Source organism: Streptomyces sp. NPDC048248, from assembly GCF_043201875.1.
In the GTDB taxonomy this organism is placed as follows: domain Bacteria; phylum Actinomycetota; class Actinomycetes; order Streptomycetales; family Streptomycetaceae; genus Streptomyces.
This window is the reverse complement of sequence record NZ_JBICZL010000003.1, coordinates 1-57160: the sequence shown is the minus strand read 5'-3', so window position 1 is coordinate 57160 and position 57160 is coordinate 1. Positions and strand designations below refer to the sequence as shown.

Genomic DNA, 57160 nt, shown 5'->3' with positions numbered 1-57160 from the left:
GACCCACCCGGCACAGGACCGCGGCCGCTGCCGTGATCCCTCGGGGCCGGTGGACCGCAGGACCGGCGGTCCACCTCGGACGTTAACGGGACGTTAGTCGTACGGTGACAGATCATCAGCGACGGCCGACAGTCTTGTTCCACGAACACCGAGCGCTCCTCACAGAGAACGGGAAGACCCATGTCGCAGACCACACTCCGCCTCGCCCGCAAGGCCGCCGCCGCCATGGTGATCACTGTCGCCGCGTTCGGGCTCACCGCATGCCAGGACGGCGGCACCGGCGCCTCCTCTTCCGCCGCCTCCACACAGGCCACCAAGCCACCCTCCTCCGAGACCAAGGCCGCCCAGGGCTCCGCCGACGACGCGCCGGCGGGCACCCCCGCGAAGTCCGGAACGAAGTGCACCGACCAGATCGACTACGCGGGCGACACCCGGCCCAACGCCGAGATCAACACCATCGGCGAGGAGACCGGCCACTGCCCGACACCGGAAAAGGGCGACAAGCCGAAGGGCACCCCCAAGAAGCCCGGAACGAGCTGCACCGACCAGATCGACTACGCGGGCGACACCCGGCCCAACGCCGAGATCAACACCATCGGCGAGGAGACCGGCCACTGCCCGACACCGGAAAAGGGCGACAAGCCGAAGGGCACCCCCAAGAAGCCCGGAACGAGCTGCACCGACCAGATCGACTACGCGGGCGACACCCGGCCCAACGCCGAGATCAACACCATCGGCGAGGAGACCGGCTACTGCCCGCCGGTCCGGTGAACCGGGGACCCGGGGCCCGCGGGCGCCGCGTCCGGTGGTGAACCGGCGGCCCCCGCCCCGGCGGTGGCGCTCTTGACGGCCGGAGCGGGCTCGGTGGCCGTGCGCCGGCCGCGCGGCCGGTCGTTGCGCCCGCCACCGCGGACCAGCGCGACGCTGAGCGCCGCCACCACACCCACCACCGACAGCCCGATCAGCCCGCCGCGGGTCGAGCCGGTGGCGTCCTGAAGGATTCCGAACGCCGTCGGTGAGACGAAACCGCCCAGGTTTCCCAGGGAGTTGACCAGCGCGATGGCGGGCGCCGCGACCCGGGCGTCCAGGTAGCTCTGCGGAATGGTCCAGAAGACGGGCGAGGACGTCTTGAAGCCCGTCGCCGCCAGACACAGCGCGAGAAGCGCGAACCACGGGGAGACCAGGGCGGCGAGCAGGGTGCCGAGCGCGCCGAGCAGCAGCGTGCCGACCAGGAAGGGCCGTCGACGGCCCGTACGGTCCGAGGCCCGCCCGGTGACGTACACCGCGGCGATCGCGCACAGCCACGGCACCGCGACCAGCAGTCCGACCTCGAACTCCGAGAGCCCGCCGATGTCGTCGACGATGCTCGGCAGCCAGAAGGTGACGGCGTACAGGGCGATGGAGATGGCGAAGTAGAGCCAGCAGAACAGCAGCATCTGCGGGTCGGTGAGCAGCCGCAGGCGCGAGACCTTCGCGGTGCCACGCGCGGCGGTGCGGGCGGCCTGCTCGGCGTCGATGGCCGCGGCCAGGGCAGTCTTCTCCGGCGCGGTGAGCCAGGTGGCGTCCTCCAGCCGGTTGTCCAGAAATCGGAAGACGACCAGCCCGAGCAGTACGGACGCCAGGCCCTCCAGGAAGAACATCCACTGCCAGCCACTGTGCCTGAGCAGTCCGTGCATCTGCAGCAGGGCGCCGGACAGCGGGCCGGCGATGACCGACGCGGTGCCGGAGCCCATCAGGAAGACCGCGGTGGCCCGGCCGCGGTCGGCGTCCGGCAGCCAGCGCGTGAAGTGGTAGATGACGGCCGGGAAGAAGCCGGCCTCGGCGACGCCGAGCAGGAAGCGCAGCGCGTAGAACATCTCGGTGCTGGTCACGAATGCCATGGCGGTGGCCACCAGGCCCCACGTGATCATGATGCGGGTGAGCCAGATCTTCGCCCCGAAGCGCTCCATCAGCATGTTGCCGGGCACTTCGAACAGGGCGTAGGCGACGAAGAACAGGCCCGCCCCGAAGCCGAAGGCTGCGGCCGAGATGCCGACGTCGGCCCGCAACTGGTCCTGCGCGAAGCCGATGTTGACACGGTCGACGTAGTTGGCCACGAACATCACGAAGAAGAGCGGCACGACCCGCTTGAAGATCTTCCCGACGGCGCTGCGCACCACCGGGTCCTGGGGGGCCTCGGGCGCCTGGGGGTCGCGCGAGGGGTCCGGTGGTGCGGGGTGCGCGGGCTCGTGGCTCACGTGCGACTCCGTTGTCGTCCGGCCGCCCGCCGTCGGGCGGCTGGGGAGGCCCGGCGTGCGGGGGCTCGTCCCTGCCTCCGCGGGCGCCGTGCCGGATGGGTGGGCGGCCCGGCCCGCCGGCCGGGTCCGGGCCGCCCCGGGTCACCAGCGCGGAACGGCGGGGGTGACCCAGTCGGGGTCGGCCGCCCGCATGGCGGCGGCGTCGTCGCGGTCGTGGTGCGTGCCGTCGTCGGCCAGCCAGCGGCGGTGCAGCGCGGCGAGCCGGTCACGGTCGAGTTCGACGCCCAGGCCGGGGGCGTCGCCCACGTCGATCCGGCCGTCGCGGAAGGTGAGGCGTTCGGTGAGGACGTCCTCGGTCTGCCAGGGGTAGTGGCTGTCGCAGGCGTGGTCGAGGTGGGGCACGGTCGCCGCGACATGGGTCATGGCGGCGAGGCTGATGCCCAGGTGGGTGTTGGAGTGCATGGACAGGCCGACGCCGAAGGTGCGGCAGACGGCGGCCAGTTCACGGGTGTTGCGCAGGCCGCCCCAGTAGTGGTGGTCGCAGAGCACGATCTGGACGGCGCCGCCGGTGAACGCCTCCGCGATCTCGTCGAACGTCGTGACGCACATGTTGGTCGCCAGCGACAGCCCGGCGCCCGCCGCCACCTCCGCCATCCGCGCGGTACCGCTCGCCGGGTCCTCCAGGTACTCCAGGACGTCCCGCAGCTCGTGCGCGACCTCCAGCGAGGTCGAAACGCTCCAGGCCCCGTTGGGGTCCAGACGCAGCGGCTGCCCGGGGAACTCGGCGGCCAGCGCCTTGATCGCCGCGATCTCCTGCGCGGGTGCGAAGACGCCGCCCTTGAGCTTGAAGGACGTGAAGCCGTAGGTGTCGGCGAACCGGCGGGCCTGCGCCACGACGCCCGCCGGGTCCAGGGCCGCGCCCCAGTCGTCCCGCTCGCCGCGCCCGCCGGGATGCTCCGCCCACCGGTAGAAGAGGTAGGCGCTGTAGTCGACACGGTCACGGACCTTGCCGCCGAGCAGGGCGTGCACCGGCAGGCCGGTGGCGCGGCCCCAGGCGTCCAGGCAGGCGACCTCGAAGCCGGAGAGCACCGAGAGCCGCAGTTTGTCGGCGGTCTGCACACCACGCAGCCCGCCGACGTCCACCGCCTCGGCGCCGGTCGCGATCGGGTCGCCGCAGACCTGAGCGGCCAGAGCGGGCAGCGCGTTCAGATCGGTGACCGCGCGGCCGGTCAGCGCGCCGGCCAACGGGCGGGCCAGTTCCAGGTACTTGGTGTCCCCGTACGTCTCGCCCAGCCCGGTGGCGCCGCCCGCGGTGACCACCTCGATGATCAGCCGCGGGGTGTAGGGCTGGTGCACGCCCTGGGTGTTCAGCAGCGGCGGGTCGGCGACCAGGACGGGGGTGAGCCGGACCTCGGTGATGGTGAGGCCCTCGGTGCCGGCGTGCGCCGTGGCAGAGGTGCCGGCGGGGTGGTTCATCGGGTGGCTCCTACGAGGTCGAGGCCGCTGTCGGGCACGGCCGCCGGATCGGTGAGGTCATTCGGGGTCCGGGTCGGTGAGCGGCCCGCGGACCGGGTGGACGGGCAGACCTCGCGGCCGGGCCGCGGCCCCCACCGGCGAAACCGCGTATTCAGGCGCCCGGTCACGCAGTTCGACCCGCGGCGCGTGGAAGCCGTCAGGCAGCCTGCGCGCCATGCTGATACCTCACGAACATCCGTCTCCGTATGTATATAGCGTCTACACTTGAAGATGGAGGCTAGGAAGCACGCCTCCCGGCGTCAAGACCCACGGCCGCCCCGGATCCCGGGCTGCGCTTACGATCGGGCCATGACGGAGACCGGTGGCGTACGCGAGGTGAAGTCGGCGGCGCGCACCGTCGAGCTGCTGGAGGTGCTCGCCGCCCGCGGTGACCGCCCGGCCCGCCTGCGCGAACTCGCCGAGGAACTGGGCGTCCCCCGCAGCTCCATGTACGCGCTGCTGCAGACCCTGATCGACCGCGGCTGGGTGCGCACCGACGCGACCGGCTCGCTCTACGGCATCGGCATCCGCGCCCTGCTGACCGGCACCAGCTATCTGGACAGCGATCCCCGGGTGCGGGCTGCCAGGCCGTACCTCGACGAGGCGTCCGAGACGCTGGGCGAGACCATCCACCTCGCCCGCCTGGACGGCGCGGACGTCGTCTATCTCGCCACCCGTGAATCGCACGAGTACCTGCGTACCTTCAGCCGCGTCGGACGCCGGCTGCCCGCCCACGCCGGGGCCCTGGGCAAGGCACTCCTCGCCGACCGCGCCCCCGGTGAACTCCCGCTCCCGGCAGGACCGCTGGAGCGGCTGACGGAGAACACCCACACCGATCCGGCGTCACTCGCCGAGGATCTGGCGGCGGTGCGCGAGCGGGGCTACGCCATCGACCGCGAGGAGGGCGTCACCGGCATCACGGGCTTCGGCTTCGCCCTGCGCTGCGACACCCCCGCCACGGACGCCATCAGCTGCTCGGTGCCGGTCGCCCGGCTCACCCCGGCGCACGAGAGCCGGATCGTCGCGGTCATGCGGGAGATCCGGGCGAAGATCGAGGCGATCGTGCCGCACGCACAGGGCCCGGGCACCCCCGACTGGCGCTGACACCACCCCGCCGCGGCCCGCGCCTCGGCCCCACCCGGCGGCGCACACCCCGCACCGCTGCCCGCAACCTTTACCAAGCATTGAATCTCCGCGCGTAGATAACGGAAATGAGGCTCTGTTAGACCTTCTGGGACCCCCCTTGGACCCCCTGGGGAGTGCCGCGTCCGACGCCACCCCCGGGTCTCCCCATGCCTCCCGAAGGAGCCGCGCATGCCCGTCCCCGCCCCCTCCCGTCGTGTCCGCCTGGGCGCCTCGGTGGTCGCCACCCTGGTCGCCGGCACCGCCGTGTTCGGCATCGGCCAGGCCACCGCCGAACACTCCGTGCCCCGCACGGACCAGGAGATACCCAACCTCACGCAGGTGCAGGACAAGATCAAGGCCTACTACGGCGACACGGTGACGGCCGACGGCGAGCACTACGCCTCCCCGGACAGCAACTACGCCCGCCAGGTGCACGGCATCGAGGCAAAGGCGCGCGCCTACCTGTCGAAGCAGCTCACCCGGCAGCGGCCGGCCGCGGACCCGGCCGGCACGAAGCACGCCGAGCCCGCCAAGCCCGCCATCGTCCTCGACATGGACGACACCACCCTGCTGACCTACAACTACGAGCTCCAGGTCGGCTTCCACTTCACCCCGGAGAGCCAGGACAAGTACCTCGCCAACACCGACATGGACCCGGTCTTCGGCATGAACCGGCTGGTCAACTGGGCCCACGACAAGGGCGCCGAGGTCTTCTTCCTCACCGGCCGCAAGGAAGCGCAGCGGGAGTGGAGCGTGCGCAACCTCGACAACGTGGGCTACGACGTCCCGCTGGACCGTACGCACGTGTACCTGCGGGACAAGGAGCACCCGCCCGCGTACCTGCCCTGCGGCGCCACCTGCTCGACCATCGAGTTCAAGTCCGGCACCCGCACGCACATCGAGTCCCTCGGCTACGACATCGTCGCCAACTTCGGGGACCAGTACAGCGATCTGCGCGGCGGCGCCGCGGACCGGACCTTCAAGCTGCCCAACCCGATGTACTACCTGCCGTGATCCGGCGGAGGCCGGTCAGGCCCTCTTGGGCAGCGGCACGCGCATCAGGTCACGGGCGATGGTGAGTTCGCCGGTGAAGCCCGCCGCGCGTGCCTGCCGCTCGAACTCCTGCGGGTCGGAGTAGCGCTGCGAGAAGTGCGTCAGCACCAGGTGCCGCACGCCCGCCCCGGCCGCCACCTCCGCGGCCTGGCCGGCGGTCAGATGGCCGTGATCGACCGCCAGCTGCACGTCCTCGTCGAGGAACGTCGACTCGATGACGAGCATGTCCGCGCCCTCGGCGAGGGCGTGGACACCCGGGCACAGCCGGGTGTCCATCACGAACGCGAACCGCTGGCCGGTGCGGATCTCGCTGACCTCGTCGAGGGTGACGCCGTCGAGTTCGCCCGCACGCAGCAGGCGGCCGACGTCCGGCCCGGAGATGCCGTGCGCGGCGAGCCGGTCGGGCAGCATCCGGCGTGCGTCGGGCTCCACGAGGCGGTAGCCGTAGGACTCGACCGGGTGCGAGAGCTTGTGCGCCTCCAGGACGTAGGCCGCGGTGCGGTCCAGCTCGCCGTCGGCGCTCACCGGGAGCTGCGTCAGGCTGACCGTCTCGCGGTAGGCGGTGGCATGGCGCAGCCGGTCGAAGAAGTGCTGACCGGTGGCCGGGTAGTGAGCGGTGATGGGATGCGGCACCCGGTCGAGGTTGATCCGCTGGATCACCCCGGCGAGCCCCAGCGAGTGGTCGCCGTGGAAATGGGTGATGCAGATCCGGTTGAGGTCGTGTGCGGCGACCCCGGCGCGCAGCATCTGACGCTGCGTCCCCTCCCCGGGGTCGAAGAGGAGCCCCTGGCCGTCCCAGCGCAGCAGATAGCCGTTGTGGTTGCGGTGCCGGGTGGGCACCTGGCTCGCGGTGCCGAGGACGACCAGCTCACGTACGGACAACGTCGACCCTCTGCCCCGTCAGACCAGTCGCTGGAGGTCGCGGCCGCCCAGCAGGTGCGCATGGGCGTGGAAGACGGTCTGCCCCGCGCCGGGGCCGGTGTTGAAGACGATGCGGTAGCCGGTCGAGTCGACCTTCTCCTCGCCGGCCACCACCCCCGCCTCGCGCAGCACGTCGCCGGCGATCGCCGGTTCCGCCGCGGCCAGTTCCAGGGCGTTGGCGTAGTGGACCTTGGGGATCACCAGGACGTGGGTCGGGGCCTGGGGGTTGATGTCGCGGAAGGCGACGGTGGTCTCGGTCTCCCGGACGATGGTTGCCGGCACCTCCCCCGCCACGATCTTGCAGAACAGGCAGTCGGCCTGCGGTTCTCCCGCCACCGGTGGGCTCCTCCCGGGTCTTCGGCCGCCGCCGCGTCGCGCCGGGCGGGCCGTGTCGAGCTACGTCTCGGGCCGCGGCACGATCACGTCGCGGCCTGTGCAGCATGCGCCGTACGCACGGTGCGTACGGCCTTGGATGCTACCGGGCGGCCCCCACCGGGCGTCGCAGCGACCAGGGCCGACGGGCCCCGGCGTCCGCCGCGCAGGACCGGCCGGGCGGGTCGGGCGGGCCTGACGGGGTCGGACGGGGCCGTCCGGGACCTTCGGCCATCTGCCCTGCGGATCACTAAGCTGGGGCCCGCAGACCGCTTTTCGCCCACAACCGGGAGTTATGCACCATGGCAACCACGCGCACCGCCAAGACCCACTGGGAAGGCAACCTCCTGGAGGGCAAGGGCACCGTCGCCCTCGACTCCTCCAAGATCGGTACCTACGACGTCAGCTGGCCCGCCCGTACGGAGGAGCCGAACGGCGTCACCAGCCCCGAGGAGCTCATCGCGGCCGCCCACTCCTCCTGCTACTCCATGGCCTTCTCGCACGGCCTGGCCGGCAAGGGGTACACCGTCCAGTCCCTCGACACCCAGGCCGATGTCACCTTCAAGCCGGGCGAGGGCATCACGTCCATCGTCCTGACGGTGAAGGCCACCGTGCCGGGCCTGTCCGAGGACGACTTCCAGGCCGCCGCCGCGGACGCCAAGGCCAACTGCCCGGTGAGCCAGGCGCTGACGGGCGTCAAGGACATCAGGCTCAACGCTCAGCTGGTCTGAGCCGGCGGCCGGCCCGTCACACGGCGGGCCGGCCGTTTCCCGCACGTGCGCGGCCGCGCCGCGCGGTGCCGGGCAGGCCGCTCCGGAACGGCGGTGCGCCGGCGGCCCGTTGGACGTCCGCTCAGCTCCAGCGCCCCGTACGCCCCAGCAGCAGCGCCGTCGCGGCCGTGCCGGCGGTGGAGGTCCGCAGCACACTCCTGCCGAGGCGGTACGGCGCGGCACCGGCCTCCGCGAACGCCGCGAGCTCCTCCGGGGAAACACCGCCCTCGGGGCCCACGACCAGCACGATGCCGCCCGTGGCGGGGAGTTCGGCGGTCGCCAGCGGGGTGCTGCCCTCCTCGTGGAGGACGGCAGCGAAGTCGGCACCGGCGAGCAGCGCGGCCACCTGCTTGGTCGACAGCGGGTCCGTGACCTCAGGGAACGTCAGCCGCCGCGACTGCTTGCCGGCCTCCCGGGCGGTCGTACGCCACTTGCCGAGCGCCTTGGCGGCCCGCTCGCCCTTCCACTGCGTGACACAACGCGCCGCCGCCCACGGCACGATGACGTCCACACCGGTCTCGGTCATCGTCTCGACGGCCAGTTCTCCGCGGTCCCCCTTGGGGAGGGCCTGGACAACGGTGATCCGTGGCGCCGCGGGCGTTTCCGTGCGCAGGTCGTCGACCACGACGGTGAGACGGTCCTTGCCCTCGACGGCGGTGACCGTGCCCTCGGCGCCGGCCCCACGGCCGTCCGTCAGCACGACCGCTTCGCCGACCCGCAGCCGGCGAACCGACACCGCGTGCCGGCCCTCCGGCCCGTCCACGGTCAGCGCGCGGCCGGCCCGTACCTCCGCGAGGGAGTCGACGAGGAAAACCGGCGCCGTCATGATGCGGCCCCCGCAGCGCCTCGCGGCAACCCGGCGCGCGCGGCGACCAGTTCGTCCGCCAGCACCTCCACCAGACGGCCGGCGGGCATCTCGCGTGCCATCCGGTGCCCCTGTCCGGCCCACAGCGCCATGCCCTGGGCGTCGCCCGCCTTGGCCGCGGCCTTGCGCAGTCCGGAGGTGAGGTGATGCACGGCGGGGTAGGCCGCCGGGGCGTACGGGCCGTGCTCGCGCAGGAAGCGGTTCACCAGGCCGCGGGCCGGTCGTCCGGAGAACGCGCGGGTCAGCTCGGTACGGGTGAACAGCGGGTTGGTCAGCGCCTGCTTGTGCAGGGTGTGGGCACCCGACTCGGGCGTGACGAGAAAGGCGGTGCCGAGCTGCGCCATGTCCGCGCCCGCGGCCAGTACGGCGGCGATCTGCGACCCGCGCATCAGCCCGCCCGCCGCGATGATCGGGATCTGCACCGCCTCGTGGACCTGCGCGACCAGGGAGAGCAGCCCGATGCCGGCACCGGTCCCGTCGGCCTGCGGGTCGTCGCGGTGGGTGCCCTGATGGCCGCCCGCCTCGACGCCCTGGACGCAGACCGCGTCCGCTCCCGACCACTGCGCGGCCTGCGCCTCGGCGGCGGTGGTGACGGTCACGACTGTGGCCGTGCCGACCTCGGCGAACGCGTCGAAGACGGCGCGGGAGGGGCAGCCGAAGTGGAAGGAGACCACCGGCACCGGGTCCTCGCGCAGGATCGCCAGCTTGGCGTCGTAGCCGTCGTCCCCACCACCGCAGGGGTCGATCTCGCCCAACGGCGTCTCGTACCAGGTCGCCTCGCCGGCGAGCTGCTCGCGGTAGACCTCGACGGCCGCCATGTCGGCGAGCGCCGGCTGCGGCATGAAGAGGTTCACGCCGAAGGGCCGGTCGGTCAGCCCGCGCAGCTGTTTGATCTCCTGATACATCCCGTCGGCGGTCTTGTAGCCGCCGGCGAGGAAGCCGAGACCACCGGCTTCACAGACAGCGGCGGCGAGCTCCGGACAAGCGACGCCGCCCGCCATCGGGGCCTGCACGATCGGATGGCGGCAAAGATCGGTCAGCGCGGTGGGCATGACCACATCGTGCCACGCTCACGACCGCGTCCAGAACCGGGTCCGCGCCGGTCCCGGAGGGGTTTCCCCCCGGGACCGGCGCGGTCCTTCGCATGTGTGCCGCCGTCGGCCTAGCGGCCGTTGAAGGCATCCTTCAGCCGCGAGAAGAGCCCCTGCTGCCCCGGTTGAAAGGTGCCCGTGGGGCGCTCTTCACCACGGAGCTTGGCCAGCCGCCGCAGCAGCTCTTCCTGCTCGGGGTCGAGCTTGGAGGGAGTCTGCACCTCGACGTGGACGATGAGGTCGCCGCGGCCGCCGCCGCGCAGATGGGTCACACCGCGTTGGTGCAGCGGGATCGACTGGCCGGACTGGGTCCCGGGCCGTACGTCGATCTCCTCCATCCCGTCCAGCGTCTCCAACGGACACTTGGTGCCCAGAGCAGCCGCTGTCATCGGGATGGTGACCGTGCAGTGCAGATCGTCGCCGCGCCGTTGGAAGACCGGGTGCGAGACCTCGTGGATCTCGACGTAGAGGTCACCGGCGGGGCCGCCGCCCGGGCCGACCTCGCCCTCCCCCGCGAGCTGGATGCGGGTGCCGTTGTCGACACCGGCGGGGATCTTGACGGTGAGCGTGCGGCGCGAGCGGATCCGCCCGTCGCCCGCGCACTCCGGGCACGGCGTCGGTACGACCGTGCCGAAGCCCTGGCACTGCGGGCAGGGCCGGGACGTCATGACCTGGCCGAGGAAGGAGCGGGTGACCTGCGAGACCTCACCGCGACCGCGGCACATGTCGCAGGTCTGCGCCGAGGTCCCCGGCGCCGCGCCCTCGCCGCTGCACGTCGTGCAGACGACGGCGGTGTCGACCTGGATGTCCTTGGTCGTGCCGAAGGCGGCTTCGTTGAGGTCGATGTCCAGGCGGATCATGGCGTCCTGGCCGCGGCGGGTCCGCGAGCGCGGTCCGCGCTGCGAGGCCGTGCCGAAGAAGGCGTCCATGATGTCGGAGAAGTTGCCGAAGCCGGCGCCGAAGCCGCCCGCTCCCGCACCGCCGCCGCCCGCCTGCGAGAGCGGGTCGCCACCGAGGTCGTAGACCTGCTTCTTCTGCGGGTCCGACAGCACCTCGTAAGCGGCGTTGATCTCCTTGAACCGCTCCTGGGTCTTCGGATCCGGGTTCACATCCGGGTGCAGCTCGCGCGCCAGCCGGCGGAAGGCCTTCTTGATCTGGTCCTGCGAGGCGTCACGGCTGATGCCGAGGACCGAGTAATAATCCGTGGCCACTTACGACTCCGCGAGGATTTGTCCGACGTAACGTGCCACTGCGCGTACCGCTCCCATCGTTCCGGGGTAGTCCATGCGGGTCGGTCCGACCACGCCGAGTTTGGCGACTGCCTCGTCGCCCGAACCGTAGCCGACCGCGACGACCGATGTGGACGCCAGGCCTTCATGGGCATTCTCATGCCCGATACGTACGGTCATGCCCGAGTCCTTGGCCTCCCCGAGCAGCTTGAGGAGCACGACATGCTCCTCAAGGGCTTCGAGCACCGGCCGGATGGTCAGGGGGAAGTCGTGACCGAAGCGCGTGAGATTGGCGGTTCCGCCGATCACCAGTCGCTCCTCGGTCTCCTCCACCAAAGTCTCCAGCAAGACCGACAGCACTGTCGAGACGGTGCCGCGGTCGTCCTGCTCGAAGGATTCCGGGAGATCCTGCACCAGCTGCGGCACATCCGCGAATCGGCGCCCCACGACCCGGCTGTTCAGCCGCGCCCGCAGATCCGCCAGCGATGCCTCACCGAACGGCGAGGGGCAGTCGACCAGGCGCTGCTCGACGCGTCCGGTGTCCGTGATCAGGACGAGCATCAGCCGGGCCGGCGCCAGCGAGAGCAGTTCGACATGCCGCACCGTGGACCGCGTCAGCGACGGGTACTGCACGACCGCGACCTGCCGGGTCAGCTGCGCCAGCAGCCGGACCGTGCGGCCCACCACGTCGTCGAGGTCGACGGCGCCGTCCAGGAAATTCTGGATCGCCCGCCGCTCCGGGGAGGACAGCGGCTTGACGCCGGCCAGCTTGTCGACGAACAGGCGGTATCCCTTGTCGGTGGGAATCCGCCCCGCGCTGGTGTGCGGCTGGGCGATGAATCCCTCGTCCTCCAGGGCCGCCATGTCGTTGCGGACCGTGGCCGGGGAGACCCCGAGCTGATGGCGTTCGGTGAGCGCCTTGGAGCCGACCGGCTCCTCCGTTCCGACATAGTCCTGAACGATGGCGCGCAGCACTTCGAGCCTGCGCTCACTGAGCATCCCGCGCACCTCCTGTCCGGGCGTCCTGCCGCTTCGTCTTCCCTGGCACTCACACGGGCCGAGTGCCAGGCCCTGAGCCAGTGTACGGCCGGGTAGCAAGGCTTGGGCAAGGCCGGCCGTACCGAGTCCCTACCCCCGGGCGGTGATCATCAGGTCTGCCGGGCAACGCTATCGCGATGGAGCTAGCGTCTCGGTATGCGCATTGATTGGGAAGAGGCCGGATGGGAACGGCTCGGTGACGGTCTTGCCCGACGCCGCATGCCCGGCTGGGACGAGACGGTCGGGGTGATCGCCGGTGCGACCGGCGTGATGATCGTCGACACCGGCGCGACGCTCCGCGACGGCGCCGACCTGCGCCGCACGATCCGCGGCCTGCTCGGCCGGGAAGTGACGCATGTCGCTCTCACCCACCCGCACTTCGACCATGTGCTGGGCACCGCGGCCTTCGCCGGCGTCGAGGTCTTCGGTGCGGCCGGGCTGGCCGACCTGCTCCGGCGCGACCGCGACGAGCTGCGGCAGTCCGCCGTGCACCACGGCGTCGACCGGGACGCCGCCGCCGAGGCCGCCGATCTGCTCGTCTCCCCGCACCACCACGTCCACGGCGAACTGACCGTCGACCTGGGCGACCGGCAGGTGCTGCTCGCCAACGTCGGCCCCGGCCACACCGCCCACGACATGGCCGTCCTGGCACCCGGCGGCCCCGGCGAACCCGAGGTCGTCTTCTGCGGCGACCTCGTCGAGGAGTCCGGTGAACCGAACGCGGGCCGGGACGCCCTGCCCGCGCAGTGGCCGGCGGCGCTGGACCGGCTGCTCGCCCTCGGCGGCGAGGACGCGGTGTACGTGCCGGGGCACGGAGCCGTGGTGAATGCCCGGTTCGTCCGTGACCAACGTGACGCGCTGGCCACCCGTTTCGGCGTGTCCCCCGGCTGACCGGCCCGCGGCCTCTATCTTCCGTCCCGTCCCTCCCCTCACCGGCCGTGCGTCACAGAACAGGTCCTCATGCAGAGCAAGCGCTACAGCCCCGACCTCACCCCGCCCTGGAAGAAGCAGCGGCCCGCCCCCGAGGTGCCCGCAGAGCCCGATCTGGTGGTCGAGGAGGTCACCTCGGGCTTCTGCGGAGCGGTGATCCGCTGCGAGAAGACCTCTCAGGGCCCGACGGTGACCCTGGAGGACCGGTTCGGCAAGCACCGGGTGTTCCCCATGGAACCGCGCGGCTTCCTGCTGGAGGGCCGGGTCGTCACCCTGGTACGGCCCCAGTCGCGGCCCGCTGCGAGCGCCCCGGCGCAAACCGCGTCGGGCTCCGTCGCCGTCCCCGGTGCCCGGGCCCGGGTCGCGCGGGCGGGCCGGATCTACGTGGAGGGACGGCACGACGCCGAGCTGGTCGAGCGCGTCTGGGGCGACGACCTGCGCATCGAGGGCGTCGTCGTGGAGTATCTGGAGGGCATCGACGATCTGCCGGCGATCGTCCGCGGCTTCTCGCCCGGACCCGACGCCCGCCTCGGCGTCCTCGTCGACCACCTGGTCCCGGGTTCCAAGGAGTCCCGCCTGGCCGCCGAGGTCACCGGCGCCGACACCCTCGTCGTCGGCCACCCCTACATCGACGTCTGGGAGGCCGTGAAGCCGTCGTCCGTCGGCATCCCCGCCTGGCCGACGGTGCCCCGCGGCCAGGACTGGAAGACCGGGGTCTGCCGCGCCCTCGGCTGGCCGGAGAACACCGGCGCCGCCTGGCAGCGGATCCTGTCCTGCGTCCGCTCGTACAGGGACATCGAGCCGGCCCTCCTGGGGCGGGTCGAGGAGCTGATCGACTTCGTGACGGAACCGGACATGAGGCGGTAGCGCCCGGCTCGCCCCCGGATCAGTCGACCAGGTCGCGCACCACCGCGTCGGCCAGCAGGCGTCCACGCAGGGTCAGCACGGCGCGGCCGCGCTCGTACGGGCCGGACTCCAGGAGGCCGTCGGCCAGGGCGCGGGCGGCCGCACGGGCACCCGCCGGGGCGAGCAGCTCCAGCGGGCAGCCGTCGGAGAGCCGGAGTTCGAGCAGGATGCGCTCCACCCGGCGGTCCTCGTCCGGCAGGATCTCGCGCCCGGCGCCCGGGGAGCGGCCCTCCCCGAGAGCCTGCGCGTAGGCACCGGGGTGCTTGACATTCCACCAGCGCACGCCGCCTACGTGGCTGTGCGCCCCGGGGCCTGCCCCCCACCAGTCCGCGCCGGTCCAGTACAGCTCGTTGTGACGGCACCGGCCGGCCTCGGAGGTGGCCCAGTTGGAGACCTCGTACCAGGTGAAACCGGCCGCGGCCAGGCGTTCCTCGGCGATCAGATAGCGGTCGGCGTGCACGTCGTCGTCGGTCATCGCGACCTCGCCCCGGCGGATCCGGCGAGCCAGCTGGGTGCCCTCCTCGACGATCAGCGCGTAGGCCGAGACATGGTCGGGACCTGCGGCGATCGCGGCGTCGAGCGAGGCCCGCCAGTCGTCGTCGCTCTCGCCCGGCGTGCCGTAGATCAGATCGAGGTTGACGTGCTCGAAACCGGCCGCGCGCGCTTCCGCGACACAGGCCTCGGGGCGGCCCGGGGTGTGCGTGCGGTCGAGGACCTTCAGAACGTGCTGCCGGGCGCTCTGCATGCCGAAGGAGACCCGGTTGTAGCCGCCCTCCCGCAGCTCGGCGAGGTAGCGCGGATCGACGGACTCCGGGTTGGCCTCGGTGGTGATCTCGGCGTGCGGCGCGAGGCCGAACTCCTCGCGGATGGCCGCCAGCATCTTTCCGAGGTCGGCGGCGGGCAGCAGCGTCGGGGTGCCGCCGCCGACGAAGACCGTCTCGACCGGCCGGGGGTCGTCCCCCAGCACCTTGCGGGCCAGCCGGATCTCCGCCACGACGTGGTCGGCGTAGTTGTCGCGGGAGGCGAGGGCGCCGCCGGAGCCCCGCAGCTCGCTCGCGGTGTAGGTGTTGAAGTCGCAGTAGCCGCAGCGGGTCGCGCAGTACGGCACGTGCAGATAGAAGCCGAGGGGTCGCCCGGCAGCCCCCGCCAGCGCATGACCGGGCAGCGCCCCGTCCTCGGGCATCGGCTCACCATCAGGCAGTGCGGAAGGCATGGAGTCCATTGTCCGTCATCCGCACACGGGCTCGGTCCGCGCGCCCGCCTACGCCGGCGCGACCGCCGCCGCCTGGAGCACCAGCAGGGCCAGGTCGTCGTCGGGCGGTGTCGGTGCGAAGGCGTGGACCGTGCTGCGGATGTGCTCGGCGATAGCACCGGCGCCGAGGCCGGTACAGGCAGCGAGGGCGGTCGTCAGACCCTCCTCGTCGTCGAACTGACGCCGCCCCGAGCGGCGCTCGGTCACCCCGTCGGTGACGCACAGCAGCGTCTCACCGGGGCACAGGTCGAACGACTCGCTCACATACGAGGCGTCCTCCACCACGCCCAGCAGCATCTGCGGCACCGCGACGACCCGTACCGCACCGTCCGCCCCCAGGACCAGCGGCAGCGGATGGCCGGCGCTGGCAAGGGTGCAGCGGGCACCGCCGGAGCCGTTGCGGTACGGCACGATCTCGCCGTAGAGCAGCGAGAGGAAGCGGGCCTGCTCGCCCTCGTCGCGGATCTCGACCGGCGCCTCGGCACCCGCACCGGCCGCCGCCACCGCGGCCGCGACCGCCGCCACCGAATCCGCGGCCTCCCGCGCCATGGTCTTGTTGAGCCGGTCCAGCACCTCGGCGACACCGAAGCCGTCCCGGGCCAGCAGCCGCAGGACCGGCCGCGCCAGCCCGGTGACGGCAGCCGCCTCGGGCCCGCTGCCGCAGACATCACCGAGCGCGAAGCACCAGCGGCCGTCGCCCGCGTCGAACAGGTCCCAGAAGTCCCCGCCCGCCCAGGCGCCCTCACGCGGTTCGTAGACGACCGCCGACTCCACCCCCGGCACCTGCGCGCGCCCACGGGGCAGCAGACGGCGTTGCAGCACCTGGCTGATGCGCTCCTGCCGGCTGTAGGCGCGGGCCGTGGCGACGGCACGGGCGACCCGGCGGCAGAGGTCCTCGATCAGGCCGACCACCTCGTCGGGGAACCGCGGCAGGCCGCCGCGGCCCAGCAGCAGGGTGCCGAGCCGACGGCCGCCGGCCACCAGGGGGCAGGCCAGGGCCGCACCGCCCTCGCCGTACGGTTCGTGCGGCCAGGGCACAGCGGTGGGCAGCTGATCGAGGGCGCCGCCGCGGGCCGCCGCCGGCGGCGGATCCTTCTCCAGGGCCGCTCGGAGCGCGTCGGTGCGGCTCTCGTTGGAGTGCCAGACGCGGGCCAGCCGCTGCGTCTCCCCCGCCGCGTCGATGCCCCGCCCGGGAGCGCCGCCGTCGCCGTCGTAGAGCCACACCGCGCACCAGTCGGCGAGCCGCGGCACGCTCAACTGGGCGGCGAGCGAGGCGACCTGATCGGCGTCCAGCTGGCCGGAGAGCAGGTCGGAGGCCTCGGCGAGGAAGGACAGCGCGCCGTGGTGGATCCAGTCCGCGTCGGAGTGCTGCCGGGCGGTCCGGCGTGGCGCCGGGGCCAGCAGCTCGGCGGCCCGCAGCTCGCGCTGCAGCATCTGGTGGTCGAAGAAGATCTCCGGCTCGGGCCGCCCCGCGCCCTCCAGCGTCCCGACGGGGAGGCGGAACCACACGGTCTTCATGGCGCGGCGGTAGGTGATGCCCCAGGACTCGGCAACCGCGCTGACCAGCTGCAAGCCGTGCCCGCCGCCCTCTTGGGCCGCGCCGTCCTCCCGCCCGCGCACCGGCCGCGCCGGGTGGTGGTCGGAGACCTCGATGACGACGCCCGCGCGATCGCCCTCCTCCTTGTCGCCCTCGGGAAGCGCGCCCTCGGTGGCCTGCGCGCCCGCGTGCGCCGCCGGTCCTCCGTCCCCCGGCCCGCCGGACGCCTGCGGACTCCCGGACGCCGTCGGCTCCTCCGGAACCCCGGGCTCCAGGCGGCAGCGCAGCTCCACGGCCGTACCGGCGTGCACCACGGCGTTCGTGACCAGCTCACTGACCAGCAGTACGGCCTCGTCCGCCAGCCGGCCGGTGAGTCCGTCCGCGCTGGGCAGCCCTTGGGCGGCCCAGTCGTCGAACGCGGTCCTGATGAACTGCCGGGCATCGGCCGCGGCCCGCGGATCCCCGGGGAGGCGGGCCCGCAGGGAACGGGCGGCGCCCAGCACAGGGCCCTGGAAGACCGCACCGGCGGGTTCCGCAGGCGGCGCCCCGCGGGAGCCGCTGCCGGCCACCGCACCCGCCCCTGTGACGTCGTCCCGCTGGGATGAAGTTGTCGTCCGCATTGCGCAACTCCCGAGCAGCTCCGCTACGGCGCCGGATGCGCCACCGACAGAGTGACAGAACGAGCGCACCCATAAGCACCGAGTGACCGAAGTCCGTGGTCACAGGGGGTGCCGAGGGCCGGGGCGACGGGACCGCGGGGCGGGGACGAACCACCCGTACGGGCACAGGCGCGACGGGGCATGTGCGGCGGACGGGGTGGACGGGACGGATGTGCAGCGCCGAACGGGGTCCGGCAGGGCCCGACGGAGCAGGGGCGAACCGGGCGGATCCGGTCACCCGTACGCGCGGGGCGGCACGGAGCGGCTCCCGCCACCCGCACCGCCCCGCGCGGCAGTTCGTCGGGCGCCGCTACGCCTCAACCGATCCCGCGTACATGTCGTCGAGCAGGTCCTTGAACGTCCGCTCCACCACGGGCCGCTTGACCTTGAGGCTGGGAGTCACCTCGCCGTGCTCGATGTCCAGGTCACGCGGCAGCAGCCGGAACTTGCGGATCTGCTGCCAGCGCTGCAGACCCTCGTTGACCCGCTCGACGTAGCCGTCGACCAGCTCGCGGACCTGCTCAGAGGCGACGACCTCGGCGTAGCTCCGCCCCTCCAGGCCGTGGTCCTTCGCCCAGCCCATGATCGTCGGCTCGTCCAAGGCGATCAGCGCGGTGCAGAAGTTCCGGTTGGCGCCGTGCACCAGCACATTGGAGACGAACGGACAGACCGCCTTGAACTGACCCTCCACCTCGGCCGGGGCGATGTACTTGCCGCCGGAGGTCTTGATGAGGTCCTTCTTGCGGTCGGTGATCCGCAGGTAGCCGTCGTCGGACAGCTCCCCGATGTCACCGGTGTGGAACCAGCCGTCGGACTCCAGGACCTCGGCGGTCTTCTCGGGCAGCCCGTGGTAGCCCTCCATGATGCCGGGGCCGCGCAGCAGGATCTCGCCGTCCTCGGCGATCCGCACCTCGGTACCGGGCAGCGGCTTGCCGACGGTGCCGGTGCGGTACGCCTCACCGGGGTTGACGAAGCTGGCGGCGCTGGACTCCGTCAGGCCGTAGCCCTCCAGGATGTGGATGCCGGCGCCGGCGAAGAAGTAGCCGATCTCCGGGGCGAGCGCGGCCGAGCCGGAGACCGCCGCGCGCAGCCGGCCGCCGAAGGCCTCCCGCAGCTTGCCGTAGACGAGGGTGTCGGCGACCTTGTGCTTGGCACCGAGCGCGAACGGCACCGAGGCACTGCCGGTGCGGCGGAAGTTGTCCTGCGAGACCTTGGCGTACTCGCGGGCCACTCCGGCCGCCCACTGGAAGATCTTGTACTTCGCGCCGCCGCCCTCCCGGGCCTTGGCCGCGACGCCGTTGTAGACCTTCTCGAAGATCCGGGGGACGGCAGCCATGTAGGTCGGCTGCACCACCGGCAGATTCTCGATGATCTTGTCCACGCGGCCGTCGACAGCGATCACATGACCGACCGCGACCTGCCCCGCGGTGAGCACCTTGCCGAAGACGTGGGCGAGCGGCAGCCACAGGTACTGCACGTCCTCCTCGGCGACCATCCCGGTCGACTGGATCGCGCGGGCCATGTACGACCAGCAGTCGTGCGTCAGCCGTACGCCCTTGGGCCGGCCGGTGGTGCCGGAGGTGTAGATCAGGGTCGCCAGCTGGTCGGCGCGCAGCGCGGCGACCTGCTCGGTGACACAGTCCGGATGCTCCTGGAGGTAGGCGGCGCCGCGCTTCTCCAGGTCAGCGAGGGAGAGCACCCAGCCGTCGGGGTCCTCCTCGGCGGGCTGCGCGTCCGCCTCCTCGATGACGATGACATGGGCCAGATCGGGCAGGTCCGCCCGCCGCTCGCGGACCTTGGCGAGCTGCCCCGCGTCCTCCGCGATCAGGACCCGGCTGCCGGAGTCGGCGAGGATGTAGGCGGTCTCCTCGGCGTTGGTGCTGGGGTAGACCGTCGTGGTGGCGGCGCCGGAGCACAGCACACCCAGGTCGGCCAGGACCCATTCGACGCGAGTGGAGGAGGCGAGCGCCACCCGCTCCTCGGGGTTGACGCCGAAGGCGATCAGACCGGCGGCGGTGGCGAGGACCCGCTCGGCGGCCTGCGCCCAGGTGATCGTCTTCCAGTCGTCCGGCCCCTCGCCCGAGGCGGCCGGCACCGGATAGCGATAGGCCTCGATATCGGGCGTGGCCGCGACCCGTTCCAGGAACAGGGTCGCCACCGAAGGCGGCCGGTTTTCGATCAGCGTGTGGGTGTCCGTCACGGCATCCTCCGGGGCCCGCTTCGTTGCTGGTGACTCGCGAGTAACCTTTGAGCAGTGATCAGACTAGAGCGCGTTGCGCCGACACGTAAGGGGCTACGGCCGACTCGTTCACGATGTGACCAGTGCGATAGGTGTACAGGGCAACCTTGAGGCCCGACAGAGAGCCCCGACTCCCGGGAAATCGCAGGTCACGACAGGTAGCACCAGGAAAGCGTCGCCGGAACGTAACGCTCCGTATTTCTTCCGGAGCCCACCCGGACAGCCGACAGGGCGCAGGCCCACCGGGGACCTGCGCCCTGCTCAACTCTGATGAAATGCCGTACGGCGATGCTTTCCCGGCGGACTACTTCTTCGCCTTGGCGTCGCCGTCGGAGTCCGAGGACAGCACCGCGATGAAGGCCTCCTGCGGGACCTCCACGCTGCCGACCATCTTCATCCGCTTCTTGCCTTCCTTCTGCTTCTCCAGCAGCTTCCGCTTACGGGAGATGTCACCGCCGTAGCACTTGGCGAGGACATCCTTGCGGATGGCGCGGATGGTCTCGCGGGAGATGACCCGGCTGCCGATGGCGGCCTGGACCGGGATCTCGAACGCCTGCCGCGGGATCAGCTCGCGCAGCTTGGCGACCAGCCGCACGCCGTACGCGTACGCCTTGTCCTTGTGCGTGATCGCGGAGAACGCGTCGACCTTGTCGCCGTGCAGCAGGATGTCGACCTTCACCAGGTCGGCGATCTGCTCGCCGGTGGGCTCGTAGTCCAGGGAGGCGTAGCCGCGGGTCTTGGACTTGAGGCTGTCGAAGAAGTCGAAGACGACCTCGGCGAGCGGCAGGGTGTAGCGGATCTCGACGCGGTCCTCGGAAAGGTAGTCCATGCCGAGCAGCACACCGCGGCGGTTCTGGCACAGCTCCATGATCGAGCCGATGAACTCGCTGGGCGCCAGGAGGGTGGCCCGGACAACCGGCTCGTGCACCTTGTCGATCTTGCCGGTCGGGAACTCGCTGGGGTTGGTGACGATGTGCTCGGCACCGTCCTCCATGTCCACGCGGTAGACCACGTTGGGCGCGGTGGCGATCAGCTCCAGGCCGAACTCGCGCTCCAGGCGCTCGCGGATGACCTCCAGGTGCAGGAGCCCCAGGAAGCCGACGCGGAAGCCGAAGCCCAGAGCCGCCGAGGTCTCCGGCTCGTAGACCAGCGCGGCGTCGTTGAGCTGGAGCTTGTCCAGCGCCTCACGCAGCTCCGGGTAGTCCGAGCCGTCCAGCGGATACAGCCCCGAGAACACCATCGGCTTGGGGTCCTTGTAGCCGCCCAGCGCCTCGGTGGCACCGTTGTTGAGCTGGGTGATGGTGTCGCCGACCTTGGACTGGCGGACGTCCTTCACGCCGGTGATGAGATAGCCCACCTCACCGACGGACAGACCGTCGGCGGGCTTCATCTCGGGGGAGTTCGTGCCGATCTCCAGGAGCTCGTGCGTGGCACCGGTCGACATCATCCTGATGCGCTCGCGCTTGCCGAGCGTGCCGTCGACGACCTTGACGTACGTCACCACGCCTCGGTAGGCGTCGTAGACCGAGTCGAAGATCATCGCGCGGGCCGGGGCGTCCTTGACGCCGACCGGGGCCGGCACCTCGCGGACCACCTTGTCCAGCAGCTCGCCCACGCCGACACCGGTCTTGGCGGAGACCCGCAGCACGTCCTCGGGCTCGCAGCCGACGAGGTTCGCCAGCTCGGCGGCGAACTTCTCCGGCTGGGCGGCCGGCAGGTCGATCTTGTTGAGGACCGGGATGATCGTGAGGTCGTGCTCCATCGCCAGGTAGAGGTTGGCGAGCGTCTGGGCCTCGATGCCCTGAGCGGCATCGACCAGGAGGATGCAGCCCTCGCACGCGGCGAGCGAGCGGGAGACCTCGTAGGTGAAGTCGACGTGGCCCGGGGTGTCGATCATGTTGAGAATGTGGGTTGTCCCACTCTTCTCCTCCCCCTCACTGGGGGACCAGGGCAGACGGACCGCCTGGGACTTGATCGTGATGCCCCGCTCGCGCTCGATGTCCATGCGGTCGAGGTACTGCGCGCGCATCTGCCGCTGGTCGACGACACCGGTGAGCTGAAGCATCCGGTCGGCGAGCGTCGACTTGCCGTGGTCGATGTGCGCGATGATGCAGAAGTTACGGAGGAGAGCCGGGTCGGTACGGCTCGGCTCCGGCACGTTCGTTGGGGTCGCGGGCACGCAGGGTCCATTCAGTGAACGCAGGTAAGCGGAACTCGGGCGGTCTTACGGATCAGGGCGGAACGGGGCCGCGTCGTCCGGTACGGCACGTCGCCGGCGACGGACTCTCCGTGCAGGGGGCCTACCCGGAAAGTTCCGACGATGCCGCGAGGTACCGTGCCGGACGCCGCGGACCCGCCGTGGTCCGTAGGACGCACCCGCGGGTGTGACGTCTCCCCCATCGTCCCATGAGCGGCGGCCCCGGTCCGGTTTGGGACGCCGTGAAGCGTGCTGGTAGCCTGGTCCACTGCGCTTCGTGCCCTCTCAAGTGCGCGGCGCAACTCGAACTCCAACGAACCTGAAAAGGCTCTTTCGTGGCGAACATCAAGTCCCAGATGAAGCGGATCAAGACCAACGAGAAGGCTCGTCAGCGCAACAAGGCTGTCAAGTCCACTCTGAAGACCGCGATCCGTCGCACCCGCGAGGCCGTGGAGGCCGGTGACCTGCAGAAGGCCACCGCCGCACAGGCCGCCGCTGCCAAGACGCTCGACAAGGCTGTCAGCAAGGGTGTCATCCACAAGAACGCCGCCGCCAACAAGAAGTCGGCGCTGGCCAAGAAGGTTGCCGGCCTCCAGGGCTGACCTTCGACTACCGCAGTACCCGTAAGACACCTGCCGTCAGGGACCCAGCGGCCCCTCTCTCCGCTCCCTGAACGGTGCACCACAGCGCCGCACACGGCCTGCGTTCGCCACGCGGGTGCGGCGCACCCGGCTCACCCGGCGGATTTCCCGCCGAAACAGCCGCAAAGCTCGATGCGAAGGCCCCGCCTCCGCCCCTTCCCCGGGGCGAAGGCGGGGCCTTTCGTCTTGGGGGCGTTCGTCTTGGGGGCCTTGCGTCTGGGGCCTTGCGTCTGGGGCCTTGCGTTTTGAGGGCCGCTCGCCCTGGGGGGCCGTTCGCTTTGGGGCCGTACGTCTTTTGAGGGCGTTCGTCTTGGGAAGCTGGAGTGGGTCCGGTCCGATCCGGTCCGATCCGGTCCGGTCCGGTCCGGACGGGTCCTGCTTCCGGCGTTCCGGTTCCGGTCCGGGGCTGCTCTGGCGCCGGCTTCCGGTTCCGGTTCCGGCGATCCGCCCGGGTCCCCGTCCCGGTTCCCCTTCCGGCGGTCTGCCCCGGCCCCGGTTCCGGCGTTCTGTTTTCGGTCCCGGGTCCCCGTCCCGCTTCCGGCTTGCTGCCGAACGGCCGGACGGCGAGCCCTGCGACCACCGGGTAACCAGCTGTCGACCTAGGGTTAACCGACCCGCGGGTCCGCTACGCTGCCGCCATGTCCATCTCGGGGGATCAGAACAGTCCGTACCCGCAGCCGCAGCCGAACCCCTACGGTCAGGTGCCGGCGCCGCAGAGCCCGGTGCCCGCGCAGCAGAATCCGTACGCACAGCCCGTCCCGCCCCAAGGCCCCAGCGGCTACGGCTACCCGGGCTCCGGAGTGCCCGCCGCACCCGTCGGAGCGCCGCCCGGCGCTCCGGGTGGCACGGGCAGGGGAGCGTCCGGCTGGTGGTGGGCGGTCGGCGGGGCGGTGGCCGCCTCCGCCATCTGGGCATCGGTGATGTTCGCGACCGGCAGCTTCGGCGCATCCGAACCCAGCCCCGACCTCGCCGGTTACTCCTACACCAGTGACCTGTGCGCGGCGACCTCGATGACGCCCTTCGAGAACGCCAATTTCAAGACCAAGGACAACAGCGGCTCGTCCTCGGCGCGCACCAACCCGCAGCACAGCGGCGCCCAGCAGACTTCGATGGACTCCATGTGGTGCAACACCGCGCTGGAGCAGAGGAACGCGAGCAGCTCCGACTACTCCTCCACCTGGATCTACAACACCGCCGCCCTGCACAAGAAGACCGACCCGGGCCCGGAGTTCGCGGACAGCTACCGCTCGTACGAGAAGCAGGACAGCACGGTCGGCTACCGGGTCGAGTCGGTCCAGGGCATCGGCGACGAGGCGTATCTGGTGACCCGCAAGGACGAGGGCAGCAGTAGCAGCGGCTCGTACGTGATCCTCGGCGTACGGGACGGATGGATGACGTATCAGTCGACCTGGTCGAGCTACGCGTCGAGCAGCAGCTCCACCAAGCAGCCGACCTCATCCGAGGTGGCGACGATGCTGAAGACCAGCGCCACGGAAACGCTCAAGCGGCTGAACAGCTCCCGGTAGCGGCGGCCATGGTGAGGGCGGCGGGCTGACCCGAGTGGCAGTTTCTGCGAGTGGGGCGACTACGGCTGTCGCTACTGCACGCTGCTACTGCTTGCTGTCGCTGTTCCGCCGGGTTGGTGTTGCCTTCCGTCGGAGCTCTCGTTGTGGGCCGGGAGGGCGCGGGAGTTGGCGCCGTACGCCGAGGACCGCGTGACCGAATCTGGGCTGCGGCCCTGGCAGCCGCCACTGCCGGAAGGCCGGGCGGCTTGGTGGTTGCCCGCAGGAACGGGGTCGTAGCGGTCGCCTCAGACCGACCGCTCGCCTGGTGTTAACGCTGAGGCGCGGGCACCGGCCCGGACACCGGGGCCCGATGGTCTTGGAGAGCGCAGGCGTGCGAGGGGCACGCCGGTGAGAGAGCTGACGGTCAGCGGGAGGCGGCCGTCAGCGGGAGCGGGCCGCGCGGGCGATCGTCACGACGGCCTTCTCCAAGGCGTACTCGGGATCGTCCCCGCCGCCCTTCACACCGGCGTCAGCCTCGGCCACCGCCAGCAGGGCCGTCGCGACACCGTCCGCCGACCAACCGCGCATCTGCTGGCGCACCCGGTCGATCTTCCAGGGCGGCATGCCCAGGTCACGGGCGAGGTCACCAGGACGGGCGTTGCGCGGGGCGGAGGCCAGCTTGCCGATGGCCCGGACGCCCTGAGCCAGCGCACTCGTGATCATCACGGGCGCCACGCCCGTGGACATCGCCCAGCGCAGCGCCTCCAGCGCCTCGGCGGCGCGGCCCTCCACCGCGCGGTCCGCGACCGTGAAACTCGACGCCTCGGCCCGGCCCGTGTAATAACGCGCGACGATCGCCTCGTCGATCGTGCCCTCGATATCGGCGGTCAGCTGCGAACAAGCAGAAGCCAGCTCGCGCAGATCGCTGCCGATCGCATCGACCAGCGACTGGCATGCCTCCGGTGTCGCGGAGCGTCCCACCGCACGGAACTCGCCCCGCACAAAGGCCAGCCGGTCGGCCGGCTTCGTCATCTTGGGGCAGGCCACCTCGCGCGCACCCGCCTTGCGGGCCGCGTCCAGCAGACCCTTGCCCTTGGCCGCGCCGGCGTGCAGCAGAACGAGCGTGATCTCCTCGGCGGGTGAGCCGAGGTATGCCTTGACGTCCTTGATGGTGTCCGCGGAGAGGTCCTGGGCGTTGCGCACCACGACGACCTTGCGCTCGGCGAAGAGCGAGGGGCTGGTGAGCTCGGCGAGAGTGCCGGGCTGCAGCTGATCGGAGGTGAGGTCGCGCACGTCGGTGTCCGCGTCGGCCGCACGGGCGGCCGCCACCACCTGCTGCACGGCGCGATCCAGCAGCAGGTCTTCCTGGCCCACCGCGAGTGTCACGGGGGCGAGCGGGTCGTCGTTAGCTGTCTTCCTGGCCATCGCGGTCCAGCATCCCACGCGCCACTGACACCGCGGCCCGGCCGGCCTCCAGGACAGTGCGCGGGACCGGTGGACGTGGTCGGGGACGTGGCCGACAAAGGGCCCGGTGGCGGACCGGCAGCGCAATGGCAGCTGGGGCCCGTCGGCGAGGTGGGTCGGCGACTGCCGGACAATGGACCCGTGAATGATGCACAACACCTGCGACACGTACTGGTACTGCCCGACCGCGATGCGGCGGAGGAAGTGGCCGAGGCGCTGGCTGAGCGCTTCCGCCTCGCCGAGGAACCGCAACTCGTCCGGGACGCCCTCGCCGGCGAGGACGACGCGGAGGACGCCCAGTGGCTGGTGGTCGTCGAGGACCCGGACGCCGCGCACGACCCGGCCCAGCTGGACGGCCTCGCTGCGGAGTACGAGGGCTGGCGCGAGGCGGAGTAGCGGCGGGGCCGGAGCAGCCGCGTGGCCGGACCTCCCGGTTGCCCCGTTGCTCCGCTCCCCGAGGTAGGCCCTGGGAGCGTTCCGGCTCGGCCCTGGGCGGCTTCCTACGAGCCCGCCGGTGGGCCCACTCGGCGCTGCACGGGACGCACGATCGGCTCCCGGTCCAGGGTGATGCCGAAGTGGGTGGCGTAGGCCGGAAGGACCTCGGCCGCCTCCAACTCGCGCTCATACCGCGCGCCGCCGGATCCGCCCTCTCCGCCGACTCCGGCTCCGGCTGCCGCTCCGGCCTCGGCCACGGCCCCCGCTTCGGCCTCGGCTTCTGCTTCGGCTTCTGCTTCGGCTTCTGGTTCGGTGATCACGAGCGTACGGCCGGAGAGCGTGACCCGGCCCGTCTCCGTGAGCCGCGAGCAGACCAGGGACTGCGTGAAGTGGGAGGTGGGAGAGGTGCGATTCCACCAGCAGCCGACTTCGAAGTCGGCAAGTGCCCGTGGGCGCTGTTCGAGGCGGTACTGCCGATCGCCGTCCCGGAGGACATCAAGATCACCCTCGGATGTCTCCTCGATACGGAAGACCCCTCCGGGATCAGGCTGATCTCCGCGCTCGCCCAGCCGCAGCGGATAGTGGCTGTGCCGTCCGAAGCCGACGTCAGCGAGCCATGGCCCGGCGGGCGTATGAACGCGCAGTGCCATGTGGTCGTACGGGATTCCGGGGCCGTCGGGGCCGAAGACACGGGCGGACAGCAACTCGACCTCGTAGCCGAGCGCTCGGAGCAAGGCGGCGAAGGCGCCGTTGAGTTCGTAGCAGAAGCCACCGCGTCGGGCGCCGACGAGCTTGTCCAGCAGCGGCTGCTCCGCGAGCACGATCTCCTCACCGAGGTGAATGGAGAGATTCTCGAACGGGACGCTCCGCAGATGGCTGAGGTGCAGGCTGCGCAGCGCATTGGCGTCCCGCGACGCCGGGCGGGCGGCATCGATGCGGCGGAGATATGCCTCGGTGGCGGCGAAGTCCATCAGACCTGCGTCCTCTCGGAGGCGAACCAGCGGCGGGTACGGTCGGCGGCCGAGTCGGGAAGGCCCGTCATGACGTCGGCGACGGTCTGCGCGGCGAGCTCGCGGCGCCAGGCGAGTTCGGCTCTGCTCATGGCCGCGGCGATACCGCACGGCCTGCGGAACTCCCGCGCCGGTGCCTCCGCGCCGGCACCCTGGCGGCGGATCTCCGCACAGCGGAAGGCGTCATCGGTGCCCTCGATCGCCGCCACGACATCCATCAGGGTGATCCGCTCCGGCGGCCGCGCCAACCGGAATCCACCGCGGGCCCCTGGCGTGGAACTCAGGATTCCGGCGCGTACGAGCGCTTGCAGTCGCTTGTTGAGATAAGCCGCCGGCAGCTCCAGGGAAGCCGCGAGTCGCGCGGTCGACACGGGCCCTTCCCCATCGAGCCAAGCCAGGGTCACACAGCAGTGCAACCCCCACTCGACGCCTTCACTCATCCTCATAATCTGGAGTCTACAAATCCAGGTTGCGGGGAGCAGGGAGCGACTCCGGGTGACGCGGGCATGTGCGCCTGCTGGCTCCGGTGCAGGTCAACAGCCGGTCAGCGCGTCACGGCGAGCCTGGTGCGCCCAGAGCGAGGGCTCATCCGGGAGCCCCGGCGGCCACGCCGCCCTGTGCCCGAGACGCCTTCCGCCCGCTGGGCCCGCTGCGCGGCGCGCTCCCGGACGACGCCCCCTGGGGCGGACTCCTCGCAGGCGCACTCCTCGCGGACGCTCTCCTTGCGTCTGCACTCCTCACGGCCGCTCTCCTCGCGGGTGCTCTCCTCGCGGGCGGGTGGCTTCTGGGTGGGCGGCTTCTGAGCAGCTTCCTCCCGGATGGACGCCTTCTGGATGGTCCCCGGCCCTCGGGCAGAGGGCTTCCTACCGCGTGCCTGCCTCCCGCTCGGGTAGCGGGTCGTGGGCCCTTCACCGCAGCGGACAGCTCGTCTCGCGCCCCCAGGACCGCGATGGCGCCATCGGTGTCGGTACGCAGGACCCGGGCGCCCTGGGCACGCAGCGCCCGGATCGTGCGGGGTGCCGGGTGACCGTACGGGTTGTCCGCGCCACAGGAGATCAGCGCCAAGCGGGGCGCCAAGCGGCGCATCAGTTGCGGATCCTGGTAGGCGGAGCCGTGATGCGCCACCTTGAGGACGTCCACGGCGGCCAGCTCCGGGTGAGCTGCCAACAATGCCTGCTGTGCGGGAGGTTCGAGGTCTCCGAGCAGGAGGATCGTGAGTCCGCCCGTCCTGACGAGCAAGGTGACGCTGGAATCGTTCGGGCCGTCCGTGAAGGGCGGTGGAGGGGAGGCAGGGGCTCCTGGGCCCGCCGGGAAGGGGCCCACCGGGGCGGGCGGCCAGAGGACTTCCCAGGTGAGCGGGCCCAGCCAGCGCCGCTCCCCCGGTTCGGGGTGAAGCACCGGCACACCGGCGGCCGCCGCCCTGCTTCGCACGAATCCGGCCTGGCCCGGCGGCTCCTGGAGCGTCGTCGTCTCGATCGCGCCGACCGAACGACCTCGCAGAGCACCCGGGAGACCGTCTACATGATCGGCGTGAAAATGCGTCAGAACGAGCCACGGAATGCGGCGAATTCCCAGGTTGGAGAGGCAGCGGTCGATGGCGCGGGGCTCCGGGCCGGTGTCCACCACCAACGCCGCACCGTCGCCCGCCGCGAGAACCAGGCCGTCCCCCTGCCCCACATCGCAGACCACGGCGCGCCATCCGGGCGGCGGCCAGCCGGTGAGAATGCGGGTGAACGGGGCAGGGCGCCAGACCGCAACGATCAGCGCGAGGGTGCAGACCACACACAGCCAGGGGCGGCGAAGGAGTCTGCGCCCGACCGGCACCAGCACGACAGTGGCGGCGGCCAGCAGGACACCGCCCACCCAGCCGCCCGGCCAGCCGAACTCCGCTCCGGGCAGTGCCGCCCCCGTACGGGCGACCCCTGCGATCCACTCTGTGGGCCACCCGGCGCCCCACGCCAGCGCGTGGGCGAGCGGTGGGGCGAGCGGGGCGGCGGCAAGTGCGGCGAAGCCGAGGACGGTCGCGGGCGCCACGGCCAGCTCGGCCAGCAGGTTGCAGGGCACGGCGACCAACCCGACCCGGGAGGCGAGCACCGCGACGACCGGTGCGCAGACGGCCTGCGCGGCGGCTGCGGCGGCGACCACCTCGGCGAGACGGGGCGGCACCCCGCGCCGCTGGAGCCCGGCGCTCCAGCGCGGTGCGAGGAGGAGCAGCGCTCCGGTCGCCAGGACGGACAGCAGGAAGCCGTAGCTACGAGCGAGCCAAGGGTCGTAGAGGATCAGCAGCAGCACCGCCGCGGCAAGCGCGGGGAGCAAGGAGCGGCGGCGCCCCGTACCGATCGCCAGAAGCGTGATCAGCCCGCAGGCGGCGGCTCTCAGCACACTCGGGTCCGGTCGGCACACCACCACGAAGCCGAGCGCGAGCGCACCCCCGACCAGAGCCGTGCCCCGCAGCGACAGGCCCAGGCGCGGCGCGAGCCCTCGGCGTTCGGCACGCACCGCGAGGTGCGGCGGGCCGATCAGCAGAGCCAGGACAATGGTCAGGTTGCTGCCGGAGACAGCGAGCAGATGCGTCAGGTCAGTGGAGTGAAAGGCGTCATCCAGCTCCTGGGACACCCGAGAGGTATCGCCGACGACGAGGCCGGGAAGCAGGGCGCGGGCGTCAGGGCGCAGGCCGTCGGTGGCCTCGCGGAGCCCCGCGCGCAGGCTTCCGGCCATCCGTTGAAGGACCGATGGCTGCCCGACCTTGCGGGGCGGCGCGTCAGCTGTCACCCGTAGGACCGCGGCGACCGGGTCTGCCGGCGAGGCCGGCGGCGCGGCACGGGCCACCACACGGATACGTGTCGACGGCAGCAGCTCACGCCATGCCGATGACCACCCGCCATGAGCCTCGGCACCGGGCCGGTTACCCGGTCCGTTCCGGGAGGAGGACGAATCTCCGGAGGAGGGCTTATCTCCCGAGGAGAGTTCGTGGCTTGCAGCGTGGTCTGTCTTCCCGCCGCTCTCCTCGCCACCGGCGCCGTGCTGCTGGACGACGACCAGGACAGGCGTTCGTACGGCCTCGATCGTCCCGTCAGGGGCCGTGGCGCGGAGGGCGTCGCCGCTGAAGACCAGGGCGGAAGGCGTGCGTTGGGATCCGCGCACCCTGGGACGGGTCACCCGCGGATCACCGGTCACTTCCAGCTCGACCGTGACCTGTGCATAGCGGTCCGCCAAGCCTGGGAGGGGCCCACGTCGCAGATCCGCCGCATGCAGCGCTGCCGAAGCCGCTCCGGCCGCAGCGCTCAACAACAGCGCCGCCAGAGCAACCAGCGTCCCCGCCGACCAGAGGCGTAGTGGACGGGAACGGGGCCCTGGTGAGGGCTCCGAGGTAGCGCGCCCCGCTGACAGGTCCGCCTGCGACAACTCCCCCTGGGCCCCCCTGCCTCTGCCCGTCTCAGCCTCACCCCGCGTATTGGCTTCCACCGCCGGGGCGCCCCGTGGGCCTCTTGCCCGAGCACCCGCTGCCGCCGCGTCCGGCTCCCCGGTCTCCGCCCTGCGCCTGCCCACGGCCATTCGTAGCGACACAGCTGCGAGGACGACGGCCACGACACAGGCCGCCGCCACCCCGCCACCCGGGGCTCCCAGAGCGATCGCCGCGGCCGCCCAGGCCGCCAGAGCCGGTGCCACGAGGCGCAAATCGGCGGCGCCTTCCTGGCGAGGATCCGATGCACCGTGCGGCGACGCCGCGGAGGCGTGCACGGTGGCGCGTGTGGCGGTCATGGCTGCACCAGCGGACGCAGATCCGCGAACCGGCGATCACCGATCCCGGTCACCTGACGAAGCTGATCCACCGAGGTGAACCCACCATGAGCGCTCCGGTATTCGATGATGTGCCGAGCGAGCACAGGGCCCACGCCAGGGAGGGTGTCGAGTTGCGCCTCGGTCGCCGTGCTGAGGCTGATCGGTGCACTCGGTCCGCCGCCGGAGCCCTGGCCATTTCCGACGTCACCGACTGACGCCCCACCGGCACCGGTTACCCCACTCGCACCGCCAGCCTCCGCGGCGCCTCCCGGAGCACCCTCAGCGCCGACCACGATCTGTTCACCATCGGCCAGCAGCCGGGCCTGGTTCAGGCCACGAGTACTCGCGCCGCGCAGCACACCCCCCGCAGCTCGGAGCGCATCGGTCACGCGCGATCCCATGGGCAGCCGGTGAATGCCGGGATGCCGGACCTTCCCCGCCACATCGACGACCAACTGCCGGCTCGCGGCGCCCGCCGGAGCACTCGCCCCCGCAGCGGTCGCAGACGGAGACGTCGACAGCGGTGGCCCGGAGCGGGGTCCGGGAGCCGCCTCGGCCCGTTCGAGCGCTGGGGCCCGCATCGGTTCGGGTCGCCCTGCCCAGAAGTGTTGTACGGCGAAGCCCACGGCCAGTACGAGCACCAGAAGCAGCGCAGCCAGCGCTCTCGGGTTCGTGCCGCACCGCGACTGAACCCACAGTGGCAGCCGTTCAGACGCAGCCAGCCGCGCCCGCTCCCACCGGCCGCCCGAGCCGTGCGGTACGTCGGGGGACGGCAGTTCGCGACCCCGGCGCAACCCGTCCGCGCGGCGTAGCGGGTCCGCACAGCGATACCCGTCCGCAGAGCGATTCGGATTCGCCCGGCCCACCGAGTCGGGATCAGTGCCCACCGAGTCGGGATCGGTGCCCGCTGACTCGGAGTCCGGATTCGGCGGGTCAAGGGCCGGCGCCTCCGCCTCAGAGCCAGGGCCAGGACCCACGAAGTCGGAGTCAGGGCCTGGCGGGTCAGAGGCTGATGCCCGTCCCGCTGGGTCCGCGATCGGACGTGGTGGATCGGGTGAGGCGAGCGATGTCAACGGCCCCAGAGGCGGGCGTGCGGTGTCCGCGTCGGGAAACAGCGCGGCGGCCCGTGCGCGTAACACCGCAGCAGCGTCGGGGCGACGATCGTCATACCCGGCCGCACGCTGCCGACGTAGCAATCGCGCCCGCCCACGGTCCCGAACGCGTTCATGCCTGAGCCTGCGCCTGCGATCCCGGCTCCGCAGGTCGGATCCCACCGCTCGACCGGGCCCGGCCCCCGCGCCCACCACCGAACCAACCGAACCCGCCGAACCCGCCGATGAATTCGCTACATCCGCCGAATCCCCCGAAGCCGCTGCAGTTGCCGAAGCCGCTGAAGTTGCCGAAGCCGCCACACCCGAAGAAAGAAACCCAGAGTTCATACCGCCCGACGCTAAGCACCCCGGCCAGATCCCGCTGAGCCTCGTCACATTCCGTGGATAGCGGGCCAGTTGTGGATAAGTCCGTCACTCACAGGGCTCTCCCACACCCCGCTCAGCGCGGTGAGATCACTGTCCCCAACAGCCCAGGCCCCGTATGCGCGCCGATCACCGCGCCCACCTCGCTCACATGCAGCTCCTGCAGCCCCGGGACCCGTTCCCGGAGCCGCTCGGCCAGCGCGTCCGCCCGCTCGGCCGCCGCGAGATGGTGCACGGCGATGTCGACCTGCCCCTCCCCCGCACGCTCCGCGGCGATCTCCTCCAGCCGGGCGATGGCCTTGGACGCCGTACGGACCTTCTCCAGCAGTTCGATACGGCCGTCGGCCAGTTGAAGGAGAGGTTTGACGGCGAGTGCCGAGCCGAGCAGTGCCTGCGCCGCGCCGATCCGTCCGCCGCGCCGCAGGTAGTCCAGGGTGTCGACGTAGAAGTAGGCGGAGGTGCCCGCCGCGCGTTTCTCCGCGGCCGCCACCGCCTCGTCCACGTCCCCGCCGGCCTCCGCCGCCTCCGCTGCCGCCAGGGCGCAGAACCCGAGGGCCATGGCGACCATGCCGGTGTCCACGACGCGCACCGGAACGGGGGCTTCCTTGGCCGCGAGGACCGCCGCGTCATAGGTGCCGGAGAACTCCGAGGAGAGGTGGAGCGAAACGATGCCGCTCGCACCGGACTCCGCGACCGCCCGGTAGGTGTCGGCGAAGGTGGCCGGGCTCGGCCGGGAAGTCGTCACCGACCTGCGCTTCTGCAGCGCCTGCGCCACGGATCTCGCGGAGATCTCGGTGCCCTCTTGCAGGGCCTGGTCCCCCAGGACAACGGTCAGCGGCACGGCCGTGATCTGGTGGCGCTCAAGTGCCGCCCGTGGCAGGTAGGCCGTGGAATCGGTGACGATCGCGACATGGCGGGACATGACTGGGAGATTATCCGGGGAGCCCGGAGCCCGACAGCGCGGCCCCTACCCAACGTCCACCGGTGCCCAGGAGGCCGTCGGAACAATACTGCCCGCTCCGCCGATCTCCGTGGCCCCCGAGCGCTCTCAGGTCGTTTCCTCGGGCCGTCGCGTCTTCTGCCATGGGTAGGACCGCTCCGCACGCGGGTCCCGGGCGGTGATCGCCTGCGGTTCCTCCGGCGACGGCCCCCACGAGCGCCCCTCGGACGCCTCGGAAACCGCCCCCTGCCGCGCCCCGCCACCAGCAACGGCGCCGAAGGTATCGCCCGCCCCAGCGGCCCCGCCCATCGACGGCTCCCCCATCGGCGTCCCGGTCGTATCCCGAGTCCAGTGGCGCAGCGCCCCGGCCTCGACGTCGATCTGGTCGCTCAGCGCCGCGAGATCGTCCTCGGCGAACTTCCGCGCCCGGTCGCGCGCCGCCCACCGCAGCGCCTCCGCGGAGCGGGTGATCTGTTCCGTGCGCTCCCGCAGGTCCGGCAACCTTGCGCCGATGGTCGACCTGTCGGGCTCGCGTTCCAGCCGCCTGAGCTCGTCGTCCAGTTCATGGCCGTGTGCGCTGAGCCGCTCGAAGAGGCCGACCGCCTCGCTGAGCGAGGCGTCGTCCGGTGAGCCGGTGCGCAGGACGTCCTGAGTGGCGCGCATCGACGTCCGCAGCGACAGCCGCAGTTGCGCCAGCTCGCCGACGACACCCGGCTGGGCGAGCGTGCGCGCCCGCAGACCGGTCTCCTCGACGGTTCTGCGGGCCTGGGCGACGGTCCTGTCCACGCCCCGCTTGGTCGCCTGCACCGCCTTGACCGCGGCGAACACCCCGGCCGCCACGAACAGCACGAAGAGCAGCCCGAGGATGGCGACAACAGCTTCCATGGGCTCTCCCCAGAGGTGTCGGCGGCACGGTCCGCAGCCCGCGCCCTGTACTTCCACCGTAAACGGCTCGGGCAGGTCAGGGGTTCCCTTCGAACCCCCAACCTGCCCGTAGGGGAAAGCACCCATGGAATGCATCCCATGACAGATGAGCGCGATGCGGTGCGAACCGCCCCCCACCTGCGTGGCGGACGGCCGCGGGCCGCGACGTCCCGGTGCTACGCCGGCACGATGTTGACCAGCTTCGGCGCCCGGACGATCACCTTGCGGATGCCCGCGTCGCCCAGCGCGGCGAGGACGGCGGGTTCGGCCAGCGCCGCGGCCTCCAGGTCCGCGTCGGAGATCGACGGCGCGACCTCCAGGCGGGCCCTGACCTTGCCCTTGATCTGCACGACGCAGGTCACGGTCTCGTCCACGACGTACGCCGGGTCGGCCACGGGGAAGTCCGCGTGCACCACGCTGTCGGTGTGGCCCAGCTTGCGCCACAGCTCCTCTGCGATGTGCGGGGCCAGCGGGGCGACCAGCAGCACCAGCCGCTCGGCGACCGTGCGCGACACCGGGCCGCCCACCTTGGTCAGGTGGTTGTTCAGCTCGGTGACCTTGGCGATGGCGGTGTTGAACCGGAGGTTCTCCATGTCCTGGGTGACACCGTCGATCGCCTTGTGCAGGGCACGCAGCGTGGCCTCGTCCGGCTCGTCGTCGACGACGGTGACCTCACCGGTCGCCTCGTCCACGACGTTGCGCCACAGCCGCTGCAGCAGCCGGTACTGGCCGACGACCGCGCGGGTGTCCCACGGGCGGGAGACGTCCAGCGGGCCCATCGCCATCTCGTACAGCCGCAGGGTGTCCGCGCCGTATTCGGCGCAGATCTCGTCCGGGGTGACGGCGTTCTTCAGGGACTTGCCCATCTTGCCCAGGACGCGGCTGACCTTCTCGCCCTGGTAGTAGTACGCGCCGTCGCGCTCCTCGACCTCGGCCGCCGGCACCGCGATACCGCGGCTGTCCCGGTAGACGAATGCCTGGATCATGCCCTGGTTGTACAGCTTGTGGAACGGCTCGGAGGACGAGACGTGCCCCAGGTCGTGCAGCACCTTGGACCAGAAACGGGCGTACAGCAGGTGCAGCACCGCGTGCTCGGCGCCGCCGACGTACAGGTCCACGCCACCGGCCGGCTGGCCGTCCCGCGGACCCATCCAGTACTGCTCGATGCCCGGGTCGACCAGCGCGTCGTCGTTGTTCGGGTCCAGGTAGCGCATCTCGTACCAGCACGAACCCGCCCAGTTGGGCATGGTGTTGGTCTCGCGGCGGTAGCGCTTGACCCCGGCGCCGTCCCCCAGGTCCAGGTCGACGTTGACCCAGCCCTCGTTACGGGACAGCGGGGTCTCCGGCTGGGTGTCGGCGTCGTCGGCGTCGAAGGTGCGCGGCGAGTAGTCCTCGACCTCGGGCAGCTCCAGCGGCAGCATCGACTCGGGCAGCGCGTGTGCCACGCCGTCCTCGTCGTAGACGATCGGGAACGGCTCGCCCCAGTAGCGCTGCCGGCTGAACAGCCAGTCGCGCAGCCGGAAGTTGACGGTTCCCCTGCCGATACCCGCGGCGGCCAGCCATTCGGTGATCTTCGCCTTGGCCTCGGTGACGCCCAGCCCGTCCAGCGAGATCTCCGCACCGGACGAGTTGACGATCTTCGCGTCGTACGAGCCGAAGGCGTCATCCCAGGTGGAGGGGTCGGTGCCGCGGTCGTCCGACGGCTCGACGACGCAGCGCATGGGCAGCTCGAAGGCCCGCGCGAAGGCGAAGTCACGGCTGTCGTGCGCCGGGACCGCCATGATCGCGCCGGTGCCGTAGCCCATCAGGACGTAGTCGGCGATGAAGACCGGGACCTGCTCGCCGCTGACCGGGTTGGTCGCATAGGCGCCGGTGAAGACGCCGGTCTTGTCCTTGGCCTCGGCCTGTCGCTCGACATCCGACTTGGCCGCGGCCTGCTTGCGGTACGCCGCGACGGCCTCGCCCGGGGTGGCGTGCCCACCGGTCCACACGTCGTGGGTGCCCTCGGGCCAGGCGGCCGGGACGATGGAGCCGCTGCCGTCCTCGGAGCCGGAGATCAGCTCGTGCTCCGGCGCCAGCACCATGTACGTCGCGCCGAACAGGGTGTCCTGGCGGGTGGTGAATACGGTGATCTTGTCGTCGCCGACCGGGAAGTCGACGCGCGCGCCCTCGGAGCGGCCGATCCAGTTGCGCTGCTGCAGCTTGATGGCTTCCGGCCAGTCCAGCGCGTCCAGGCCCTTCAGCAGCCGGTCGGCGTAGGCGGTGATCCGCATGTTCCACTGGCGCAGCTTGGCCTTGAACACCGGGTAGTTGCCGCGCTCGGAGCGGCCGTCGGCGGTGACCTCTTCATTGGCCAGCACCGTGCCCAGCCCGGGGCACCAGTTGACCGGCGCGTCCGAGGCGTACGCCAGGCGGTACTCGCCCAGGACACCCGCCCGCTCGGCGTTGCTCAGCTCGGCCCAGGGGCGGCCGTCGGGGGTCGGCCGCCTGCCGGCCTCGAACTGCGCGATCAGCGTGTCGATCGGCCGGGCGGCGTCCGCCTCCGGGTCGTACCAGGAGTTGAAGATCTGCAGGAAGATCCACTGCGTCCACTTGTAGTACGCCGGGTCGATCGTCTCGACCGAGCGGCGCTGGTCGTGGCCCAGGCCCAGGCGACGCAGCTGGCGGCGCATGTTGACGATGTTGGCCTCGGTGGAGGTCCGCGGGTGGGTGCCGGTCTGCACGGCGTACTGCTCGGCGGGCAGGCCGAAGGCGTCGAAGCCCAGGGTGTGCAGGACGTTGTGGCCCGTCATGCGCTGGTGGCGGGCGAAGACGTCGGTGGCGATGAAGCCCAGCGGGTGGCCGACGTGCAGGCCCGCACCCGAGGGGTACGGGAACATGTCCATGATGAACTTCTTGGGGCGGGCCACCTGAGCGGCGTCGCCTTCCAGGTCACCGCTGGGGTTCGGGGCCTCGTAGGTCCCCGCCGAGTCCCAGAAGTCCTGCCAGCGTGCCTCGATGTCTGCGGCCAGCGCCGCCGTATAGCGGTGCGGCGCCGCCACCTCGGTGGGGGTGCCGCCCGCGCCGTCAGCGGCGGGGGAGGTGGTCGTCTCGCTCATCGTCCTCAAAGCTCCATCGATCGTCTCTGCCTGCGGCTGCTGCGGACACGGTTTCTGCGGAAACAAAAATGCCCCTCGCACAGGAGGGGACGCCACGCCGATGCCGACCCGGGCGGCCACAGCGGATGGCCCGGTCGGAACTGATCAGCGCGGCCCGCTAAGCAGAAGGCGTACGGCACGCATGGCGTCAGGGTACCGCAGGGCGTGCGGCGCCCGCGCTCAGGTTCCGCCCCCTGGCGGGGTCCGCGCACTCGCCCCCGTCCGCCGCCGCCGGCCCCGGTTGTCGCGGGCCCGACTGCGGCAGACGAGGGGAGGACCGCCTCAGGCACCGCTCCGGGACGGTCCCAGGAGCGGCCTCAGGAAGATCCGGACGCGCTTCAGGGGCGGTAGGACCTCACGTATCCGGCGCTCGGCGAGCCGACACCCGTGACGTCGTCGTAGCCGACGACCGCGTGCAGGCTGCTGTCCTTGCCCAGGCTGCGCAGGGAGGTCGTGGTGCCCTCACCTGCGTCGATGCCGTTGTTGTAGTCGACGCGGACCACGGCGAGATCACGGCCCGCGCCCAGCGGATGGTCGGTGACGTCGTGGTACGCGCCGGTGCCGTAGCGCTGGTAGATACCGGGATTGGCGAAGCCGATGGCGACGCCGTGCCGGGCCTGCTGGGCCAGCGCCTGTACGCCGGCGATCACCGGCGCGGCGAGCGAGGTGCCGCCGATCCGGTATTCGTCGTAGCCGAGCGACCCGTCGGGCAGGGTCTGAGTCTGGCCTACGAGGAACCCGGTGTTGGGGTCGGCGACCGCCGCGATGTCCGGGACGGTACGCATCGCTCCCGCGCCGCCCGCCTTCGCGAGTCCGTCCGGGACGACTCCGCGCTGGTAGTACGGCTGCGCGACGGTCCTGCTGGTGCCGCCGCCCGCACCGCTGGTGAAGGCGCCGGGGAAGCCGTCCCAGCTGTTGCCGTCCTTGGACAGAACGGCCTTCTGGGTGCCCCAGCCGGTCTCCCACCGGTACGTGTCGCGCTTGCCGACCGCCAGCGAGGTGCCGCCCACTGCGGTCACCCAGGCGGAGTTCGCTGGGGTGTCGACCTGCTTGGTGCCGGTGTTGGCGACCTCGTCCCCGTTGTCGCCGGAGGAGAAGTAGAAGCCGATGCCCTGCACGGCACCCTGCTGGAAGATCTGGTCGTAGGCGGCCGCCACATCCGGGGTCTCGTTCGCCTCGATGTCGCCCCAGGAGTTGGAGACGATGTCGGCGAGGTGCCCGTCGACGATCTTGCCGAGGGAGTCCAGCAGGTCGTCGTCCATGCAGGAGGCGCCACCGACGTAGACGATGTCGGACGCGGGCGCGACGGCGTGCACGGCCTCGACGTCGAGGGTCTCCTCGCCGTACCAGCCCGCCGCGTCGCACTCCTCGATGTGTGAGTACTTCTCCGGCAGCACCTGGGAGAGCTGGCCGCTGCGGTAGCGCGGGTCACCGTTGCGGGCCGCGTACCTGCTCGCGTCCTTGGCGATGGTCGGGGAGGCGAAGGCGTCGGTGATCGCCACGGTCACGCCCTTGCCGGTCCAGCCCTTCGCTCCGTAGGCGGCGCGCAGTTGCTTGCCGGTGTAGCCCTTGACGGCGTACGGCGCCTTGCTCCCGTAGGCCGAGGGCAGGCCCTTGCCGGTACGGGAGCCGTAGTACGAGGAGAACGGTCCGGAGTTGCGGAAGACCGCGGACGGCGGCGGCAGTTCGGCGGAGTGGTGCTCGGCGAGCCGCGGCGCGTTGTCCAGACCGGTGACCGTCAGTACCGCGTCGGCCAGGGATGCGGGGGCGGACGCGGTGGCCGACGGCGCGTGGTACGTGTGTCCGCTCTTGCGATAGTTGTGCAGGTCCGTGGCGAAGGCACGCTCCGCGGCGGCCGCGTCGCCCTTGACCGCCAGATAGCGACTGGTGGTGCCGGTGACCTTCAGGCCGGATGCCTTCAGCCAGTGGGCCACCTCGGCTATCTGCTCGCGCGTGGCTCCGTAGCGGGAGCGCACCTGGGCGGGGCTCAGGTATTTCCCGTAGGCCGCCGAGTGCGGGTCCGAGACCGCACGCGCGTGGTCCGCGAGACCCTTGGCGTCACGGCCGGCCAAGTACACGCGGGCGGCGACGCCGGTGCCGGCGGAGGTGGCGCCCTGATCGGCCTGGCGGGTGGCCCACAGGGGCTTGGTGCCCTGGAGTGCGTGCCGACCACCGTCGTGTCCGGCGGCGTCGGCGGCGGGTGCACCGAGCGCGAGCGCGCCGGCGACCAGCGGCAGCGCGGCTGCCCAGGCCAGACCGGCGCGGGTGCGCAGTGTTCTGGAGCGACTTGATCTCATGTAACCCCCTGCTGTCACGAAGCGGTGCGGTGCGTGGTGACGCTGTGCGTGGTGCCGCGACGCCGGTCCCGCCCGAGGCGCGACGGGCCGAGGCGCGCGAGGCCGCGAATCCGGCGGTACGCCGTTGCGTGGCACACGAGTGGTGAATGCGATGGATGTGGCACTCACGCGCTGCGTCACTCTCTCGGTGATCTGTCCATGCCAGGGACATGCGCTCACCAAGAAGAAGCCAAGGAACGACAAGAAACGACCAGGTGCGCACCAGGTACGAACCAGGACGGCCGGGAACGGATGCAAGTGGCCCGACCGCCGCCATATGGCCTGTGATGTCGGCCAGTTGATCGGATATCAGGGCGGAGGAAAGAGCGGCAGCCTCGGCGGCGGGGCGCTTTGCGGACGCGGCTGGTCCCGGCGCGGCAGGGCGCCATGTCGGGACCGGACCCGGCTGCCCGCTTCCCGAGAGCCCGAGACCAGGCGGTCCGAGCCCGGTCGGCGACCGCCCAGCCGGAGCTCGGGTGCCGCGCGCCGCGCGTTCCCCGCCACCTCTCGACTCCCACGACTGCCGCCCCCTCCCGGCGGGCACCCGCAGCCCACTGCACCCCCAGAGGAACGGGACACCGGTGCACCCGGAAGCCCGGCCGGGCCCGTGGAGCCCGCCGGACCAGTCAGACCCGCCGCACGAAGATCACCGACCACTGCCCCGCCGACACACAACAAAGCGGGCCGTCCGATTCGGACGACCCGCTCTGATTTCTGTGGAGCTAAGGAGAATTGAACTCCTGACCTCCTGCATGCCATGCAGGCGCTCTACCAACTGAGCTATAGCCCCAGGTCTTGCTCCGCGCGGTTCCCCGCTGCGGCATCGCCTACATTACACGGCCCGCCCGGCCTTCTGCCAAATCGGTTTGCCGGAGGCTCCGCGGCGCGACGCGCGGTACTGTCGGCGATCTGTGCCCGATTCGTCCTGGGGAGCCGAACGCTGTGACCGCGCTGGAGCTGGAACAGTCCACCGACGCCGGCGGCCCCGGCCCCCACGGCGGCTTCATCCGCCGGCACCCCACCGCGTTCGCGGCCCTGGCCTGCGTCGTCTCCTTCGCCGCCTTCTGGGTCGTCCAGCGCCTCGCGCACGTGACGATGATCGACCTGATGGTCTACCGCGCCGAGGGCTGGACCGCCCGCAACGGCGAGGACCTCTACGACATGGTGGCGACCTCGGCGCGCCTGCCCAACACCTACCCGCCCTTCGCTGCGCTGCTGTTCACCCCGCTGACCCTCTTCGGGGTCCCGACGATGCGCACCCTCGCCACCGCCGGCAACCTCCTCCTGGTCGTCGCCACCGTGCACCTCTCGCTGCGCCTGGTCGGCCTGCCCCGGCGCCTGCCCCGCCCCGCCGCGACCCTGGCGCTGTCCGCGCTGCTGGTGTGGTGCGAGCCGGTGTGGACGACTCTGCGCTACGGACAGATCAACCTCCTCCTCGCCGTACTGGTCCTGTGGGACCTGACCCGCAGGGACACCCACCGCTGGGCGGGCCTCGGCATCGGCATCGCGGCGGGCATCAAGCTCACCCCTGCGCTCTTCGCCGTCTTCCTCGCGCTCGCCGGAGCGGTCCGTGCGGGGCAACTGATCCGCTCCGGCGCCGGGGCGCGGGCCGCCCGGGACCCGTGGCTACGGCAGGCGGCCGTGGCCATCGCGGGTTTCCTCACCACCGTCCTGCTCACCGCCCTCGTGCTGCCGCGCGACTCCCACCGCTTCTGGACCGAGATCGTGTTCGCCGCGGACCGGGTCGGCGAGGTGGAGATCACCGCGAACCAGTCGCTGCGCGGCGTCCTCGCCCGGCTGCTGCACACCCATGACCCGGGCGCGGCCTGGCTCGTGGCCGCCGGCCTGACGGCCGTGCTCGGCCTGGGGCTGGCGACCGCGTCCCTGCTGCGCGGCGAGCGCGCCTGGGCGGCCGTCGCCTGCGCGGCGACCGCCCTGCTGGTCAGCCCGATCTCCTGGTCGCACCACTGGGTGTGGGGCGTGCCGATGCTGATCCTGGTCGGTTCCGAGGCGATGCGCCGCACCGGCAGTGCCGCCCGCCGCTGGTGGGCGACGACCGCCTTCCTGGCCCTCCTCTTCTGCTCCTTCGCTCTGTGGTGGGTGCCACACCGCTGGCACCAGCACGAGGAACTGCATCAGAACTGCGGGCAGATGCTGCTCTCCGGCGTCTATCCGCTCGCCGGTCTGGTGCTCCTCGCGCTGACCGCGGCCCGGCTGTGGCGGCTCAGTGAGCGCCGTGGTCGTGACCGTGGCCGCCGCCCGGCCGATGGTGATGAAACGCCAGTACCTCCGGCGGCATGACGGCGAAGGGCCGCATCATCCCCATGTCTTCGTGCTCCAGAAGATGGCAGTGGTACATGAACCGGCCCCGCGCGCCGCGGAACTGGCCGATGACGTTCACCATCTGTCCCGGCGGGACCTGGATGACGTCCTTCCAGCCCTGGTCGCAGGGGGCTGTCGGGGCGCGGCCGCCGTACTCCAGTGGCGCCAGGGTGCCGCCGAGTTCCTTGTCGAAGGGGCTCTGCGGGTCCGCCGGATAGATGTCGCGGCTGAGGACCTGGAAGTCGATTAGGTGGATGTGCACCGGGTGCATCCCGGCACCGCCGAGGTTGAGGAAGCTCCACTGCTCCCAGTCGCCGTAGCGGACCATGAAGCCCAACGCGTCGTCGAACATCCGGGCTCCGCGGCGGTAGGTGCGCACCGTTCCGCCGACGCCCTTGACCTGGATGACACCGTCCCCCGGGATGGTCACGGCGTCCGGCTCCACCTCCTGCATCTCCCACATCTCCGGGTGACCGTTGCCCTGCGGCCCCGGCGGGGTGAGGACGACCAGCCGGTGCTGATGCGAGGGAACGTTGTCGTGGGTGAGCCGCTCGAACGACGAGGAGAGCACGGACGGCAGCACGAACGGGTCGACGGACTTCTCCTTGGCCACCCGGAACTGCATCACCTGCGGATAGCGCACACCCGGCTCGTCGTTGACCAGCCGTAGCGTACGACCGCGCAGCATGCCGAAGTCGATGAGCAGATCCATCCGCTCGGCCGGGGCGACCGAGAGTCCGCCGTCGACCGGCAGCGGCCGGGGCAGGAGCCCGCCGTCCGAACCGATCTGGTGGACCGCTCCGGTGACCGGGGCTCCGGTCCTGTCGTCGACCAGCCGCAGCGTGAACGTACGGGCGTTGGCGGCGTTCAGCAGACGGAAGCGGTACCAGCGGGCTTCGACGTCCGCGTACGGCCAGATGGTGCCGTTGACGAGGGTGTACGGGCCGGAGAACGGCAGAGCGACGTTCTTGCCCTGCGGGTCGGTGCCGACGACGAGGGTCTTGTGGAGCAGTCGCCCCGTCAGTCGTCCGTGCTCGTCGGTGTCGAGATTGCGGTCCTGGAGGATCAGCGGGATCTCGCGCTCCCCGGAGGGGAGTTGGAGTGCGTCCTCTTCCTCGTCCCGGATGAGGTACATCCCGGCCAGTCCCGCGAAGACGTTCCAGCGGGTGATGTCCATGGCGTGGTCGTGGTACCACCAGGCGGCCGCGCGATGGTCGTTCGGGTACTCCGACAGCTGGGCGTCGCCATGGGCCACGGCGTTCTCCGACCAGCCGTCGTTGCCGCCGCCGGTCACCGCGCCGTGCAGATGGGTCACGACCCAGGCCGGCAGGCGGTCCACCCCCTCGACGAGGGTGGCGTCCGCCCTGCCCGCCACGTCGGTCGGCAGGGGCGCTCCGGGGACGGGCACTGCCTCGGCCGCGGTCACCGGATGGCCACCGGTCAGACGGTTGACCCAGGCGACGCGCAGCCGCTCGCTGCGCCGCACCTCGATGGTCGGGCCCGGGAAGTGACCCGCGTACGCCCACACTTTGGTCGGCGGGAGCTGGCTGTGCAGACGCACCCAGGTGGTCTTCAGCTCGATGTCGATACCGCGCCGGGCACCTTTGCGGCCGGGCCGCAGGACCGGCGGGACCCGGAGCGCGTCGGAGAACGGCGTCAGTCCGGCCGCCGCTTCCCGCTTCTGCGTCCGCTCGGCGCCGCCGTCCGCCGGCGTGCGGGCAGGGTTGATCGTCGTATCGGTCATGATGCGACCCCCGTGTCGCTTCCCCCGTGCCGCCGGCCGTTTCCGGCGGCAGCTCCTGGTCCCCCAACGCCCGGCAGACGCAGTGGAGTTCCGTTCTGCCTGAATCCACCGGAAAAATCTTGAAACCGGTCGGTGGGTACGGCGCTGACGAGCAGGAATGGAGCGGCGGGATGGTGCGGCGGGACCGTCGGCGGCCGGCAGGTCGAGGGCCAGGTCCAGCCGGTCAGGTGGCGTGAGCCAGAAAAACCGGGGGACGGGCGCTGAATGTCACCTCACGACCGTGCATCGGGCCGCCACCCTCAGGACACACAGACTCCAGGCTCGTCGGTCGCAACGCGCGCCCAGGAGTGCCCCCGACCGCCCGACGGGGCCGCACGCGGCCCGCGATGATCAGGCAGTGGCGAACGAGTAGAACCGCTTCAGCGTGCAGTGCTCGTCCAGCAGCCGACCGTAGATCGGCTCCCCGTCGAGTTCACGGTAGGTCTCGATGGGGTCGCCCTTTATGACGAGGGCCCGGGCACATTCCTCGCACCAGTACTGGTACTCGGCATTGACCGGCTCCATATCGCGGACGATCGGCGTACCGCTGCCGCACCAGTCGCATTTCCTGCTGTGGGCGCCCATCAGTCAGCTCCAACTGTGGCCGCAGGCCGTACAGACGAAGGAGATTCCTCCGTTGTCGCCCAACACCTGGGCGACGTGGGATGACCCGCAAGAAGGGCACTGCAAAGCGGAACCTTCGCTCCCGCCATCTGCGGATCCAGGACCGTCGACCGGGCAGGTGAAGCGGAGCGCGTATTCCGGCAGCCAGTCATACCCCTGCGCCTCGGCCACTTCGAGCAGGTCATTGACCTCCTCGAGGATGCTCGTGGGCATCGCGATGTCTCCTCCCCTGCCGGCGCCGTCCGATTCTGCCACGGACCACGCATCGGGTCAGGCCCGCCTTCCCGCCATACCGGCCGCCCCTCGGCCACCCCCGCGCCCCCGGGAGCGAACCTGCTCACCCACCGTGGGCGCGACGCTCTCTCGACGGCGTTCCCGACGGCTGTTTCGGGGAGAGTGCCCTGAAAAGCCCCCCGCCCGGGAGCAGTTCGAACTGAGGGACGGTCACTGCGGGCTCTCGCGTCTCCGCCGGGCGCCCTCTGCCCGGAACACCGGAGGCGGGGGAAGCATCGGACAGCCAGGCGAACCGGGAGCTCGGAGCCGGACACGCTCGCTCCTCCCCACTCGCAAGGACAACAGGGACCGCCCGGAACGCCCACGTCCCAGCGGCCGCACACTCCACGCGCTCCACAGGGAAACGCCTCCAGGCACCCGCGCTGCGCCAACCGCCGGGTCCACAGACCCACGGGCCCGGAGTGACGTCCGCCACACAACGTGGCGTCGCCACCGTGCGCCACCGCAAATACAGAGATCCCGCCGCCTCGCGATTCAGTGTCGGGCACTGGCTCCGCGAGGAGACGGGATCATCCGGGCTGTGGAGCTAAGGAGAATTGAACTCCTGACCTCCTGCATGCCATGCAGGCGCTCTACCAACTGAGCTATAGCCCCGGGTCTTGTTCCGCTCCTCCGGGTTTCCCCCGGCGGCGCCGCGAACAAGAAGAACTTTAGCCTGCGACCTGCCCGGATGTGAAATCCGGTCGGCCGGCCCCGGCCGCGGGGCTCAGTCGTCGTCGCCGAGCACCGGCTCCGGCAGGGTGCCGGCGTTGTGCTCCTGCAGGCGCCAGCCGCGCGCCCCCTCGCCCAGAACGGACCAGCAGCAGTTCGACAGGCCGCCCAGGCCCTCCCAGTGGTGGGAGTCCAGGCCGAGCAGCCGCCCGATGGTGGTGCGGATCGTGCCGCCGTGGCTGACCACGACCAGGGTGCCGCCGTCGGGCAGCTTGTCGGCGTGCTCCAGCACGACCGGGGCGGCCCGGTCGGCGACCTCCGTCTCCAGCTCCCCGCCGCCGCGCCGCACCGGCTCACCGCGCTTCCAGGCGGAGTACTGCTCGCCGTACTGCGCGAGGATCTCGTCGTGCGTCAGCCCCTGCCAGGCGCCCGCGTAGGTCTCCCGCAGCGCCGCGTCGTGCGTCACGTCGAGGTGCGTCAGAGCGGCCAGCTCGGCCGCCGTCGCCGCGGCCCGCTGCAGGTCGGAGGCGATGATCGCGTCCGGCTTGAGGGCCGCGAGCAGCCGGGCCGCGCGTCGCGCCTGCCCGACGCCCGTCTCGGTCAGTTCGATGTCCGTCGTGCCCTGGAAGCGTCGCTCCAGATTCCAGGCCGTCTGGCCGTGGCGCCAGAGGACGACGCGGCGGCCCCGGCCGCTCTTGGTGCCGTTCAGCGCAGCTCTCCGTCCTGCTCGGCGGCCGTTGCCTCGGCGTGCGCTGCGGCCTTGCCGCGGGTGGCCTTGGCCTCCTCGGGGAGGTCGATCTCGGGGCAGTCCTTCCACAGACGCTCCAGCGCGTAGAACACGCGCTCCTCGCTGTGCTGGACGTGCACCACGATGTCGACGTAGTCGAGCAGCACCCAGCGGGCCTCGCGGTCGCCCTCGCGGCGCACCGGCTTGGCGCCGAGGTCCTTGTTGAGCCGCTCCTCGATCTCGTCGACGATCGACTTGACCTGGCGGTCGTTGGGCGCCGACGCCAGCAGGAAGGCATCGGTGATGGACAGGACGTCACTGACGTCGTACGCGATGATGTCGTGCGCGAGCTTGTCGGCCGCTGCCAGAGCGGCGGCGTTGATGAGCTCGATGGAGCGGTCCGTGGCGGTCACAAGCGGCTTTCCGGTTCGAGGGCAGCTTCTCCGGCCGGGGCACGCGGCTCGCGGCGGGGCCGCGGCGCGCCGACGCCCCCTTGGGTGGCCGGATCGGCGATCAGATACGCCTCAAGGGTCTCACGGCCCACCGACACTCCCGGCGGGCTTCTCCCGTCCCGCTCCGGCCCGCCTCGAATGCCGCCGCGGCGCCCGCCGAACCTTCCGGCGGGCGCCGCGGGATTCCTGCCGGTCAGCCCTTGAAGTCCTGGCCGAGCACGACGGTGATGTCGGCGTTCGACACGCCCTTGCCTTGCTTGACCACGCCCGCCGGCAGCCCCAGCGTCTTGGCGACCTCGGCGGCCTTCGCCTTGTGGCCCGCGTCCGCGTACGTGACCTGCGAGACCGACCGCGCGGCCGTGTCGTTGCCGTCGTTGACGAACGTGTAGCCGCCGTTGACCAGGGCGACCTGCGCCTTGCCCGTGGCGCCCGCGCTGCCGCTGGCGTTGCGGACGGCGACCCGGGCGGTGACGTCGGGGCTGGTCTTCTTCACCGTGCCGCCGAGCACATCCTTGACCACGGCCTGCGACGCCGTCGGACTGAGCGTGCCGTCGGCCTGCACCGGCAGGGTCGTCGTGCGGTAGGCCCCGGTCTTTGCCAGCTCAGCGCGCTGCGCCAGCGAACTGCCCAGCTGCGCCTCGGTGAGGGGCGGATCGAGCACCTGGAGGAGCGTCTTGACGGTGGCGGTGGCGCCATCCGCTTCACTGGAGACCTTCTTCAAGGTCGCCTGCATGACCTGTCCGAATCGCTGGAGCTGCTTCGCCTGGGCTTCCCCGGGCCCCTGGTACGTGGCGTAGGCGACTGCGGCCTGTCCGTTGAGGTCCTGCCCGCGCCCCCGCTTGACCACCGGGGAGTCGCCCTTCTTCTCACCGGGCACGGCGGCGTCGGTGTCGAGGGTGATGCCGCCGACCGTCTCGACGAGGTTCTCCAGGTAGGGGGTGTCCAGCCGCCAGCTCGCCTTGATGTCGGCGCCCAGCAGGGTGTTGAGGGAGTCCCGGGTCGGGTCGACGCCCTCGTCCTTGACCGACTTGCCGAGCGTGGTGGTGGTCCCGTCCTCCTTGGAGACGGCGAGGTTGTTGGGCAGGAGGACCGTGGTGCCCTTGCCGGTGGTGGCGTTGTCCACCATCAGCGCCGTGGAGCTGTTCCCGGTCGCGGTGTCGCGCAGGTGGACCACGAGGACGTCCCGCTTCTGCCCGCCGCTCGCGGCGGCCTGGCCGGTGTCCGCGCCGGCCAGCCCCGGCAGTTTGCCCGCCCACCAGAGGTAGCCGACGCCGCCGGCGACCAGCAGGGCCAGCACGACGGAGAGCGCGACGAGCCGGCTGCGTCCGCGGCGCTTGGCCTCCTCGCGCCGCTCGGTGCGGCTCTCGGTGAACTTCAGCCAGTCGATGACATCCTCGGAGTCCTCGTCCGGCTCCTCGATGAACGAGAACTGCTCGGTGCGGTACTCGTCTTCCGCCGACGAGGCCGAACCGGGCGATGAAGGCGAGCCCGGACCGCCGTCCGAGGACCCGCTGCGCTGCGCCGGGGGCCTCGGCTGCTCGTACTGCTGCGGCACGGCCTGCTCATAGCGCGACCGCTCGTCGTACGAGGTCTGCTCGTAGGGCGGCTGCTGCGCCTGCTGCGGAATCCAGTCCTGCTGTTGCGGTTGCTGTTGAGGCTGCGCGTACGGGTCGTACTGCGGGGCGTAGCCCTGCTGCGCTGACTGACCGCTGCCGTACGCGTCGTAGCCGTATTCCTGGCCCCGGTACTGCTCCTGGGCCGGCGCGCTCTGTCCTGCGGCCGGCTGCCCGCCATAGGGGTCGTAGCCGTCGTAGGCCGCGGAGGCCGGAGGCATCGGGCGGCCGTACTGGTCGTATTGCTGCTCGTACGACGGCTGCGACGCCTCGCGGTACACCGGCTGCCCGTAGGCGTCGTAGGCGTAGCCCGGCTGCCCCTGCTGCTCCTGGGCATGGGGGTCGTGGGCATACGGGTCCTGCGGCCCGTACGGATCCTGTCGGTCGCTCACCGGTGCCCCTTTCCGTCAGCCCCGTCAGCTGTCGTCGCGGTACAGCTGCTTTTTGTCGATGTAGCGCACCACGCCGTCCGGTACGAGGTACCAGACGGGGTCGCCCTGGGCCACGCGCGCGCGGCAGTCGGTCGAGGAGATGGCCAGGGCCGGCACCTCGACCAGGGAGACCGCACCGGCGGGCAGCCCGGGGTCCGCGAGGACGTGGCCGGGCCTGGTCACGCCGATGAAGTGGGCGAGCGAGACCAGTTCCTTGGCGTCGTGCCAGGTCAGGATCTGACCGAGGGCGTCGGCTCCGGTGATGAAGAAGAGGTCCGCGTCGACGTGCTCGGAGCGCAGGTCACGCAGGGTGTCGATGGTGTACGTCTTGCCACCGCGGTCGATGTCGATGCGGCTGACGGAGAACTGCGGGTTCGACGCGGTCGCGATGACCGTCATCAGATACCGGTCCTCGGCGGGCGACACCGTCTTGTGGCTCTTCTGCCACGGCTGCCCCGTGGGCACGAAGATGACCTCGTCGAGGTGGAACTGGCTGGCCACCTCGCTGGCGGCGACCAGGTGTCCGTGATGGATCGGGTCGAACGTGCCGCCCATCACTCCGAGTCGCCGCTTCACGGGCCCTGTGTGCTCTCCCATGCGTGCAGACCCTACTGGGCGCCACGCGATGCCGGGGGCCGGGCGTCCGGGCTCAGCGGTCCCGGTTGAAGCGAGTGGTGATCCAGAGCAGGAGAAGCAGGACAAACAGGGCGCCGCCGCCGGTCAGATACGGGCTCAGGCTGGCGTGACCGCCGCCCTCGTGACCGCTTTCGGCGAGGGTGACCAGGGACTGTGCGGTGGAGTGCAGGCTCATCGTCAGCAGGACCAATCCGGGCTGGGGTCGGGCAGAGACTTCCGCCACATCGTAAGCGTGCCCGCACCGCGGGCACACGGCGACTCCGCCCTGAGCGGCCTCCGGCGGCCGGCCGGCTCAGTCCTGCTTGTAGCCGCGCAACAGAAACCACGCGAGCAGGCCCGCGCCGACGACACCGACGATGATCACCGCGCGCAGAATCCATCCGGGGCCGTCGGCCTTGGAGGTTTCCCCGGCGGCGGCGAGCAGCACGCTCGGATCCAGCATGGCGGAGCGCTCCTTTTGTGCGAGCTTGTGCGGTCATTGGTGCGATCGCCAGCGTACGCCCGAGCATCCAATCGCCTGTCGGTGGCGTCCTCTAGTCTGAACACACGCAGTCGAACAGGGGGAGGCCCCAATGACGGAGAGCCCAGGCGGCAGCGAAAACGTACCGAGCCGGGACCGCAGGCGGTTCCCCGGGATTTCGTCGCGGTCCTACGAACACCCGGCGGACCGCTCGGCGCTGGTCGCGTTGCGCAAGCTGAGCGGGTTCGACACCGTCTTCAAGACGCTCAGCGGCTTGTTGCCGGAGCGCAGCCTGCGGCTGCTCTTCCTGTCGGATTCGGTCCGGGTGGGCGACCAGCAGTTCACCCACCTCAACGACATGCTGCGCGACGCCTGCTACATCCTGGACCTGGAAAAGGTCCCGCCGATGTACGTCAATCAGGATCCGCAGCCCAATGCCATGTGTATCGGCCTGGACGAGCCGATCATCGTGGTCACCACCGGCCTGGTCGAGCTCCTGGACGAGGAGGAGATGCGGGCGGTCATCGGCCACGAGGTGGGACACGCCCTCTCCGGGCACGCCGTCTACCGCACGGTCCTGCTCTTCCTGACCAATCTCGCCATGAAGGTCGCCTGGATCCCCCTGGGCAATGTCGCGATCATGGCGATCGTGACGGCGCTGCGCGAGTGGTTCCGCAAGTCGGAGCTGTCCGCCGACCGCGCCGGACTGCTCGTCGGGCAGGATCTGCAGGCGTCGATGCGCGGCCTGATGAAGCTGGCCGGCGGCAACCACCTGCACGAGATGAATGTCGACGCCTTCCTCAAGCAGGCGGACGAATACGAGTCGGGCGGCGATCTGCGCGACTCCGTGCTGAAGATCCTCAATGTGCTGCCGCGCAGCCACCCGTTCACGACCGTGCGGGCCGCCGAGCTGAAGAAGTGGGCGGCCAGCCGCGACTACCAGCGGATCATGGACGGCCACTACCCCCGGCGCGACGAGGACAAGGACACCTCGGTCTCCGACTCCTTCCGGGACTCCGCGACCCACTACGCCGACTCGGTGCGCAACAGCAAGGACCCGTTGATGGGCCTGGTGCGCGACATCGCCGGTGGCGCAGGTGACCTGGGCGGCAAGCTGCGCGACACGGTCTTCCGCGGCGGACGCCCCGAGGGTTCGGGCGGCACCGACGGCGGAGGCGCTAACGGATCGGATGGCTCGGGCTCGGCTGGGAAGTAGCCGCCAGCTCACCGCAGAGCGAGGGACTGGTCCGGCCCTGTGCGTAGGGGTCGGTGCCGGCCGGGCGGTCGTTGCCCGCGCGCTGTCCGGCGAGCAGCGGCCGCAGCGTGTCGGCCGGCTTCGAGGAGCAGGCCAGCGGCCCCGCTTGGAGGTTGCTCTGCAGCACCTCCAGGCGGTGGGCGTTGAGATCTTCGCGGTCGAGGCGGAAGTGCAGCTCCCGGCGGACGGTGAACAGCGAGGCGGCGCCCGGCGTGGCCTTGCCGACGTCCTGGCCCGCGGTGTCGCCGCGCTGCCCGCCCGCCGGAGGGCGTACCGCGTAGACGAAGGTGTAGTCGGCGGTGACGTCGAGCGCGTCCGGGCTCAACTCCGCTGCCGAGAGCGTGCCGTTGACGCGTACGTTCCGGTCGGCGAGCTGAGTCTGCCGGGGGTCGAAACGCACCAGCCAGCCGGTCGCTGCGCTCCCCCCGTCGTCGTCCGGATGCGCCAGGCTCCGGTCGAACTGGTCGAGTTGTCCGGTGTCTATCAGCAGCCGGACAGGCCGCTGGGAACCGCCGGTGAGCGTCGCCGGATCCAGCGAGGAGCGGACGAGGTAATCCTTGGCGATGGTCAGCGCGGAGACGACCTGGCCGCCGGAGAAGTGCGCGGTGCGGGTGACGGCGGGCAGATTGACCCCCGCCGCACCGAGGCGGAAGTCCGCGGCCGGGCTGTGCGCGAAGAGATCGTCGGGCTTCGCTCCCGGCACGGCCCCGCCCGGCGCCAGCGGCACCACCGCGGACCGCATCGGCTGCACCCGGACCGAATCAGGAGTCCGGTAAGGGTGGCGTACACCCATGTAGACGGCCGTGCCGAAGGCCAGCACGATCAACACCACCAGCAGGATGGCCTGCCGCGGGCCGCCCGCCCTCAGAAAAGAGCGGTGGCGGGCTTTGACGGCGGGTGCGTGGTGCTCGCCCAGGCGCTCATCGGCGGAGAACTCCTGCAGACGGGCAGCGCGCACAAACGATTCGTCGAAGACGACGGATCGGTACTCGTCCTCACCGCCTCCCGGGGCGCCGTTGGGCGTCCCTTCGGGAGGGTCACCAGGCCCGCTCATACAACAAGAGTAGGTCTGAGGAGGGGAACGTAAACGCGCCGACGGGCGGCAACTTCACCGGACGGGCACGTTCGCTGCCGGAGCGACGCTGCCCGGCTCAGCGCGAGCGCGGCTGCGCCGAGGCCGACGGGGAGGCCGATCCGGCGGTCGCGGAGGGCAGCACACCGGGCGGCATCGTATGGCCGCTCTCGGGACCGCTGGTGGACGGGGTGTCGACGCCGCTGGTGGCGGGCGGTGGCGCCGGGCTCTGGTTCCGGCCGGAGGCACCGCGGTAGACGGCGCTGAAGGCCAGCGCGACCAGCCCGACGCCCATCACCACGGCCAGCACCCACGCCATGGGCCGGTGCCAGCGGGCGCTGCTGCGATAGGGACGCAGCGCGCCGCCATAGGGGCCGTACGGGCCGTGCGGTCCGTATTCGCCGTACTCCCCGTACTCGCCGTAAGGGTCGTAGTCGTAGTCGTCGGCCTCCGGGCCGCGGCGCCGGCGCCGTCGGGTACGCGGCCCTGCCTCGCCGTCCGGGCCCTCGGGCTCGTCCACGTCGTCCGGTCCGAAGGCGGACGCCGAGCGGGCCGCCTCGGCCTCCGCACGGGCCTCCGCGGCGGCCAGCATCCGATCGACGGCGGAGGGCTCATGAATCCGCGCGGCCCGGACGAAGTCCTCGTCGAAGACCACGGAGGCGAATTCTTCGTCCGCTCTTCCGTGGCTCCCGTAAGGGTGCTCGCTGGGGTCCTCACCGTCCGGGAACGGCTTGCCCCCCACGTCGTCCGGCACCCGTCCAGATTAGCCCCGGCCCGTCATTTTGGGCAGGGAGAACGGGGAATCCGAGGGACGGCTCAGCGGGTGTGCCCGTCCCCGGTGACGATGTACTTCGTGGACGTGAGCTCCGGCAGGCCCATGGGGCCACGGGCGTGCAGCTTCTGGGTCGAGATGCCGATCTCCGCCCCGAAGCCGAACTGGCCGCCGTCCGTGAAGCGGGTGGAGGCGTTGACGGCCACGGTGGTGGAATCCACCAACTGGGTGAACCGGCGGGCGGCGGCCTGCGACGTGGTGACGATGGCCTCGGTGTGACCGGAGGTCCAGCGGCGGATGTGTGCCACCGCCGCGTCCAGGTCGGGCACCACGGCCGCCGCGATGTCGTAGGAGAGGTACTCCGTCGCCCAGTCCTCGTCGGTGGCGGGCGCGACCATGCCCGGCCCGGCCTGCTGCCAGGCCGCGTCGCCGTGCACGATCACACCGGCCTGCGTCAGCGCCTCCAGCGCACGCGGCAGGAACTTCTCCGCGATCCCGGCGTGCACCAGGACCGTCTCCGCGGCGTTGCAGACGCTGGGCCGCTGCGCCTTGGAGTTGATGAGGATGTCGATGGCCGTGTCGATGTCGGCGGCCTCGTCGACGTACACGTGGCAGTTTCCGGTGCCGGTCTCGATCACCGGTACGGTGGACTCCTCGACGACCGTGCGGATCAGGGACGCGCCGCCCCGCGGGATGAGCACATCGACAAGACCGCGGGCGCGCATCAGCTCCCGGACCGACTCGCGGCTCTCTCCGGGCACCAGCTGCACCGCGTCGGCGGGCAGCCCGGCGCTCTCGACGGCAGCCCGCAGCACCTCCACCAGGGCGCTGTTGGAGGCGTACGCCGAGGACGAGCCGCGCAGCAGCACGGCGTTGCCCGACTTCAGGCAGAGCGCAGCGGCGTCCACCGTCACATTCGGCCGGGCCTCGTAGATGATCCCGATCACACCGAGCGGGACCCGGACCTGTCGCAGGTCCAGGCCGTTGGGGAGGGTCGAGCCGCGCACGACTTCGCCCACCGGGTCGGGCAGCGCCACGACATCGCGGACGTCGGCGGCGATCGCCGCGATCCGCTCGGGGGTGAGCGTGAGCCGGTCCACGAGGGACGCGGCGGTACCGGCGGCCTGCGCCTTGGCGATGTCCTCGGCGTTGGCCGCGACGATCTCGTCGGTCCGCGCCACGAGGGCGTCGGCGATGGCGAGCAGCGCTCCGTCGCGGGCCGTGCGCGGCAGCGGCGCCAGTTCGGCGGCGGCTTCCCTGGCGCGGCGGGCGGTCTCGAGGACGGGTGAGGAGTGCGATGTGCTGCTGGTCATGGCCGCAGCCTAGCCCGGTGGCAGGCAGCGGCCATGCCCTATTTCACACTGCGGGACACGGCTCACACGGTGGTGGACCGTCCCCCGGCGGGCACGGTCCACCACAGCCTCAGTAGGGGTGGACGCCGACCGGCGACGCGGGCGGCGGGCCGTACCCCTCCGCGATGCGCTGGTGGTAGGTCTCGCGGTCGATGACCTCCAGGCCGACGATCTCCCACGGCGGCAGCTTGGCCGTCGAGCGGTGCTCGCCCCACAGCCGCAGCGCGACCGCAGCGGCGTCGTGCAGGTCCCGCGCCTCCTCCCAGTAGCGGATCTCGGCGTGGTCGTCGGCATAGCGACTGGTCAGCAGGAAGGGGTGGTCGTGGGCGAGCTGTTCGAGCGCCCGTCTGACCTCCTGCAGGGGAGCCTCGGCGCCCGAGACGCTGAGGGTGATGTGCCACAGCCGGGAGGCGTCCCGGCGCTCGCCCTCGGGTGCCTGCCTGGCGGTCCTGCTCCGCTCCGTGCGCTCGTCCTCATCGGTCCAGCCGGCATCGCCGGTCCCGACGCTGGTCAAAGTGCGCTCCGCCGTCCCTCGGGGCGGTGCCCCTGGGCGCCCTCGTCTCACCGGCGGCCTCCTGTGATGCGAATCGCTCCGCCCTCGGGGGTGCGGAGCCGATCGGTGCGGTCGTACTTCGGCGTGTGCGCTCTCGCGCTGCGGGCGCCGCTCCCCTACGGCGCCCCCGCAACAAAGTTGACCAGCCCGCGGGCCGTCGCGGGGGCGTTTTCGCGAAGGTCTCCGTGGAAAGGCTGGTCTTCGCGCCGCGGATATGACGGCGTCCCGGAGGGGTTCACCGCCCGCGACGGCCCTCAGGGCGGCGGGACGGCGGTCAGTGGTGCAGCAGGACGAGGTCGTCGCGGTGCACGACCTCCCGCTCGTACGCCGGCCCCAGCTCACGGGCGAGGTCCCGCGTCGAACGACCGATCAATCGGGGGATTTCCCGCGCGTCGAAGTTGACGACGCCCCTGGCCACGGCCCGTCCGCTGCCGTCCCGCAGCTCCACCGGGTCCCCTGCGGAGAACTCCCCCTCGACCGAGGCGATACCGGCCGGCAGCAGCGAGGAGTGCCGCTCGACCACGGCCTGGACCGCCCCGTCGTCGAGCACCAGCGCGCCTCGCGGCGTGGAGGCGTGCGCGAGCCACAGCAGCCGGTCGGCGGAGCGGCGCCCGGTGCGCAGGAAGTGGGTGCCGGTCGGGCCGCCGGCGAGGGCGTCGGCGGCGTGCACGGCGGAGGTGAGGACCACCGGGATGCCGGCCGCGGCCGCGATCCGGGCCGCCTCGACCTTGGTGACCATGCCACCGGTGCCGACGCCGGCCTTGCCCGCGCTGCCGATGGAGATGCCCACCAGGTCCTGCGGCCCGCTGACCTCCGCTATCCGGGAGGTGCCGGGGGAGGCCGGGTCGCCGTCGTAGAGGCCGTCGACGTCGGACAGCAGGATCAGCAGGTCGGCGCGGACCAGGTGGGCGACGAGCGCCGCGAGCCGGTCGTTGTCGCCGAAGCGGATCTCGTCCGTGGCGACGGTGTCGTTCTCGTTCACGATCGGCACCGCGCCCATGGCCAGCAGCTGGTCCAGAGTCCGGTAGGCGTTGCGGTAGTGGGCCCGGCGGCTGGTGTCGTCGGAGGTCAGCAGGACCTGGCCGACCCGGCGGCCGTAGCGTGCGAAGGACGCGGTGTAGCGGGCGACCAGCAGGCCCTGGCCGACGCTGGCCGCGGCCTGCTGCCTGGCCAGGTCACGGGGGCGCTTCTCCAGACCGAGCGGCGCGAGGCCGGCGGCGATGGCACCGGAGGAGACCAGCACGATCTCCTTGTCCTGGTGTTTGACCAGTACGTCCACCAAGGCGTCGACGCGGTCCGCGTCCAGTCCCCCGGAGGCCGTGGTCAGCGAGGACGAACCGACCTTCACCACGATCCTGCGGGCGTGAGCCACGTCCTGCCTTGCGCCTGCCACCTGCGTACCCCTGTGCTCGCCGATCCCACTGCCGCACGGAGAATCCGTACGGGCCCTACGGGCGCAATCTACGGCAGCGGGGCCGACACGTGCGCCGGTATATCGCCTGACGGACGCCTTGCCGGACACTTCGGGACGCTCCACCGGACGGCTTCGCGCCGGGCATCCTCACGTTCCGGAGCCGTCCGATCGCCGGATTCCGTTAAGAGGGGACGGGTGTCCAAAAGGTTGCGTTCGATTGGTCCGCATTCGCGGTGATGAGAGCCACAGCAGATTGTCACCGAGGCCAACAAGGTCATACGGTCGGGTGTCCACCGGTCCCGTTTCGCCGCCCAGCGGCGTCGCAGCGCGGGACCCGGCCGCCCCCACGGCCCTCCCCCTGACCGTCTTGCTGCCAGGAGCCCTCCCCCGTGCCTTCCGCCGGAATCGCCCCCCGCCGAGTCGTCCAGCTCGCGGCACTCTTCGCGATGATGGTCGCGTTCACCGCCCAGCTCGTCGGTGCGCTGTTGCCCGTCATCCCGCTGTTCATCGCCGCGTCCGTGGTCAATCTGGGCCTCGACCTGATCCTCCAGCACAAGCAGCCCGGCCTGCTCTCCGTGCTCGGCCGGGTCCGTTTCGACGTCACTGTCCGCCAGCTGCTGCGCGACATGCTGATACTGGTCGGCCTGCTGCACATCGACGGGATCAATCCCCTCAACGAGCAGGCCCCGCTCACCATCACGCTGCTGCTGTTCTACGGGACGCATTTCGTGTGTCAGGCGGTGGCGGTGCTGGTGCGCAGGACGCGGAGTCTGCCGTTCGTGACGCGGAACATCGATGCGTCGGCGTTGGGTCTGTCGGATGCGCCGCCGCGGATCCTGTCGCGGCAGACGGGCCGGCGGCTGCTGCGTTTTTCGGTGCCGAGCACGCTGGGCATGATGCTCACCGCGATCACCACCGACGCCTACTGGGGCGGTATCGGCCTGACGGTGTCGCTGGTGCTGTCCGCCGGCGGCACCCTCTACCTGGGCACCTGGCTGCTGCCCAAGCACCGCGTGATGAGTGAGCAGCGGGCGCTTGCGTGGCTGGATGAGTGGCTGGCGCAGTACCGGCCGACGGTGGGGATGTATTTCTCCGGGGGTTCGTCCTCGGCGTATCAGGCGAATATGTGGCTGGGGACGCTGGCCGGTCTGGACGGCAAGCCG

General features: G+C 71.4%; 47 protein-coding genes, 2 tRNA genes and 1 pseudogene. 12 read left to right on the top strand and 38 right to left on the bottom strand.

Annotation, left to right across the window (positions count from 1 at the left end; all coding sequences use genetic code 11):
• The first annotated feature begins 180 nt into the window (after positions 1-180).
• Positions 181-771 carry a hypothetical protein gene (locus tag ACGFZW_RS06295; protein ID WP_393891877.1) on the top strand — a complete coding sequence of 197 codons (591 nt, stop codon included), beginning with the start codon at positions 181-183 and terminating at the stop codon, positions 769-771.
• Here the strand turns inward: ACGFZW_RS06295 and ACGFZW_RS06290 are convergent.
• From ACGFZW_RS06290 to ACGFZW_RS06280, 3 genes are all read right to left on the bottom strand, one after another.
• Positions 750-2102: an MFS transporter gene (locus tag ACGFZW_RS06290; protein ID WP_393892350.1), complete on the bottom strand. Its 1353-nt coding sequence runs from the start codon at positions 2100-2102 to the stop codon at positions 750-752. The genes ACGFZW_RS06295 and ACGFZW_RS06290 overlap by 22 nt on opposite strands.
• A 276-nt stretch (positions 2103-2378) precedes the next feature.
• Positions 2379-3713 carry a glucarate dehydratase family protein gene (locus ACGFZW_RS06285; RefSeq protein WP_393891876.1) on the bottom strand — a complete coding sequence of 445 codons (1335 nt, stop codon included), beginning with the start codon at positions 3711-3713 and terminating at the stop codon, positions 2379-2381.
• Positions 3714-3770: 57 nt separating this feature from the next.
• Positions 3771-3929, bottom strand: a complete 159-nt coding sequence (locus ACGFZW_RS06280) for a hypothetical protein (RefSeq protein ID WP_393891875.1) — start codon at positions 3927-3929, stop codon at positions 3771-3773.
• A 132-nt stretch (positions 3930-4061) separates the two neighbouring features.
• Here ACGFZW_RS06280 and ACGFZW_RS06275 point away from each other — a divergent pair, with 132 nt between their 5' ends.
• Positions 4062-4856, top strand: coding sequence for an IclR family transcriptional regulator (locus ACGFZW_RS06275; protein ID WP_393891874.1), 795 nt, complete (start codon positions 4062-4064; stop codon positions 4854-4856).
• A 210-nt stretch (positions 4857-5066) separates the two neighbouring features.
• Entirely contained in the window at positions 5067-5891 is an 825-nt protein-coding gene (locus ACGFZW_RS06270) for an HAD family acid phosphatase (protein ID WP_393891873.1), read from the top strand.
• 15 nt (positions 5892-5906) lie between these two features.
• On the opposite strand, the gene ACGFZW_RS06265 is transcribed toward ACGFZW_RS06270, so the two are convergent.
• Together ACGFZW_RS06265 and ACGFZW_RS06260 are read right to left on the bottom strand one after the other, a co-directional pair.
• A complete protein-coding gene (locus tag ACGFZW_RS06265; protein WP_393891872.1) occupies positions 5907-6812 on the bottom strand; it encodes a ribonuclease Z in 906 nt (301 codons plus the stop codon).
• Between the two features lie 18 nt (positions 6813-6830).
• Positions 6831-7187, bottom strand: coding sequence for a histidine triad nucleotide-binding protein (locus ACGFZW_RS06260; protein ID WP_393891871.1), 357 nt, complete (start codon positions 7185-7187; stop codon positions 6831-6833).
• 338 nt (positions 7188-7525) lie between these two features.
• Here ACGFZW_RS06260 and ACGFZW_RS06255 point away from each other — a divergent pair, with 338 nt between their 5' ends.
• Complete coding sequence (locus ACGFZW_RS06255; RefSeq protein WP_393891870.1) at positions 7526-7954, top strand: OsmC family peroxiredoxin; 429 nt, start codon at positions 7526-7528, stop codon at positions 7952-7954.
• A gap of 121 nt (positions 7955-8075) precedes the next feature.
• Here the strand turns inward: ACGFZW_RS06255 and ACGFZW_RS06250 are convergent, their stop codons facing one another.
• From ACGFZW_RS06250 to hrcA, 4 genes are all read right to left on the bottom strand, one after another.
• Positions 8076-8819: a 16S rRNA (uracil(1498)-N(3))-methyltransferase gene (locus tag ACGFZW_RS06250; RefSeq protein WP_393891869.1), complete on the bottom strand. Its 744-nt coding sequence runs from the start codon at positions 8817-8819 to the stop codon at positions 8076-8078.
• Entirely contained in the window at positions 8816-9910 is a 1095-nt protein-coding gene (locus ACGFZW_RS06245; RefSeq protein ID WP_393891868.1) for a nitronate monooxygenase, read from the bottom strand. Before ACGFZW_RS06245 ends, ACGFZW_RS06250 begins: the two co-directional genes overlap by 4 nt.
• Before the next feature lie 110 nt (positions 9911-10020).
• A complete protein-coding gene (gene dnaJ, locus ACGFZW_RS06240; protein ID WP_393891867.1) occupies positions 10021-11160 on the bottom strand; it encodes a molecular chaperone DnaJ in 1140 nt (379 codons plus the stop codon).
• On the bottom strand, positions 11161-12177 hold the full coding sequence (gene hrcA / locus ACGFZW_RS06235) for a heat-inducible transcriptional repressor HrcA (protein WP_393891866.1): 1017 nt from the start codon (positions 12175-12177) through the stop codon (positions 11161-11163).
• A gap of 195 nt (positions 12178-12372) precedes the next feature.
• Between hrcA and ACGFZW_RS06230 the strand changes: the two genes are divergently transcribed.
• Positions 12373-13107 (top strand): MBL fold metallo-hydrolase, encoded by a 735-nt coding sequence (locus tag ACGFZW_RS06230; RefSeq protein WP_393891865.1) that lies wholly within the window; start codon positions 12373-12375, stop codon positions 13105-13107.
• A gap of 69 nt (positions 13108-13176) precedes the next feature.
• A complete protein-coding gene (locus ACGFZW_RS06225; protein WP_393891864.1) occupies positions 13177-14013 on the top strand; it encodes a DUF3097 domain-containing protein in 837 nt (278 codons plus the stop codon).
• A gap of 19 nt (positions 14014-14032) precedes the next feature.
• On the opposite strand, the gene hemW is transcribed toward ACGFZW_RS06225, so the two are convergent.
• The 4 genes from hemW to lepA form a co-directional block, all read right to left on the bottom strand.
• A complete protein-coding gene (gene hemW, locus ACGFZW_RS06220; RefSeq protein WP_393891863.1) occupies positions 14033-15265 on the bottom strand; it encodes a radical SAM family heme chaperone HemW in 1233 nt (410 codons plus the stop codon).
• A gap of 48 nt (positions 15266-15313) precedes the next feature.
• Positions 15314-17461 carry a SpoIIE family protein phosphatase gene (locus tag ACGFZW_RS06215; protein WP_393891862.1) on the bottom strand — a complete coding sequence of 716 codons (2148 nt, stop codon included), beginning with the start codon at positions 17459-17461 and terminating at the stop codon, positions 15314-15316.
• Between the two features lie 349 nt (positions 17462-17810).
• Positions 17811-19700: an AMP-dependent synthetase/ligase gene (locus ACGFZW_RS06210; protein WP_393891861.1), complete on the bottom strand. Its 1890-nt coding sequence runs from the start codon at positions 19698-19700 to the stop codon at positions 17811-17813.
• Between the two features lie 343 nt (positions 19701-20043).
• Positions 20044-21918: a translation elongation factor 4 gene (lepA, locus tag ACGFZW_RS06205; protein WP_393891860.1), complete on the bottom strand. Its 1875-nt coding sequence runs from the start codon at positions 21916-21918 to the stop codon at positions 20044-20046.
• Positions 21919-22271: 353 nt separating this feature from the next.
• Between lepA and rpsT the strand changes: the two genes are divergently transcribed.
• The gene (gene rpsT / locus ACGFZW_RS06200) at positions 22272-22538 is read left to right on the top strand and encodes a 30S ribosomal protein S20 (protein WP_393891859.1); all 267 of its coding nucleotides are present in this window, start codon (positions 22272-22274) and stop codon (positions 22536-22538) included.
• 677 nt (positions 22539-23215) lie between these two features.
• Positions 23216-24103: a hypothetical protein gene (locus tag ACGFZW_RS06195; RefSeq protein WP_393891858.1), complete on the top strand. Its 888-nt coding sequence runs from the start codon at positions 23216-23218 to the stop codon at positions 24101-24103.
• Positions 24104-24523: 420 nt separating this feature from the next.
• Here ACGFZW_RS06195 and holA read toward each other — a convergent pair whose 3' ends face one another.
• Complete coding sequence (gene holA, locus ACGFZW_RS06190; RefSeq protein ID WP_393891857.1) at positions 24524-25507, bottom strand: DNA polymerase III subunit delta; 984 nt, start codon at positions 25505-25507, stop codon at positions 24524-24526.
• A gap of 180 nt (positions 25508-25687) precedes the next feature.
• On the opposite strand from holA, the gene ACGFZW_RS06185 reads away from it, so the two are divergent.
• Positions 25688-25942 (top strand): hypothetical protein, encoded by a 255-nt coding sequence (locus tag ACGFZW_RS06185; RefSeq protein ID WP_393891856.1) that lies wholly within the window; start codon positions 25688-25690, stop codon positions 25940-25942.
• A gap of 104 nt (positions 25943-26046) precedes the next feature.
• Here the strand turns inward: ACGFZW_RS06185 and ACGFZW_RS06180 are convergent, their stop codons facing one another.
• The 9 genes from ACGFZW_RS06180 to ACGFZW_RS06140 form a co-directional block, all read right to left on the bottom strand.
• Complete coding sequence (locus tag ACGFZW_RS06180; protein WP_393891855.1) at positions 26047-26952, bottom strand: arylamine N-acetyltransferase; 906 nt, start codon at positions 26950-26952, stop codon at positions 26047-26049.
• On the bottom strand, positions 26952-27437 hold the full coding sequence (locus ACGFZW_RS06175) for an RrF2 family transcriptional regulator (protein WP_393891854.1): 486 nt from the start codon (positions 27435-27437) through the stop codon (positions 26952-26954). Before ACGFZW_RS06175 ends, ACGFZW_RS06180 begins: the two co-directional genes overlap by 1 nt.
• 139 nt (positions 27438-27576) lie before the next feature.
• On the bottom strand, positions 27577-30303 hold the full coding sequence (locus ACGFZW_RS06170) for a ComEC/Rec2 family competence protein (protein WP_393892349.1): 2727 nt from the start codon (positions 30301-30303) through the stop codon (positions 27577-27579).
• A gap of 446 nt (positions 30304-30749) precedes the next feature.
• Complete coding sequence (locus tag ACGFZW_RS06165; protein ID WP_393892348.1) at positions 30750-31355, bottom strand: helix-hairpin-helix domain-containing protein; 606 nt, start codon at positions 31353-31355, stop codon at positions 30750-30752.
• 970 nt (positions 31356-32325) lie between these two features.
• Complete coding sequence (locus ACGFZW_RS06160; protein ID WP_393891853.1) at positions 32326-33171, bottom strand: DegV family protein; 846 nt, start codon at positions 33169-33171, stop codon at positions 32326-32328.
• 126 nt (positions 33172-33297) lie between these two features.
• Positions 33298-34074: a hypothetical protein gene (locus ACGFZW_RS06155; RefSeq protein ID WP_393891852.1), complete on the bottom strand. Its 777-nt coding sequence runs from the start codon at positions 34072-34074 to the stop codon at positions 33298-33300.
• Positions 34075-34289: 215 nt separating this feature from the next.
• Positions 34290-37211 carry a leucine--tRNA ligase gene (locus ACGFZW_RS06150; protein WP_393891851.1) on the bottom strand — a complete coding sequence of 974 codons (2922 nt, stop codon included), beginning with the start codon at positions 37209-37211 and terminating at the stop codon, positions 34290-34292.
• A gap of 377 nt (positions 37212-37588) precedes the next feature.
• Positions 37589-39547, bottom strand: coding sequence for a protease pro-enzyme activation domain-containing protein (locus ACGFZW_RS06145; RefSeq protein WP_393891850.1), 1959 nt, complete (start codon positions 39545-39547; stop codon positions 37589-37591).
• Between the two features lie 756 nt (positions 39548-40303).
• Positions 40304-40376: transfer RNA gene (locus ACGFZW_RS06140), tRNA-Ala, on the bottom strand.
• Positions 40377-40528: 152 nt separating this feature from the next.
• Here ACGFZW_RS06140 and ACGFZW_RS06135 point away from each other — a divergent pair.
• Complete coding sequence (locus tag ACGFZW_RS06135; RefSeq protein WP_393891849.1) at positions 40529-41887, top strand: glycosyltransferase 87 family protein; 1359 nt, start codon at positions 40529-40531, stop codon at positions 41885-41887.
• On the opposite strand, the gene phsA is transcribed toward ACGFZW_RS06135, so the two are convergent.
• The 10 genes from phsA to ACGFZW_RS06085 form a co-directional block, all read right to left on the bottom strand.
• On the bottom strand, positions 41811-43652 hold the full coding sequence (gene phsA / locus ACGFZW_RS06130; RefSeq protein WP_393891848.1) for an O-aminophenol oxidase PhsA: 1842 nt from the start codon (positions 43650-43652) through the stop codon (positions 41811-41813). The two genes, ACGFZW_RS06135 and phsA, sit on opposite strands and share 77 nt — an antisense overlap.
• Positions 43653-44042: 390 nt before the next feature.
• Positions 44043-44276 carry a hypothetical protein gene (locus tag ACGFZW_RS06125; protein WP_129296442.1) on the bottom strand — a complete coding sequence of 78 codons (234 nt, stop codon included), beginning with the start codon at positions 44274-44276 and terminating at the stop codon, positions 44043-44045.
• 3 nt (positions 44277-44279) lie between these two features.
• Entirely contained in the window at positions 44280-44528 is a 249-nt protein-coding gene (locus ACGFZW_RS06120; RefSeq protein ID WP_393891847.1) for a hypothetical protein, read from the bottom strand.
• A gap of 602 nt (positions 44529-45130) precedes the next feature.
• A tRNA-Ala gene (locus tag ACGFZW_RS06115) sits at positions 45131-45203 on the bottom strand.
• Between the two features lie 112 nt (positions 45204-45315).
• Positions 45316-45969 carry a histidine phosphatase family protein gene (locus tag ACGFZW_RS06110; RefSeq protein WP_393892347.1) on the bottom strand — a complete coding sequence of 218 codons (654 nt, stop codon included), beginning with the start codon at positions 45967-45969 and terminating at the stop codon, positions 45316-45318.
• Positions 45966-46400 carry a ribosome silencing factor gene (rsfS, locus tag ACGFZW_RS06105; RefSeq protein ID WP_393891846.1) on the bottom strand — a complete coding sequence of 145 codons (435 nt, stop codon included), beginning with the start codon at positions 46398-46400 and terminating at the stop codon, positions 45966-45968. The genes ACGFZW_RS06110 and rsfS overlap by 4 nt, the downstream gene beginning before the upstream one ends.
• A gap of 232 nt (positions 46401-46632) precedes the next feature.
• Positions 46633-48444: a LytR C-terminal domain-containing protein gene (locus ACGFZW_RS06100; protein WP_393891845.1), complete on the bottom strand. Its 1812-nt coding sequence runs from the start codon at positions 48442-48444 to the stop codon at positions 46633-46635.
• A gap of 24 nt (positions 48445-48468) precedes the next feature.
• Complete coding sequence (nadD, locus tag ACGFZW_RS06095; RefSeq protein ID WP_393891844.1) at positions 48469-49080, bottom strand: nicotinate-nucleotide adenylyltransferase; 612 nt, start codon at positions 49078-49080, stop codon at positions 48469-48471.
• Between the two features lie 52 nt (positions 49081-49132).
• On the bottom strand, positions 49133-49342 hold the full coding sequence (locus ACGFZW_RS06090; protein ID WP_393892387.1) for a hypothetical protein: 210 nt from the start codon (positions 49340-49342) through the stop codon (positions 49133-49135).
• A gap of 69 nt (positions 49343-49411) precedes the next feature.
• Positions 49412-49561 (bottom strand): hypothetical protein, encoded by a 150-nt coding sequence (locus ACGFZW_RS06085; protein WP_393891843.1) that lies wholly within the window; start codon positions 49559-49561, stop codon positions 49412-49414.
• Positions 49562-49691: 130 nt separating this feature from the next.
• Here ACGFZW_RS06085 and ACGFZW_RS06080 point away from each other — a divergent pair, with 130 nt between their 5' ends.
• Positions 49692-50795 (top strand): M48 family metallopeptidase, encoded by a 1104-nt coding sequence (locus ACGFZW_RS06080; protein WP_393891842.1) that lies wholly within the window; start codon positions 49692-49694, stop codon positions 50793-50795.
• Here the strand turns inward: ACGFZW_RS06080 and ACGFZW_RS06075 are convergent.
• The 5 genes from ACGFZW_RS06075 to proB all read right to left on the bottom strand — a co-directional run bounded on the left by ACGFZW_RS06075 (position 50758) and on the right by proB (position 55976).
• The gene (locus ACGFZW_RS06075; protein ID WP_393891841.1) at positions 50758-51888 is read right to left on the bottom strand and encodes a hypothetical protein; all 1131 of its coding nucleotides are present in this window, start codon (positions 51886-51888) and stop codon (positions 50758-50760) included. The two genes, ACGFZW_RS06080 and ACGFZW_RS06075, sit on opposite strands and share 38 nt — an antisense overlap.
• A gap of 97 nt (positions 51889-51985) precedes the next feature.
• Positions 51986-52660 carry a hypothetical protein gene (locus ACGFZW_RS06070; RefSeq protein WP_393891840.1) on the bottom strand — a complete coding sequence of 225 codons (675 nt, stop codon included), beginning with the start codon at positions 52658-52660 and terminating at the stop codon, positions 51986-51988.
• Between the two features lie 62 nt (positions 52661-52722).
• Positions 52723-53991, bottom strand: a complete 1269-nt coding sequence (locus tag ACGFZW_RS06065) for a glutamate-5-semialdehyde dehydrogenase (protein ID WP_393891839.1) — start codon at positions 53989-53991, stop codon at positions 52723-52725.
• Positions 53992-54100: 109 nt separating this feature from the next.
• Complete coding sequence (locus ACGFZW_RS06060) at positions 54101-54595, bottom strand: hypothetical protein (protein ID WP_393891838.1); 495 nt, start codon at positions 54593-54595, stop codon at positions 54101-54103.
• Positions 54596-54857: 262 nt separating this feature from the next.
• Positions 54858-55976: a glutamate 5-kinase gene (gene proB, locus ACGFZW_RS06055; RefSeq protein ID WP_393891837.1), complete on the bottom strand. Its 1119-nt coding sequence runs from the start codon at positions 55974-55976 to the stop codon at positions 54858-54860.
• 410 nt (positions 55977-56386) lie between these two features.
• Between proB and ACGFZW_RS06050 the strand changes: the two are divergent.
• A pseudogene (locus tag ACGFZW_RS06050) lies at positions 56387-57160 on the top strand (hypothetical protein); the annotation flags it as partial.

What these genes read in the sequence shown, in the direction of transcription:
- ACGFZW_RS06295 (WP_393891877.1), top strand. Translation starts at nt 181, where the DNA reads ATGTCGCAGACCACACTCCGCCTCGCCCGCAAGGCCGCCGCCGCCATG.
- ACGFZW_RS06290 (WP_393892350.1), bottom strand. Translation starts at nt 2,102, where the DNA reads ATGTTCGTGGCCAACTACGTCGACCGTGTCAACATCGGCTTCGCGCAG.
- ACGFZW_RS06285 (WP_393891876.1), bottom strand. Translation starts at nt 3,713, where the DNA reads ATGAACCACCCCGCCGGCACCTCTGCCACGGCGCACGCCGGCACCGAG.
- ACGFZW_RS06280 (WP_393891875.1), bottom strand. Translation starts at nt 3,929, where the DNA reads ATGGCGCGCAGGCTGCCTGACGGCTTCCACGCGCCGCGGGTCGAACTG.
- ACGFZW_RS06275 (WP_393891874.1), top strand. Translation starts at nt 4,062, where the DNA reads ATGACGGAGACCGGTGGCGTACGCGAGGTGAAGTCGGCGGCGCGCACC.
- ACGFZW_RS06270 (WP_393891873.1), top strand. Translation starts at nt 5,067, where the DNA reads ATGCCCGTCCCCGCCCCCTCCCGTCGTGTCCGCCTGGGCGCCTCGGTG.
- ACGFZW_RS06255 (WP_393891870.1), top strand. Translation starts at nt 7,526, where the DNA reads ATGGCAACCACGCGCACCGCCAAGACCCACTGGGAAGGCAACCTCCTG.
- ACGFZW_RS06250 (WP_393891869.1), bottom strand. Translation starts at nt 8,819, where the DNA reads ATGACGGCGCCGGTTTTCCTCGTCGACTCCCTCGCGGAGGTACGGGCC.
- ACGFZW_RS06245 (WP_393891868.1), bottom strand. Translation starts at nt 9,910, where the DNA reads ATGCCCACCGCGCTGACCGATCTTTGCCGCCATCCGATCGTGCAGGCC.
- hrcA (WP_393891866.1), bottom strand. Translation starts at nt 12,177, where the DNA reads ATGCTCAGTGAGCGCAGGCTCGAAGTGCTGCGCGCCATCGTTCAGGAC.
- ACGFZW_RS06230 (WP_393891865.1), top strand. Translation starts at nt 12,373, where the DNA reads ATGCGCATTGATTGGGAAGAGGCCGGATGGGAACGGCTCGGTGACGGT.
- ACGFZW_RS06225 (WP_393891864.1), top strand. Translation starts at nt 13,177, where the DNA reads ATGCAGAGCAAGCGCTACAGCCCCGACCTCACCCCGCCCTGGAAGAAG.
- hemW (WP_393891863.1), bottom strand. Translation starts at nt 15,265, where the DNA reads ATGCCTTCCGCACTGCCTGATGGTGAGCCGATGCCCGAGGACGGGGCG.
- ACGFZW_RS06215 (WP_393891862.1), bottom strand. Translation starts at nt 17,461, where the DNA reads ATGCGGACGACAACTTCATCCCAGCGGGACGACGTCACAGGGGCGGGT.
- ACGFZW_RS06195 (WP_393891858.1), top strand. Translation starts at nt 23,216, where the DNA reads ATGTCCATCTCGGGGGATCAGAACAGTCCGTACCCGCAGCCGCAGCCG.
- holA (WP_393891857.1), bottom strand. Translation starts at nt 25,507, where the DNA reads ATGGCCAGGAAGACAGCTAACGACGACCCGCTCGCCCCCGTGACACTC.
- ACGFZW_RS06180 (WP_393891855.1), bottom strand. Translation starts at nt 26,952, where the DNA reads ATGGACTTCGCCGCCACCGAGGCATATCTCCGCCGCATCGATGCCGCC.
- ACGFZW_RS06175 (WP_393891854.1), bottom strand. Translation starts at nt 27,437, where the DNA reads ATGAGGATGAGTGAAGGCGTCGAGTGGGGGTTGCACTGCTGTGTGACC.
- ACGFZW_RS06165 (WP_393892348.1), bottom strand. Translation starts at nt 31,355, where the DNA reads ATGCGGGCCCCAGCGCTCGAACGGGCCGAGGCGGCTCCCGGACCCCGC.
- ACGFZW_RS06160 (WP_393891853.1), bottom strand. Translation starts at nt 33,171, where the DNA reads ATGTCCCGCCATGTCGCGATCGTCACCGATTCCACGGCCTACCTGCCA.
- ACGFZW_RS06155 (WP_393891852.1), bottom strand. Translation starts at nt 34,074, where the DNA reads ATGGAAGCTGTTGTCGCCATCCTCGGGCTGCTCTTCGTGCTGTTCGTG.
- ACGFZW_RS06150 (WP_393891851.1), bottom strand. Translation starts at nt 37,211, where the DNA reads ATGAGCGAGACGACCACCTCCCCCGCCGCTGACGGCGCGGGCGGCACC.
- ACGFZW_RS06145 (WP_393891850.1), bottom strand. Translation starts at nt 39,547, where the DNA reads ATGAGATCAAGTCGCTCCAGAACACTGCGCACCCGCGCCGGTCTGGCC.
- phsA (WP_393891848.1), bottom strand. Translation starts at nt 43,652, where the DNA reads ATGACCGATACGACGATCAACCCTGCCCGCACGCCGGCGGACGGCGGC.
- ACGFZW_RS06125 (WP_129296442.1), bottom strand. Translation starts at nt 44,276, where the DNA reads ATGGGCGCCCACAGCAGGAAATGCGACTGGTGCGGCAGCGGTACGCCG.
- ACGFZW_RS06120 (WP_393891847.1), bottom strand. Translation starts at nt 44,528, where the DNA reads ATGCCCACGAGCATCCTCGAGGAGGTCAATGACCTGCTCGAAGTGGCC.
- nadD (WP_393891844.1), bottom strand. Translation starts at nt 49,080, where the DNA reads ATGGGAGAGCACACAGGGCCCGTGAAGCGGCGACTCGGAGTGATGGGC.
- ACGFZW_RS06085 (WP_393891843.1), bottom strand. Translation starts at nt 49,561, where the DNA reads ATGCTGGATCCGAGCGTGCTGCTCGCCGCCGCCGGGGAAACCTCCAAG.
- ACGFZW_RS06080 (WP_393891842.1), top strand. Translation starts at nt 49,692, where the DNA reads ATGACGGAGAGCCCAGGCGGCAGCGAAAACGTACCGAGCCGGGACCGC.
- ACGFZW_RS06075 (WP_393891841.1), bottom strand. Translation starts at nt 51,888, where the DNA reads ATGAGCGGGCCTGGTGACCCTCCCGAAGGGACGCCCAACGGCGCCCCG.
- ACGFZW_RS06065 (WP_393891839.1), bottom strand. Translation starts at nt 53,991, where the DNA reads ATGACCAGCAGCACATCGCACTCCTCACCCGTCCTCGAGACCGCCCGC.